This window comes from Rhodococcus sp. IEGM 1351 (genome assembly GCF_030056875.1).
In the GTDB taxonomy this organism is placed as follows: domain Bacteria; phylum Actinomycetota; class Actinomycetes; order Mycobacteriales; family Mycobacteriaceae; genus Rhodococcus_F; species Rhodococcus_F opacus.
On the sequence record NZ_JASHKU010000028.1, the window covers coordinates 1 to 57,671 of the forward strand.

Genomic DNA, 57,671 nt, shown 5'->3' on the forward strand with positions numbered 1-57,671 from the left:
CGCCGGACGAAAGTAGTCACAGTTCAAACAGTTACACCGTTAACTTGACAGACCCCACGAGGGTTGCAGGCGGCCGTACATGCGCTCGGCGGCGATCTCGTCCCGCTGGTGGTTTGGCAAACGGTAGCCAACCCCCGCCCCGTCGGGTGTAGCCGACAAGTGCCGACCGGGCCGGAGAAGTCGACACCTTCGTTCAGGGCCGATCGTCAGTCACAAGTATTCGCGAGGTGTTGTTGGTGTGGTTACTGGTCACGAAAGCAGTAGTGACAGGTGAGCTGCTTGGTTTCGCAGTGCGTCGATGTGGTGAAACATCAGGTGGAAATGGTTGATGTGTCCGGATAGAACCAGGCCGGCGACGAGGGTGCCGGCAGCGGATCGGATTGGCACTGAGACGCAGGCAGAGTCATTGTGCAGTTCGCCGACCTGAGTGGCATAGCCCTGATCGCGGACGAGGTCGAGGTGCCTGCGGAGTTCGCTGCGCACGTGGACGGTCCGGGCCGTGAGCGGTTGGGGGCCTCCGCGCTGGAAGGTCGAGTCGAGCCTGTCCTTCTCGGCAAGGATCAGCTTGCCGACGGCGCTGGCGTGGAGGTGCTGGTTGAGGTAGTTCTCGTCGGACCGGCACGGGTACTCCGGATCCGGGGCGATCAGGCGTACCACTGTGTCGGTGTACGAGTAGAGGCGGACACCGAAGCGGATCTCGTTACGTAGCTCGGTGAGGAGATCGCGGGCGGCTGTGCACACCGTTGGTCTGATGGCGGTGTTGGCTAGCGCGGCGACCTTGTGGCCCAGTGCGAAGCAGCCTGGACGATCGGGCCGACGACGGACGAATCCGTCGTCGACCAGAAGCGTCAGCACCCTGTATACGGTCGCGGGAGGTATGGCCAGTGTGTCTGTGATGTCTCTGGCTGTTACTCCTTCGCCCGCGCGAGCCACTTCCGCGAGGATTCTTAACGCGTTCTGGATCGCCCGTGGTTGACGTCCCGAGATAGCAGGGGCGGAGGCCGCAGTCTGAGCATTCACGCTTCATCCAGATACGAGTTGTTGCTGTGACATTCTGCGCCGCAGCGGTTGTGGGCCCGGCTCCGTGGTTTGTCGACTGATTGGCGTCGACGTCGGGCCGGGGTCGGGCAGGCAACGCGTTGAGGCCATTGTCGGTTGTTTCCCTCGCCGTTCACCGCAACAATGCTGGCCTCGCGGCGAGGGACGGTTGCCATGACCTCCTCAGTCGCCGGATCGACGACGTCAAAGCGGGCCTGATCGTCAGTCCCGTAGGCGACTTGTGATGGATTGGAGGAAGGCGACTGTCTCACTCTCGCGATTGGTGGATTCGCTGTCGGTAGTTCCGTAGGCACGGTTGGCGGACAACTTGACGATGACGGCATTCGTCGACGGGTCGACATACACGAACTGGTTGTACACGCCGATGGCGCTGAACTCGCCACGGTTGCCGGCGGGAATCCACCACTGGTAGCCGTAGCCGAGGTCAAATCGGTGGGTGCCGACGATCGGCTGTCCGGGCTGCAGATGCGTGCCGCTCAGGACCACGGAATTGCGTACCCACTCCTCCGGGACAATCTGCTTGCCTTGCCACCTGCCGACGTTGCGGTACAGCTCGCCGAGCTTTGCGAAGTCCCGGGCAGTCATGTTCAGACCCGCGAAAGCGACCTCCATGCCGGCCGAGTCGACCAACCAGTGCCCAGGTGAGGTCATGCCGAGCGGTTCGTACAGCTTTTCCTGCATGTAATCGGTGATCGAGCGGTTCGTCGCCCGCACCAGCAGGGAACCCAGTACCTGAGTGTCGCCGGAGTTGTAGCGGCAGATCGTGCCTGGCTCGTTCTCGCGGACGACGCCGGCGACGAACTCGTCGAGGGTGCCTATGCCGCCCATTGCAGCGTTGAGGCGAAACACGTCCGACTCAGGGTCGTGGTAATCCTCGTTCCAGCGCGCACCGGACGACATCTGTAGGACCGCTTTGATCGGGACGCCGTCGTACGCAGAGCCCGGGTCAACGGGTACGTAGGCGCTGATGGGGTCGTCGATGTTCGTGATGTGGCCCTCGGCGACGGCAATACCGACCAGTGTCGAGATGAAACTCTTCGCGACTGACATGGAGATCCACGGAACATCAGGTCCACCGGTGAGTGCGTATCGCTCGTGGCGGACGACTCCCTCGACAAGTACCAGCAGCGCCGCAGTGTCGGTCTCGACGAAAAAGTCTTCGAACGACTTCGAAGTGCCCGCGAACTCATACGTTTCCGGCAGTGCAATCGTGGCACCGGCCGGCCATTCGTACGGTGTCGACGATGGTGTCAATTCGCTAGCGGGGAGAACACTCGCCAGCCGACAGAAGTTGTCGTGCTGGGGTGCCCCGGTGAACAAACCCAGTCCAGCGAGCTTGGCGATTAGTTGGTCGGTCATGGTCGTCCTTAGGTAGGGGTTGCCGGGACGGCAGGGGTCGCTTGCCCGGATCTGTTCCCGCGGAAGCGGGACCACACAGTCGGCACTGTTGGCGGAAAGTAATTCCCACATGGCGGTTCGGGGTGGGTGCTGGCACCGTCGAGAGCAGCCACCTGTCACATGGGAGCGCAGATGCCGGGCGCCGCGGAGGTGTTCCGGCCGAACGGGGCGTCGGGCAAATTCGTTCATCTGCTGTACACTGAAATTTAGCAGTACCAAGTGGTTAGCACAACCATTTGGTACCCATAATTTTGATTCTTCGGTGAGGTTAGGATTCGGTGATGAACGCAGAGCGTGTGGACGGTCGTACCCTCCGCTACCAGCACCGACGCCCAGAGTTGCTGGCGGCGGCAACGGAGTACGTTCTCGATCACGGCTTCGGGGATGTGTCCTTGCGTCCGATCGCGCATGCGCTCGGCGTGACGCACGCGACTTTGCTGCGGCACTTCTCGTCGAAGGATGAGTTGCTGCTGCAGGTGCTGGAGAAGATTCATGCCGATTTCCAGGAACGACTGAGAACCGATGCCGAACTGCGCGCCGCGGATTCGACAGCGGCTTTCGTTCGCATCGTGTGGCGCCGGTTGTGCGAGCCGCGCGAGCAACGCCAGTTCGTATTGCTGTTCGAGCTTGTCGGGCGCACAGCGAGGGACCCCGACCGTGGAGGGCGGCTCGTGCAGTCGATCATCAACGACTGGCTCCTGCCCGTCGAAGAGCGGTTGGGACAAGAAGGGTGGCCGCCCGACGAAGCCTCGACAATGTCGACGCTCGTCTTGGCGCAGGTGCGTGGTCTGCAGCTGGATCTCATCATGACCAGGGACCGCGACCGGGTCGATCGGGCCTTCGAATCTACTGTCGATCTGGTGGCACGTCCAAGAGTCCGGTGACCGACACGCGCGTCGTTTCCCCTGGTTCGGCAAAGGGAAACGACCCTGCGCCGTATCGGTGCGGTCTCCGACTCCGATGGGCGAGATCGACTCCGGCCCGGCATGGCCGAGCTGGAGTCGATCTCGACTCGAGGACCCTAGGCCTGCTGTAGCAGTTGATCTTTCGCGGCCGCGTACTCGCGGGTGAGGCGTTCGACGATCTCCGCCGCCGGGACGACGGCGTCGACGGCGCCGATGCCCTGTCCGGCACCCCAGATGTCGCGCCAGGGCTTGGCTTCCGACTTCGTGCTCTTGTCCGCGTCCTCGCCGACACCGAAGTTCATGGCGGACGGGTCCGACACGGCGAGGTTGTTCGGGTCGAGTCCGGCGGCCTCGATGCTGCCGCGCAGGTAGTTGCCGTGCACGCCGGTGAACAGGTTGGAGTAGACGATGTCGGACGCGGTGGAGTCGACGATCATCTGCTTGTAGCCCTGGTCCGCGTTGGCCTCTTCGGTGGCGATGAACGCGGACCCGATGTAGGCGAGGTCGGCGCCTGCGGCCTGCGCGGCGAGGACCGAGCGGCCGTGGGCGATCGAGCCCGACAGCAGGACCGGCCCGTCGAACCACTCGCGGATCTCCTGGATCAACGCGAACGGCGACAGGGTGCCCGCGTGTCCGCCGGCACCGGCCGCGACGGCGATGAGGCCGTCGGCGCCCTTCTCCACCGCCTTCTTCGCGAACTTGTTGTTGATGACGTCGTGGAGGACGATGCCGCCGTAGCTGTGGATGGCCTCGTTGACGTCGGCGCGGGCGCCGAGGGACGTGATGACGATCGGGACCTCGAACTCGACGATGGTGGCGAGGTCCCCGTCGAGACGGTCGTTGCTCTGGTGGACGATCAGGTTGACCGCGTACGGCGCGGACGGGGTCTCGGGGTTGTTGGCGTCGTGCTTGGCGAGGGCTTCGGTGATGCGGGTGAGCCATTCACGCAACTCGGGCTGCGGGCGGGCGTTCAGGGAGGGGAACGATCCGACGATGCCCGACGTGCACTGGGCGATCACCAGGTCGGGACCCGAGACGATGAACATCGGCGACGCGACCACGGGCAGGCGAAGCCGGTCTTGCAGGATGGGGGGCAGGCTCATGGGTACTCCTTGTCGGGAAGTCAGTTCGGGAAAGTGATTGTCACTGCACAAGTGAGCCGGCTTCCGAAGCCCGGAGGTCTTTGCGAAGAATCTTGCCCGCCGCGGACTTGGGCACGATGTCTATGAACTGCACCTTGCGGACCTTCTTGTGTGGGGACACCCGCTCGGCGACGAACGCGATGACTGCGGCCTCGTCCAGTTCGGCGCCCTGCTGCTTGACGACGAACGCCTTCGGCACCTCTTCACCCTCGCCGTTCGACACTCCGATGACGGCGGCGTCGGCGATCTGCGGGTGGGTGAGCAGCAGCGCCTCGAGTTCGGCGGGTGGCACCTGATAACCCTTGTACTTGATCAGTTCCTTCATTCGGTCCACGATCGTCACCACGCCCTCCGAATCGACGGTCGCGATGTCGCCGGTGTGTAGGTAGCCGTCCGCATCAATGGTCTCGGCGGTTGCTTCGTCGTTGCCGAGATATCCGGCCATGATGTTCGGGCCCTTGCACCACAGCTCACCAGGCTTCGACACCCCCTCGGCCGGATACGCGATCTCCTCGCCGGTGGCCGGATCGATCAGCTTGCATTCCATGTTGGGAATGGTCAACCCGACTGAGTTGCGGGGGATGTCGTCTCTCTCGAGAGGAATGAGGTGGCTAGCAGGACTCATTTCGCTCATTCCGAATCCCTGCAGGACCTTGCATCCCAGCCGCTTCTCGATCACTCGAGCCAGGTTGTCGTCGAGTGGGGCTGCGCCCGACAGCATCACTCGGACGCTCGATAGATCGTAGTCATCGACGACGGGGTTCTTGGCCATGGCCACCGCGACGGGCGGCGCGATGTAGATGTAGCTGCATTCTTCTTCCGAAACGGTACGGAGGAACTCGACCAGATCGAATTTAGGCATCGTGACGAGCGTGGCTCGCTGATGCAGTGTTGCGTTCAGCACCCCGGTCAATCCGTAGATGTGGAAGAACGGAAGGACGGCCAGGACACGTTCCTGCGGAGTGATTCCGAGCCATGGCTGAACTTGGCAGAGGTTGGCGACCAGGTTGCGGTGGGTGAGCCGGACGCCCTTCGGACGGCCCGTGGTCCCGGACGAGTATGGCAGCACTGCGAGATGTGTCGCCGGGTCGAAATCGACCTTGGGTGCCGGAATCTGTTGTGCCAGCATTTGTTGTAGTGACGGGTGTTCGTCGCCTGTTCCATCGAGAACCAGGACTCGGTGTGCGCCGATTCCGGCAGCGCGAGCCGCGGACCACGCCTGAGGAAGGAGCGCCGACGTGGTGAAGAGGAACGACGCCGAGGAGTCGGTCAGCTGTTTGGTGATGTCCTCTGCGGTGTACAGCGCATTGATGGGGGTCGCAGTCCCTCCTGCGCGCAGGATGCCGTGAAGCGCGACCGCGAACTCCGGTGAGTTCGGGGCGTGCAGCCCGACCACCTCGCCGACAGTCAGGCCTTGGGCGGTGAGTGCGCCGGCTACCGCATCGATGCGTGCAACCAGGTCGCGATACTCGACGGTTGTACCTGAGCTCCGGTCGCGGAAAGCGGTCCGTTGCAATTCTTCGTCGGACAAGGTGCCGAAAAGAAGGTCGTACAGACTCGATTCGGGGATGACGACGTCAGGGTGTGGGCTGGTGAAACTCACGGATGTACCTTCCATTTCGGCGAGGTGAGGGACGGTTGTGATCAGGCGACCAAAGTGGACGCCGAAAGCGGTCGACGCCGTGCCGGGTGCCGCGGTCCGGTCACCCCTGCAATTGGCCGAGGGCAGTGACCGCCGAGGCGAAGGTGGTTGCCTTGACCGTTCCCAGGGTGTCGGGATCCTTCCCCAGTAGAGGGGTGGCAACCTCGAGCGCGGTATCGAGGACACCGTCGGCCGGGGCGGTGCGGTCGACCAATCCGTGCGCACGAGCCTCGGTGCCGCCGTAGCGATGCCCATGCCCACTCGTCATGGCAGTGATCGCGGTCCGGTGGTCCAGTTTCGATTGGATGAGAGCCGCCATTCCAGGCATGAACGGAAGCCTGAAATCCACCTCTGGGAAGCAGAGATTCCCCGGGGTCGGATCGCATGATCCGGGAGTCATGGGCAACGGCGAACATCGCGCCGGCACCGCACGCGTGGCCGTTGACAGCTGCCACCGTAGGTAGTGGGAAAGTCAGAATTCTGGTGAGCAGGGATTGAACGCGTCCGACGTGCCACGCCATTCGAACATGTTGTGTTACAACCCATTCAATGTCCAGGCCATTGGTATCGAACTTTCCTCTGGCTGTCGTCACCAATGCCGGGGAGGGGCCCGCCTGGATTTCCTCGAGGTGGCGTTCGACTGCAGTGATCGAGGATAAAGGGAAGCGGTTCTCGCCGTCTCCGAGGTCGAGTACGGCGATATCGTCCTGATGGTTCACGGAGGTAGTCATGAGTGTCTTTCGCGGACGCGAATCGCTGCGAGTCTGTGAAGATCAGCGTTCGACCAGTGTGGGGGTAGTGGGGGGTGCTGTCCGTGCCCGTGGGGGCCAGGCGGGTCGATCGGTCCTTATAGCCGCGTCCGCCCGGTCGAGTGTGCCGACATTCGAATATCCGGTAATGCCACATCCCGCCTACCTCGATCCTGAGAGGCGCCGTCGTCGGGACGGCGCGAACACCGAATCTAGCAGTACCAAACGGTTAGGTAAACCATTCGGTACTACTAAATTCTCGGGCCGCAGTCCCGAGCGGCAGGAGAGGGATGTCAGGCCGAGCTGTTCGATTCCGCTGGACGATCCCTCAGTGGGATTGATTCTTCACCGTCCATCGGGCCCTGTTTGGAGGGCGTGACCGACAGCCCCACGACTCCGGCAGGCACAACAGGCTCAGGTGGGACTTGCGGGCAGCCCCCGGCCGGGCCGACGCTCATCCGGATTGGTGCTCGATCCCATGACCCGGGTCGGGAGGTTCGTCGTGGGATCTGACCAGCGTGGTGATGTACTGCATGATGGGGCCGATCTGCAGGTGTGTCTGCGGTTGCAGTTCACCGGGTTCGGGCGGCACGTACGGGTCGGGCGTGCCCGGCCGGATGGGCGGCTCGACGGCGAGCGACTTGAGGAATGCGCCGGCCCCGGCGGCGACCGGGTGCAGGACCCAGGCGTGGGGGAAGTCGACCTGATGCTCCTCGCGCGGATCCCACTCCAGGTTGTAGAGGATCGGCACGTTGGTCGGTGCCCAGGTGGAATAGAAGTCGTCCTGCTGGAACAGGTGAACCTTCCATTGACGCCACTTCGCCGCCTGCAGCCGGTTGCCCTGCAGACACAGGATCATGTCGCGGCCCGAATCCTCGTCCGCGCCCAGCAGAAAGCTGGACATGTCCATCCCGTCGATCTGCCGGTCCGTCGGGACCGTGCCACCGGCGGCCGTCACCAGCGTGGTGAAGAAATCGACCTCGTGCACCAACTCGTTGCTGACCCGCCCGGCGGGTACATTCCCGGGCCAGCGCACCAGGCACGGTGTCCGATTGGAGCCTTCGAGGGCGGTGAACAACCCACCCCGCCAGGGTCCGGAGAATCCGTGCCATTGACCGCCGACCGGATCCGGGTCGATCGCCGGGAGGTGGTTGGTGGTGTCCGCGCCGTTGTCGGACGCCCAGACCACGATTGTGTTCTCGCGGATGCCCAGCTCGTCAAGCTTGTCCAGGATCGTGCCGGTGAAGGCATCCATCTGGGTGAGAATGTCGGCCCAGTTCCCTCGCTGGGTGGTGCCCGCGTACTGCGGGTCCGGGATCGGCGGGATGTGGACCTGTGTGTAGGGCAGGTAGACATAAAAAGACTTGCCCGCCTGCGTGGAGCGGGTCATGAAATCACAGGCCCAGTCGGTGATCTTCCGATCGAATCCGGCCCGGAACTCGGCGTCGTAGGTCGCGATCCTCTCCGATTTCTCGCCCTTGCGCCGCGAGTAGATCGGCTCCGGTTCCAGCGGGATCCGCGTCGACCCCGCATAAGGGGCGGCGGTCACCGCGCCATCCGGGAAGTACGACTGCATGGTCCACAGCACCTCGTCGGCCGTGCGCGGGCACCACACCGCCTCGTCGAACCCGAAGTCGACCGGGCTCCGCTGCTCGGGGTCGCTGCCCAGATGCCACTTGCCCCACATCCCGGTGGCGTACCCCACGTCCGAGAGCGCCCGGGCGATCGTGACCTCCCACCGGGTCATCCCGTCCGGGCCGCCGGTGAGGGGCACCGTCTGGGTGCCCGAGCGGATCGCGTGGCGCCCGGTCAGCAAGGCCGAACGGCTCGGCGTGCACTGCGCCTCGACGTTGAAATTCAGTAACTTGAGGCCTTCCCCGGCCAGGTCGTCGATCCGCGGTGTCACCGCACCGCGGAGCACGCCGCCGCCATAGCACCCGAGCTCACCCCATCCGAAGTTGTCCCAGAAAAAGAACACGATGTTCGGTTGCTCGTCGCTCATGCCTAATCCCGCCTGCGGTCGTGACGCTCTGCCGTCCGGTCGGAGCCGAGCACGTGTCCTGTACCGGTAGTGACCACCCCGGGGTGTCGGGCCTTCCGGGCGGCTCAGAAAGGCCGACACAGAAACGGTAATCCGTCGGACAGAGTTCAGGTCAGTGATTTGAATATCGATGGACTGGCTGGCTCTCGCTGAGGAACGACGACCGGGACGGATCATCCGAACGTCGAAGTCCCGACCCGTCCCGCATGCGGATCGGCTTGCGGTGGAAGCGTTCGGACCGGCCGATGTTCGTGGCCCTGAGATTGCGGTCAGGAACGTTCATCCGGCCGCGGATTGATGGTGTCGCTGTCCCACTGGACGCTCATCGTGGCGGACACTTCGAGTGCTTCCAGCTCGGAACAATTGGTGATCGCGTGGACACACTCTGTGGATGCGCCAACGTAGCTGGCCATGAGGTCGACGTCGGTTGCCACGCACCAGGCGCGGTCGTCGGGCCACCAGAGGTTCGGCGATAGAAGATTGCGGAATCGGCTTCCAGCCGCGGTGATTGAGTCGGTGAGTAGAAACATCCCCATATTGCCCGCTTGCAGTAGGCCGGCGTTCTCCGCGGACGTCATCGAGCAGAGTGTTTCCTTCCCATATGGCGTACCAGCACTGCTCGGGTGTGGTCGTGAAGTTCGCAAGCACACCGATGAGAGCTTCAGCTGTCGGACCGGTGAGCTCACCGGTACTCGGAGCTTCGTCCCATAGGCCTGGCTGACCTTTTCTGGCCGCGGGTGTAGGGAGTAGGAACTCCCATTCCATCAGTGGATGCGCGGCACGCTCGTTCGCCGCTGCGACGGCGTGCCAGGTGATGGGCTCGCGTTGCCCAGCGGAGGTGCCTGTGCGCCGATGAAATATCCGTGCGTATGCATCGAATTCCGGCGGCACCACCTGACCGGCGAGGCCGGCACTATGGTCTATGGCGAATCGCTTCAGGCTTTCGTCCACCCATGTGCCTGCCGATACGTCGCGTTGAAAGCTATCCGCAGTCCACATGAACAGTAGAATCCCACGATCTCCGCGCCTGGTACTGGAAACAGATTGTGGCTGCTCCGGTTAGGGATCCTCCGCCGGTATGGGACCGGCGGACATTCCAGCGGGGATGGCTAGGTGTTGAAATCTGAGAGAGCGTCACGCTGAGCCCGGTGGGCGCTGCGTTCGATGGCCCGGTACACCGTCGACCGGCCCACCGAGAACAGATCGGCCAGTTCAGCGGTCGAGTACTCGCCTGACACGTGAAGCTCGACCAGGTGCCGTTCCTGGCGTGGGTTGAGCTTCGGCTTCTTGCCCTTCAGGTGTCCCTTCGCCTTCGCGATCCGCATCCCCTCCCTAGTTCGTGCCCGAATCAGGTCGCCCTCGAACTCGGCGACCATCGCCAGGACGTTGAACAACAGGCGACCGACCGGGTCGGTGGGATCGTGCAACGAGGCTCCGATCTGCAGACACGCGTGCCGAGCGGTGAGCTCGTCGACGATGTCCCGAGCAGGGCAACGAACGGACCAGGCGATCCAACTTGGTCACCACGAGGGTGTCGGTGTTCCGGCACGCTGCAAGGGCGTTCTGCAGTCCTGGCCGTTGACGATTGGTGCCGGTCAAGCCGTGATCGACGTAGATCCGTTCCGGTGAGACCCCGAGCCCGAGCAGTGCGTGCTGCTGTGCGGTCAGGTCTTGCTGATCGGTGGACACTCGTGCATACCCGATGTACATCGCTGATTCCCATCTCTCGAACGCACAACGCCGGCGGCGCAGTGTTTGGGACTCCACGGTCAAACATCATCGGCAAGGGCACCAGGACCGCTGCCCGGAGCCGATGCCGTTGGTGCATTGGCCTTCCAGGCCCGGCGTGGCTCAGCCTTCGAACGATTCATCCCGGTGATCGTTCCGTCCGGTGCGGCGGGCAATCACACCGACGGTCCCCTTCTGCCTCTCTATGCCGAGAGACGCGTGATCTTGGCGAGGGCGTCGCCTATCTTGTCGGCCGCAAGGTCGAGCTCGTAGCGGTCCTGGATATTGAGCCAGAACTGCGCACTGTTGCCGAACGCCTTGGCCAGCCGCAACGCGGTGTCTGCGGTGATCGACCGCTTGCCGAGCACGATCTCGTTGATCCGTCGGGGCGGAACACCGATGATCGTGGCTAGGCGGTTCTGCGTGATGCCGAACGGCTCGAGGAAGTCCTCGCGGAGGATCTCGCCGGGGTGAATTGGGCTCAGGTCTGTAGTCATTGTCGGTGTTCCTTTGTCGATTCTGTGGTCGGATGGAGCGTCGGCTCCCCTCTGGTGGTTAGTGATAGTCGGTGATCTCCACGTCGTATGCGGCGGTGGCGCGCCAGATGAAACAGATGCGGTACTGATCATTGATCCGAACGCTGTACTGGCCCAACCGGTCCCCGGAGAGCTTCTCCAGGCGGTTGCCTGGGGGCACCCTCAGGTCGTTGACGTCGGTGGCAGCCTCGATCAACAGGAGGCGCCGGCGCGCGATCCGCTGAATGTCCTGCGGGAGCTTCTTCGAGAACTGTCGGTGAAAGACCCGCTCGGTCTCTTTGTCGGCGAACGACTCGATCACTCCACGAGTATAACGCACTGCGTTAATAACGTGAAACGTTATGCTCCGTGGAGAGTGGCGGCGCGTCTCCAGCGGTGCTCCAATTGGCCATCCGCTGGCGGGAGCTGCGGAGGCTCAAAATCTCACTCGGTCAGCAGCAACGGCCGAGCGCATACGACCGATCTTGCTCGGTCCGAACTGCGCGTCCGGGATGTCCACCAGGTCCAGACGCTGGCGGCTGCGGGTGCCGCATCGCTCGATCCTCAGCTGCCTCCGAGGAGGATTCCCGCCCGCGAAAGCTGGCCCATTACATCGATCAGCCAGAAAGTTACTGCGGGCGGAAATGGGGACCAGAAGTTCCAGCTGTCTCCTGCCAGATGAATGAAGCTGTCCATCTGAATCACCTTCTACGAGCGACGGCTGGCGAAGTCGTCGGGGAGCACAGCCAACGATATTCGACATCCGACGGCCGACAGCCCGGAACAAGGATGAGAAGGGAGCGGCACGCCAATGGTGACGGTCTTCGATGACGGATCCCTTTCCGACCAGCGGCCGGTATTGCAGAGCTGGATTGGTGCGCACGACACCCCGCTTCGTCACCGAGGTAACAGCGTCGAGACGGGCCTGGCGTGCAATCAGGCTAATGACACGGGCGGGCAGCTCGGACGCGCGAAGATGGCGTTATGCCGATCCAGGACTTGTGGAATCAGGACAGTTTGGTGTGGCACTTTGGCTTGTTCGACGGAGGCCCCGCGATCGGGTCTGATCACGACGTCGAGGCGCCGCAGGTATGGGTGCGTGCACTCGAAGCCGTCGCCCGCGATCTGCGGTGCCTGCGGTACGGGCGCGACGTGCGGTTGGGTGGATTGGTGTGGGAGCTTGCCGTTAACGGCGACTACGCCGTCACCATCGGCTGGCAGGGCGTACACGGCATCAGTGGGTTCAGCCGCTGCGACGGCTTGTCGATGGATGTTCCGTTCGCTGAGGCCGCGGTCTGGGTGGCCGATACCGTTCAGTCAGACCTCGCTGGCTACGACTTCGTGCAGTGGCCCTCACAGGGACAACGCATGCTGCTGCCGCGCAAGCGCGACGATGGTCCGGTTTGGATCGATACCCCTACCGACGACACGGTTGCCGCCATTGGTGAGCTATGTCAGCACATCGACCGGTAGGGCAAGACCCTGGTCTGTAAGTCTCTGAGGGATCCGCTTTCGGGACCAGGGCCGACCACTGCCGGACTTGCGCAGGGACTCCAATCTCGTCCCGGTGATGGTTCCTTGTGCGGTCATCGCGTGTCGGCCGCGATCAGGGCGCGTTGTTCAGGTCGGGGAACTTAGCGCAGCAAACCATCGGGTGACATGTGTGCTGGCTGCGAGGAAGATCGATACAGAACCAACTGGTCGCTCGCAGGTAATGAGAGATCTCTCCAGGAGGCTGCGGTGACATATAGCGCTGCGTCAGCTGACACGCCCGTTCGGGTAGAGCGCTGCGACGTCTGCATCGTCGGAGCTGGCCTCGCCGGAGTCAACGCTCTATTCGTCGCCAGTCAATACTTGTCTCCCTCGCAGAAGGTCATCCTTGTCGATCGCCGCGATCGGTCCGGCGGCATGTGGGTCGACACCTATGCATATGTGCGACTACACCAACCGTATGGCCTGTTCACCGCCGGCAACATCAAGTGGACCCTTGGCCAGGATCGCTCCTACCTGGCAACAAAGGACGAAGTCCTCACCCACTTCGAACACTGCCTCGCCGTGGTCAAGCAACGAGTGCAGGTGGACGAATATTTCGGCTGGACTCTGGAGTCGCATGACGAGTCCGACGGGATCGTGCGCCTCACCTGCACATCGTCGGACGGCCAACTCATGGTTGTCGAGGCGACGCGACTGATCAAAGCCAGCGGATTTGGGGTTGTGCCCAACGACCCACTCGGGATCTCCAGTGCACGTGTCGTGTCGGTGTCACCCGACTTCTGCGACATGCGTGGCGACGAGATGCGGGCGAGTGACGCCCCCGTGTGGGTCGTGGGTGGCGGTAAGACCGCGATGGATACCGCTCACACTCTGATCACGGAATACCCCGGTCGGGAAGTGAACCTTGTCGCAGGTTCAGGAACATTCTTTTCGAACCGCGACCGTCTATTCCCTGTCGGCGGCCGACGATGGTGGAGCGGCACATTGGTCACCGGCATTTTCATGGAACTGGGGAGGCGATTCGACGGGACCAACGAGACAGATGTCGCGTCCTGGTTACGCGATACCTACGGCACCTGGTTGACCCCCACTACAGGAAACTACCTGCTGGGCTTGCTATCCGAGTCGGAGAACAAGACGATCGCCACCGGCCTGAACGAGGTGATCATGGATCACGTCGTGGATGCCGTCGACCGCAACGACGAGACCGACTTGGTGTTCCGCAGCGGATCCGCGAAGACGATTCAACCGGGCAGCTGGATAGTGAACTGCACCGGATACATGCTGCGCGGCGACCACCCCTACGAGCCCTACGTGTCCGACAGCGGTGCGGTCGTCTCGGTGCAGCCGCGCTCTGCCACACTCCATCTGACCTCATACATGGGTTACTTCTTGACCCACCTACTGTTCTTGGACAAGCTCAGGGACATCCCGCTGTATGAGCTCGACGCGCCGGATCTACGGAAGAAGTCGAATGCGGTATTTCCGTATACGCTCGGATCGCTCGCCATGCACAATCTCAGCCTGATTGTCGACAGCGTCCCGCACAAGGTGTTGCTCGATTGCGGACTCGATCTCGATCGCTGGTATCCGCTGCCACGCCGCATGATCGGAACGGCGCGGTTCATGCTCACCCATCGCCGCGGACGCGAGCACCTCCGGCAGACCCTGGACACTGTGCGTGAACGATTCGATGTTCGCTGCGGCCCACTGGGCTATGCGTAATCATCAGTTTCCTGACGCCCTCATGTCTGTGCAGGCCCCCCGGCGGCGCAGCTCGTTCCCGTAAGCGGATCCCTCATCGGCGCAATTGTTCTCCGCAGGTTGCGCCAACGTGGCAGCGTATCTGTCTATTGGCGAACAATTCGACAGGAGCGTCCTGGACGGACAGGTAAGTGTGAGGTCAGAACCAGACCGCAGCTTACTGGGTGTTCGACGGCGAGGCAGCGTCTTGCAAGCAGAGAGCGAGTAGTCATGAACTCACCCTCACTGCCGGTGCTCGCCGGCGTGGAGCACCGGTTCGTCGACGTGGGCGGCGGTGTCACGATTCACGTCGCCGACGCCGGACCGACCGACGGGCCGCCGGTCATGCTTGTCCACGGTTTCCCGCAGAACTGGTGGGCATGGCATGAGCTAATCGGACCACTCGCCGACGACGGCTACCGAGTGCTGTGTCCAGATCTGCGCGGTGCCGGTTGGAGCTCGGCTCCCGATGATCGCTACTACAAGAATGACATGGCAGATGATCTCGCGGTCGTGCTCGACCGGCTCGGCGTCCCGTCGGTTCGACTGGTCGCGCATGACTGGGGTGGTCCGATCGCGGCGTTTCTGATGCTGCGACATCCGAAGAAGGTGGCCGGCTTCTTCGGACTGAACACCGTCGGGCCGTGGCTCAAGTACGATCTGACGGTGGTTCGCCATTTCTGGCGGTTCTGGTACCAGATCCCGATTTCTCTACCGGTGATCGGGCCGCGCCTTCTCAGCGACCCGAAGGGGCGCTTCTTCAGGATGACGGGCCGGTGGGTCGGCGCCGGGTTCTTCCTCGACGACGTCGACTTCAAGTTCTATGTGCGTCGCATGAGCGAGCCCGGTCATGCGGTCGCTGGCTCGCGCTGGTACCGCACATTTCTGACACGAGAAATGATCCCTGCCCGCGAATTCGCGAAGACCTCCGTCGATGTTCCGATGCGGTTCCTCCCCGGGATGGATGACCCGGCAATCACTCCTACGTTGCTACGCGGGTATGCCGAGCACGCAGCCGGTTTTCAGCTCGAGACAGTCGACGGCGTCGGTCACTGGATTGTCGATCAGCGACCTGAGTTGGTCCTTGAACGACTTCGGACATTCCTGCACGAAACTTGAGTATTGGCTCGGCGATCCCGGGGTTCATCATCCGGAACGTCGCAGACGCGATCGGTGTATCCCCGGTTGACGATCCCCTTGCGGGGCACCCACCGGCACCGGCTTAGCCTGGATCCGTGGAGACTACGCAGGCCGTAACGGCGTGTGAATGACGAAAGCGCCTCCCGTAGTGAGACAATCAAGATTCTCACATCACGATCGTCCACATACGGAAGGGCACTTTCGGTGCAATTATCGCACACGTTCACGGCTGGGTCCGCGGTGTTCGACGAATACAATCTCGTGTCGGCGGCCGGGCTGGTCCCGGTCCTCGAACTCGCCGAACAGGCCGGGCTGTCGGAGCTGATCGACGGCCATGTCGACCTCGCCTCCACGCGGGTGGCCTCGGGTGCCGCGAACCCGGTGGGGAAACTGACCTCGATCATCGCCGGGATGTGTACCGGAGCGGACAGCATCGACGATGTGGACACGATCCGCGCCGGCGGCACCCCGATTCTCTTCGACCAGGTGTACGCCCCGTCGACATTGGGGATTTTTCTGCGCGAGTTCACCTTCGGGCACAGTCTGCAGCTCGGGGCGGTGCTGCGCCGGCATCTGATCGCCCTCGCCGCCCGCACCCCGCTGCAGCCCGGCATCGCCGGCCGAGCCTTCCTCGACATCGACTCACTGCTGCGGCCGGTGTACGGGCACCAGAAACAGGGAGCGTCCTACGGGCACGCGAAAATCGCCGGCCGAGCCCTGCTCCGCAAGGGCCTGTCCCCGCTGGTCACGACCCTGTCCACCGCGAACAGCGCCCCGGTGATCGCGGAGATGCGGCTGCGCGCCGGCAGGACCGGATCCGGCCGCGGCGCCGCCTCCCAACTGCGCTCGGCGATCAGCACCGCCCGCGCCTGCGGCGCGACGGGCAAGATCATGGTCCGCGGTGATTCGGCGTTCGGCAACAAGGCCGTCATCGGGGGCGCGGTCGCCGCGGGCATCGAGTTCTCGCTGGTGATGACCCGCAATCCGCGGATCACCCGGGCCATCGCCTCCATCGACGACGACGCCTGGGTGCCGGTGCACTATCCCGGTGCGGTCACCGACCCCGATACCGGGGAGTTGATCTCCGACGCCGAGGTCGCCGAGACCTCGTACACCGCGTTCTCCGGAGGGCACAAGGTCACCGCCCGCCTGGTCGTGCGCCGAGTCAAGGACGCGAACCACCCGGATGCGTTGTTCCCGATATGGCGCTACCACCCGTTCTTCACCAATTCCGACCTGCCGACCGTCGACGCCGACACCACGCATCGCAAACACGCGATCGTGGAAACGGTGTTCGCGGATCTGATCGACGGACCACTCGCTCACATCCCGTCGGGGAGTTTCGGCGCGAACAGCGCCTGGGTGCTCTGCGCGGCGATCGCGCACAACCTGCTGCGCGCCGCCGGCACCCTCGCCGGCGGCCGCCACGCCGTCGCCCGGGGTGCCACGCTGCGCCGGCACTTGGTCAACGTCCCCGCCCGATTCGCCCGGCCAGCACGCAAACCCGTGCTCCACCTCCCCGCGCACTGGCCCCGGCAAGCGGACTGGACAACCCTCTGGGACAACATCATCGACTACGAACCGCCACAAGCTGCCTGACCCCAACACCCCGGCCACACCGGCCCCGACCCAGGAACACCCAACGTGGACGAGCTGACAACCCGGTCAGCAGATCAGCCACGCCCGAACGCCGTCGCCCATCGGCATCAGCAAATAGATCGACCCGAAAATCACCGAGATCACCGATCCACGGATTGAGGCTTAGCGTCCGCAGGATGCGCAGGCGGAGGTTCGTCCTATGGCCGTCGCGCGGTACCGGCGACAGCGTACGGAGTACCCGCCACCCTTACCTACACCGCGAGTTCGATTACAAGTGGGATACCGGTGTCGAACCAGTAGCCGTGGAGGTCCTTGATCTTGGCCGGGAGGGACGCCCGCGCAGATGAAGGCTGCACTCACCGTAGTCAACGAGGTGAACCGTCTCGCAGATTGCCTCTCGGGCCTGTCGCAACTCGATCGGGTCGCTGATCTCGCGCGCGACGCCGGCAAAAGTTCGACGCCGCAGCCGAAGGCGAATGTTTGGGTTTCCCCGGATGTTCCACATCCAGGATGAGACGGCTAGGGGCCTCTCGATTGCCAATGCGGGAGGGCGGAGCATCACGACGTACACCTTGTCGTGGCACCGGATCGCGCGAACGTAGTTCCGTCGCTCCTTGCCACTCTTGCGACCGGTCGTCGTGAGCACCCCGTGCCCATGGGGTGTGGAGATAGCGAAGATCCGGAGCATAAGCGCGCTGAGGATGCGACCATCCCTGGCCGATTTCAGCAGCCGTCCGTGCTTAGGTACTTCGCGGATAGCCGCGGCCCGGATCGCGGCGGCACGAACGGTCATCGCTTCATCACCTGATGTGGAGCCGTTGCTCGGGGCCTCCGTCATCTCCAGCCTCTTCATGTCCTCCGCAGTGTTCTGATCAGCATCGCAGATCATCCTTGCCTCTCGCACCCGATGCCCGCACGGGCATCGGCACGGCCGGCCCGCTCTGTGATTGCTGAAGAAATGCCAGGGAATTGAGACTGACTGCGGTGCCGTGCCGTGCCGTGAGAGAAGTAATAAATACGCAGGTCACAGCGTCTGAAAATGCCACTGGGAGCGAGACCCTACAACCGCACTGGGTTTCCTCGAAGGACTCCCGCGTTGGTGCTGCTGGCCCGGCTCCCGGTCCCGGTGCTTCGCCTCCACCGGGACGGTCACGTCGTGCACGTCAATTGGGCATTCGAGGACATGCTGGGCTATCCGCATGATGCGCTTTCGGGGCGTTCGATACACGATCCGGTCCCGACAGTGTCCCCCCCGTGGCCGGCTGCGGAGGATCTGCGGCACTCGGCGGGCAAGGTCGTGACCCTCACGCACCGTGGCGGTTCTACCGTGCGGGCGGCGATCAGCAAGTCCGTGCTGGAATGGGAGGAAGACCCGGTTCTGATCGTCCAGCTCTGTAATCAATCAACCGGCGGCTACCGCGTAGGCCGTCGCCAGTGCCGCGCCAGGAACTCCTGCGGACCGCACCGCGAATGCTCCGAGCCCGGATCGCCGGGCCTACCACGAACGTTTACGCTGCTGAGTTCCTTCATCGGTCGAGGTGGCGTGTGCAGCGACCTAAACACCCAGATTCTTGCGGGAGCCCTGAGCGGGCAAGAACTGTTGCTCAAGCTTGTTGCCCTGTGAGCACCACTGGGCAACGGCGTCTACGATTCGCCGTCGCTTCTTGAGCGTGGGCACCGGGGTTGGCTGGCAGGGCAAGGATCTGGCCTCGGGTGGTGTTCCGCGTCGAGTCGCTGGTCCCGGTGGCAAGGGCGGACCAATCGCTCAGCCCTGCCCCTCCGGATTCTGGGTGACCACGAAGTCGTAGGCGGCCATGGGCCCGAGCAGCTTTGTCTCGACCCGGCCGTCCCACTCCTCGGCCAGTTCCCCGACCGCCCGCTCCAGTTCCTCCTGCCGGTCCACGTCGGCGAGCACCGCCACCTGCACGGCCTCCTCCTCGTGCGTGGGTTCGCGGCGATTGACGGAGTCGGTGAGGTCGCCCAGGGCCTCGACCGTCTTGCGGGTGTCTTCCTCACGCTTGCCGGCGATCGCGTTGTTCACCAGTTCCCCGAGCGCCATCCGCGCCTGGCGGCCGGCGTCCTCCGACTTGTCTCGGATCTCGTCACGCAGCTGCGCCGCCTGCTCGTTCTCGTCGAGGATCTCCCGCAGGATCGCCTGCTCCACATATCTGCCCTTCACGACGTACTGGGCCTTGCCCTCCAATTGTTCGAGGGCCGCCGCGAACTCGTCCGCATGCGCCGCCAGCAGTTCCTCCTTCACGGCGTCGGCGTCGGTGAGCACCGCACCGAACCGCAGCGGCAGCACCGGCGCCACCCGGGACGTCCCGTCCAGCACGTTCGCGTGGGCACGGAGGTCTTCGGGTTTGCCGAGTGGACGATCCACGGACATTGCGCTCACCAGGGCGGCGATGTCACCGTCCGTGACGACGTCCACCTTCCCGTCCGCGACTCCGGTCGCGTCGTCCCCAGGTTCGACGTCGGCCGGGACGATGCCGTAGACGTACACCCCCGCCGTCTGCTTCTTGTCCGACTTGTCCGACTTCTCTGTGTTCTCGCTCTTCTGCTTCTTCGCCTGCTCCGATGTAGCCATCACCTGTCACCTCGAGTCGACTTGCGCGACACCCGTTCCCGTTCCTGTTCCTGTTCCTCTTGCCCACCCAGCAGGCCGCCGAGCTTCTCTTCGATGGCGCCCTTCGTCTTCGACTTCGCAATCTTTTCCGTCCCGCCCGACACCAGATCGGACAGCCCCTTCGGCTCGCTGCCGATCGCCAGCCGATTCGCCGCCTCCGCGAACCGCAGGTAGGTGTCGACACTGGCGACCACGATGCGAGCGTCGATGGTGAGCAGTTCGATGCCGACCAGCGAGACCCGCACGTACGCATCGATCACCAGGCCCTTGTCCAAGATTGTGTCGATGACATCGGCCAGGCTGCTCGAACTCGGCCCACCCGCTGTGGTCATGCTCGTGCTCCTCGGTCCCCCGCTACCGCCCCTCCAAGAACGGTGTGCGGGCGGCTCGGCAACCTGGTCGTTCCTCGGCCCGCTCTGCGCTCTCGCCGTCGCCTCGTCCAGCCCACCCCTGTGGCATGCCCGACGTTCGAAGTAAGTGCGGACTACCGGACTACCCGGTACTCCGGAAGTTCAATCGATCAAAGACCGCCAGGGACTGAGCAATTCGACGCGTTAACCCCTGCGCTAAACGGTCCGACCGGTCGGATCCTCGGACGCCGGTCACCGGCCGGCACGATGCCGTACACGTAGACACCGCTGGTGGCGTGGCTCCTCGGGTGTGTCGTTTGGTCTTCTGTTCCGACGTTGACATCACTTGTCCTCGCCCGTGGACTTGCGTGAAACCCGTTCGCGCTGAGGTTCTTCCTTCCCGCCGCCGAGGAGGTCGCCGAGTTTCTCGCCGGCGGCCCCAAGTGCGCCCTGGGTTTTCGACTCGGCGCCGCCCTCGGTGCCGCCCCCAGCCAGGTCCGTCAGGCCCTTGGGCTCGCTACCGATCTCGAGCCGGTTCACCGCCTCCGCGAACCGCAAATAGGTGTCGACGCTGGCGACCACGACGCGGGCGTCGATGGTCAGCAGTTCGATACCGACCAGCGACACGCGCACGTAGGCGTCGATGACCAGGCCCTTGTCCAAGATTGTGTCGATGACGTCGGCGAGGCTGCTCGAGCTGGGTCCACCGGCCGTGGTCATGCGCGTGCTCCTGTCCTACGCCGCGGCGTTGCCTTCTTTGCTGCGGTCTTTTTTGCCGGGGTCTTCTTTGCCGGGGCCTTCTTCGCGGGGGCCTTCTTTGCTGCGGCCTTCCGGGGACGACGCCGCCGCGGCTCGGGACGCCGGCGCGGCTCGGGCTCCTCTGATCTGCGGTGGCAGAGTGGGCAAACCGCTGCACAGTGGCGGCGACGGTCAATCCGTCAGCCGCTGTCTGGCGAACAGCGGGGCGGGCATGCGCCACGAAACCGCCGTCGATGTCTACCCGCCCGGGCGACCAATACCATCGCCCGCGACGACCGAGGGCCCCTCCGCCACAAGGAATATCGCCACGAAGATATCGGCAGCAGAAACTTCGCTGAAACAGCAAAGGCAGCAAGAATCCGGTCATGGGTTGGACACATAGTGCGACCGATTCGGGGTACTCCACCCACACGCTGCCCACGGCTCGACGGCTGTCCGCGGGCGGCGAGACCCTCTGTCGACTCCCCCTTTCGACCGAGGGCCGTCACCCGCCGCGCGTGGACCGAGGACGAACGATCGCGCTCACCCCCTCGGGCCCCGCGCGGCCCCGCGCGAGAAGTCACTCACACACCCCCGGCTCTTCCTCTCATGCCCGCTGCGGTGTGACCCGATGCGTCAACCGCGCGCAGGGACAGAACGTCCGCGACAGTCAGCGAGCTTTGCTGGTGAGGATCTGGACGAGGTCGTCGAGGGCGATCAGGGCGGCGGCGCTGTCCCGGTCGACGAGCCAACGCAGCACCAATCCGTTCATGCACGCGAGCGCGAACCGGGCGACCTGCTCGACTGGGGTGATCCAGGTGACGTCGGCGCGGGTCGCGCACAGGGTGAGGAACGCGACGGTTTCGGCGTCCATTGCGGAGTACTGCCGCTCGGCGATCGCCCCCGCCGCCAGGTTGCCGGCGCTGCGGCGGCGCAGCGCCTGGGCGGTCAGCTCGTAGGCCAGCAGCTGGTGGTGGGGGGTGGCTTCGACGATCGGCCACAGACCGCGGATTCCGGCGCGCAGCAGATCCTCGAGGGCCGGGATCCCGGTCAGCCCGGAGGGTTCGGTGTACTGCCCGAATGCCAGCCGCATCCCCTCGTTGACCTGCAAGATCTGAGTCTCGCCCAGTTCGGTGAGGAGGGTGTCCTTGTCGTGGAAGTGGTAGTGCACGATTCCGGGGGACACCCCGGCATCGGCCGCGAGTGGGCGCATGGTCAGCGCGTCGACGCCCTGCTCGGCCGCGATCATCAACGCCGCCTCCAGAAGTTGGGCGCGGCGCTCATCGGCGGGCAGCTTCTTCGCCATCAATCGAGCGTAAGCGTCCGGCGGTCGTGGGCCGGGGGCTTTATCCCACGACGATCAGCACCCCGACGGCCGCGACCGCGACCACGGAGGCGAGGATGCAGATCGTCCACGCCCGTGTCGCGACCCGGTGCCAGTCCCGGTCGCGGCGCACCTCCCGGGTAGTGAGGACCGGCGACGCCGTGGGTGAGACCGCAGCGTCGACCCGGTCCGGTCCCCGTTCGCGGGAGCGTCCGGACACCGCATCGGCGGTCACCGCCGCGGCGAGCGACACCGCGATCACGCACAACGTGACCATCAGGACTTCGACCATCCAGAACACATTCATACCGGCAACTCGAACTTCCTTGTTCCGCGGGTCTCCCCGCTCGGCGATGGGCCACCTTTCGGTCCCGCCCGGTCGTGTATCGCCGGTAGGGCTCATCGTGTTGCACCGATCGGCCCATAAACTTTCTTCTTTATTTTGATCAGTCGTCCAATTCCATTTTGACCACTCGTCCAATTCGACGCGGTCGCGGCGCCATTCCGAACGGCGACGCAGGAAATTGCGTGAGGAACCGGGTGGTGACGTCCGCAGCGCTGTTCGTAGATGACACCATGCGCCGCGACATGAAATAGTTCAGGCGGGCCGCGCCGATTTCCTTATGATTCTTCCCGCGAGGGCAGAAGACACTATGCGAAAGCGAGGTCCGTCATGCAACGACGGGCCCAACTGACCCGCACCACCATCTTGGCGCGGGCGGCGGAGCAATTCGATCGGCACGGGTACACCCACGCCGCCCTGCACGAGATCACCGGAGTTTCGCACGCCACCAAGGGCGGCCTCTACTTCCACTTCCGGTCCAAACGGACCTCGCCCGGCAGGCGACTGACGTCGGTCTGACCCGGTTCGACGACGGCTGCACCGAGCGGGCGGCACACCAGAGCAGCGCGCTCGAAGCGCTCATCGAACTGTCCTACGCGCTCGTCGACCACGGCCACGACGACCCGTTGATCTGCGCCGCGTTCCGACTGGTCCTCGACCTCGGCGACCACCCAACCCCCGCACGGCCCGCCCTGTTCGCTACCTGGACCGCCCACTGCCGGGACCTGGCGGCCCGCGCCGCCACCGAAGGCCACCTGCGGCCCGGCACCGACACCCGCACCCTCACCGCGGCCGTCGTCACCACCGCATTCGGCTCCCGCGTGCTCGCCAGGAACCCCGACGCGGTCGCCGACCTCCCACACCGGATGACCCAGGCCTGGCAGTTGCTGCTCCCGGCCGTCACCGACCCCGCCGCCCTGGAGTACTTTTACCAGTTCGCGCTCCGGCGAGAACCACACCGGACCGCACCCCCGCCGTAGACTTCGCGGGCGGGGGGACGCGTGGGTCAGCGCCGCTCGGGAACCGAATGTTGCTGAGCTGTTGACATTTTCGATTGTCGTTGGCGAACGAGTCTGCTCGCTCGCCAACGAAGACCGGGCCGCTGGGGCACGCTCACGACACGCTCGTGCTCCCGGTGAAGAAGAACGGTGCCGTACCGCCGAAGCAGAAGACGGTGGCGTTACCCTTCGCGAAACCGCTGAGCCTGCCGGCCATCCCGGGACCGAACGCACCGGTCTTGAAATTGAACGCCGAATCGAATCCGAAGCAGGTCCAACTCTCCCCCGCCGGGACCGTGACCGTGACCTCACCGGCCGCACCGGCAGTCAACGCCGGCACCGCCGTTGCGGTACCACCGGCCACGAAGAGCATCGCCGGGGCGATCACCGCCGACGCCACAGCCGCACGCACTGCCATCTTCCTCGTCATGGCTCATTCACCTCATTCGAGAATCCCCGACTACGGACCCACGTGTTTCATGGGGCCTCTGCGAATTTCCCTGAAATGCACCGACTCAAACAGATAACCCTGTCACCGATCCGAACATTCAATCATTTGGTCGACTGTTCAAATAATTCCTCGAGGAATCCCAGAAAATGTGAAACATTCGGGGTTCCCCGACGGATAAACCCAACAGGCGGGGGATGGAAAAGAAACACAAATTCGACGGAAAGGTGACCCGCTATGGGCTCGGCAGGAATCGACTTCAGTCTGGCTTTCGACGCGTTCCTCAAGTTCCTGAGCGTCGCGCTCGGGATCGATCTGGGTGTCGGCTGACCAGGACGTATCCACCACGAGGTTCGGCGCTCCGGGGTGATCCCCCGGAGCGCCGAACCATGTCCCACAGCCCCCACCACTTCCGCGGCTGTGCGCCGCACCCGGGTTGTTCGTATGGAAGGCGATACACCTTCCTGCCCGGCCGGCGGTTCGCTACAGTCACCCGAGGGATCAGCCAGTCCCCCACCACCGACGGGACCCGCCGCACCAGCTGCACCACGACAACGCCCGCGGCGCCCTCCCGACGCCGGGCGAGTGGGGCGAGGAACTCCTCGCCCGAGCGGCGGCGGCCGCCCTGATACGGGGTGCGTCCTGGACGCAGATCGCCGACCGGTTCGGGATACCCGATCCCTGCACCACACCGCCGCTGCGACTGCTCCGAGCTGCACTGGCAGGACGCGATCGTCGATCACAAAACGCCCGATCGCAGCGCGATCACACCACCGGCCCGGCCCCCAACTCACATTGAGAAGCCTGCTTCGCTGCAGGCAACAACACCTGAGCTGCGGAGGCACCGGGGCATGCGTACCGCGAACCTTCGTCGATTCGCGACCGAACGCGAAACCGGTGCGGCACCGTCGCTCATCCGGGTCAACCGGTCCAGGACACCCTGGGGCATCCGTACCGGGATGTCAGGGTTGCGGCACCTCGACAGTGCTGGGGAGTTTGTCGCGCATCTTGTCCACCTGCTGCTCGATCCTCTCGACCGCCGAGTCGTTGTTCAGGACGGTGACCACGCCGGCGGCGAATGCGATCGAGATGACGATCGCCAACCCGCTCAGCACCAGCCCGGCGATCGCCACGCCCTTGCCGGTGATCCCCCACCCGCGGGCCGCCCGCAGACCGAGGACACCGAGGATCAACCCGATGATGCCCAGCACCAATCCGACCGGGGACAGGATCGCGATCAGCACACACGAACGCGGCAGTCCCGACGGCCGGTTGCCGGCGCGAGGTGTGCCGCCGCGGGCGGCGGCGTCCTCTGTCTGGTCGGGATAAGTGGTGACGCGATCGGGGCCTCCATCGCCAGCGCCGGGTGACAGCAGGTGAAGATCAGCCGGAGCCAGTCGTCGTCGATGGCGCCGGGAGACTCGGGTCATCGTCGTACACCATCTGAGCCTCCTTGTGCTTGTCGTCGCGCTTGTTCTCGCGCCGGATCCGATCGATGGCCTTGTGGTTGGCGGTGGTGGTCAGCCAGGCGCCGGGGTTGGGCGGTACGCCGTCGGGCGGCCACCGCTCGACGGCGGTCGTGAACGCCTCGGCTGCTGCCTCCTCGGCGATGTCGAGGTTACCGAATCGCCTGGTCAGGGCGGCGGCCACCCGGGCCCACTCCTCGTGGTGGACGTGGGTGATCGCCTCGCGGGCGTTGATCGCGGTTCCTCACCTTGGCGCCGCCCCCTTGTGGGCGGCCTCACCCCTACTACGAACACCACCGCCCCGATCCGACACCAACTCCCGTTTTTCTTCCGGGAACTTTTCGCTACGCCGGTTGTCAGCGATCCGACACGGCATCCGCTACTCCCGCAGCGAGATCGCCATGCTGCGGCCACCGGACGGCGGCGCCAGTGTGGAGCTGTCGAACTTCGTCCACGACGAGCACCAGCCCGGATCGCCTGAAGGCTATGTCCACCGAACTAGGAATGCGCAACGTGGCGCTCGAGGTGGACGACCTCCAGGCGGCCTCCACCGAGTCGCCGCGGACGGCAACGGCCTGGTCGGCGGGATCGGTCAGTACGAGGACATCTGGTGGATGGCCTACGTGCGCGGACCCGAAGGGATCATCGTGTCGACAGCCGAGCGAATAGGCCGACGCCACCGTCAACCGCAAGACCCGTCTGCTCATGCGGGTGCTTACCGAGGCGGCCTCCGGACTGCCGGTTCTCCCTTGGCAGGCGTCCCGAATGCCGAACATTGACCGGCATCGTCCCGGAAAGGGGCATTCACCCGGCATCGGTCTGAGCTGGCGGATCGCCATTTGACCCGTCCGGTGAAGATCGCCGGCTGGTGCGTTGAACGGTGCGCTGAGGTCGGTTGCCTCTCGGCCGACGAGTCTCGGAATCCGCTGGCAACTCGCGGATTGCGTGCGCAGCTCATCGAATCCATCAGTTACCAGTGAATTCTGCGCGAGCCCCAAAGTCCACTGCCCAACGCGATGACCACCTGAGATTGGTCAATATGTTGATCTGTAATCCGTGCACGGTCTCGGCGGATTAGGTGTCGATCCCGACGTTGTCAGTGTCGGTGCTGGCAGACGATTACCGTCGCGGCTGACCGCTTACCGAGCTACGGCACGGTGGTGTCGGCGGCGGGGTCCGCCGGTCGGTGGCGCAAGTCGACGTCAGGCACTGCTTTCAGCATTTCTTCAGCGGCCAGCGCGAACCATGGCGGTCATGTCGGTCGGGTATCGGGGAGCATTTCCCTCGCGAGACGGTCGCGGCCCGTGGCGTGCTCTGCCAGCTTGTTCTCAGCCGACAGCCAGGGCGCTGCCGAGACACCGAAAGTAGGTTGACCACTATGGCGAAAAAGATCGTCCAATTCGGCATTCCGCTTCTGCTTTCTGCCGGCCTGCTTGCAGGATGCAGCTCCAACGACAGTGGCACCGGGTCGTCGCCGAGTCCGACGACGTCGGTGGTTGCGTCTTCCACCATGACCCCAGGCGGCGGTGCCGCGGGAGTGGCTCAGGTCGACCCGAACACGGCGAGCCAGAGTCAGATTCAGGCGGCGTTCGAGGCAGCTGGCGTCAGCAACGCGGGTAAGTGGGCGAAGGAGGTCACGGAGTACGGCCCCTATAGTCCCGACACGATGTCCGACACCCTGGCGACGGAATTGGGCAAATACGGAATCGATCAACAGACGCTGGACGCGATTTTGAGTGTTCTGGCCCCACAGTAGGAGATGAGCGGGCATGGACGATGAGGTGGTTGCCCCGGACCGCGGAGGCGCACGTCCAGCACGGCTTGTCGCGCGGTTTCAGGCGGCACTGCTCGCGCTGTCTGTGCTTTCATCCGCATTCGTCGCGGTTGAGCTGGCATCGTTGCGGCACTGGAAGAGTTCCGAGCAGATCGTGCCGTGGATTGTGCTGGGTGTGCTTGTCTGCTCGGCGTTGATCGTCGTGTTCAACCGTTCACGGATCGCCATCGTGCAGGCCCGGATCATCGCTCTGTGCGCCGCTCCGGCGGCTCTGTTCGGGGTGTATGAGCACGTGAGCGCGAACCTCGACACCGGGGTCCTCAACCACAAGTACGCATGGGCGGAGCTGCCTGGCTGGGAACATCTGTGGCTGGCATCGACCGGCGCTGTCGGTGGTACCCCGGCAACCGCGCCGCTGGTGCTTGCGCTGGCGGGGGTACTGCTGGGTTTGGCGACTGTCGGGATGGCACCGGACACAGCCCGGGACGACTTCGCCCAGGACACGGGGGTCGATGTAGCCCGGGTGCGGACATGAGCAGACCGGTGCGACGGCGCTGGAAGACCAGGTGATGGTGGTGCCCCAGGGTCGATTGAAGTGCGCACGGTACGGGAGTCCTCCGCATTTACGCCGTCGGTGAACTGTCGATCACCAAGGCGCACCAGGCTCCCTTGCGACTCCGAGGCGCCCACCGCAACACCGGCAATCTTGGAGGCCTCCGACACTCCGACCTTCGCACGAGAGCGTCCATCCTTCCGGTGCTGGTCCGGAAATTTGCAGGTGCAGCACCTTCGACCGGTCCGGGTCCGGTAGGGCGGTAACCGCGCTGCCGGTCGTACCGTTGGGGTCCACTGATTACGGAATGTTGTTGGAGGAGGCGACGGTGCGGGTGTTGTTGGTCGAGGACGAAACGCGCCTGGCTGAGACGGTGCGGCGCGGCTTGACGGCTGACGGATGCACCGTGCAGGTCGAGCACGATGGTGTGGCCGGGTTGGCGGCCGCGGTTAGTGGCGGCTTCGATGTGGTGGTTCTCGACATCATGTTGCCCGGCAAACACGGGTACGACGTGGTCCGGGAGATGCGGCAGCAGCAGGTGTGGACGCCGGTGCTGATGCTCTCGGCCAAGGACGGCGAATACGACCTCGCCGATGCGTTCGACCTCGGTGCCGACGACTATCTGGTCAAACCGTTCTCGTTCGTGGTGCTGGTGGCCCGGTTGCGGGCGCTGGTGCGACGTGGGGCTCCGCCGCGGCCCCCGGTTCTCAGTGCTGCGGGGCTCGAGTTGGACCCGGCCATGCGGCGGGTCACCCGCGGAGGCACCCGCCTCCAGCTCACGCCCCGCGAGTACAGCGTGCTCGAATACCTGATGCGCCACGCCGGTGCGGTCGTCACCAAACACGATATTCTGCAATCTGTTTGGGATGTCAATTACGAGGGCGACGACAACATCGTGGAGGTCTACATCGGCTACCTTCGACGCAAAATCGACGCCCCGTTCGGCACGACGAGCATCGACACCGTCCGCGGCGTGGGCTATTCGATGCCGTCGGAGACATAGGGGTCGTCGCCGATCGGGAGCGTGACCACGAAGTGCGCACCCTCATCTTCATGATCGCGGATATCGATCGACCCGTGATGTGCGGCAACGATCTCGGCGGCGATGGCGAGACCGAGTCCGGAACCACCGAATTCGCGGGTTCGGGGAGTGTCGAGGCGGACGAATCGCTCGAAGATCCGGGCCCGGTCCGCCGGAGCGATGCCCGGCCCGTCGTCGGTCACGTCGATGACGGCGTTCCCCTCGCACCTGCGGCAGGCAAGGGTGATTCGGGTGTGTGCGTGGCGGACGGCGTTGTCGACGAGATTGCGGACCAGCCGGGCCAACTGCTGCGGATCCCCGGCCACCCGGACAGGGTCGACGGTGGCTGAGACCGCTATGCCGGGAAGGCCCCGGAGGCGGGCGCGTTCGGCGAGGATCAGATCGTCGATATCGACGTCGACGCGCAGGTGGGTCAGTGAGTCTTCGTCGGCACGCGCGAGCAGGAGAAGATCTTCGACCAACGCATGCATTCGTCGGGCTTCGGGAAGCAACGACTCGTCGACCAGGGCCATGTCGATCAATTCGGGACGGGATTGTGCGAGTTCGAGTGCGGCGGTGATGGTCGCCAGCGGGCTGCGCAGTTCGTGCGAGGCGTCGCTGACGAAACGCCGCTGGGCCAGATGCCCGGCCTCGAGCCGGGCGAGCATGCTGTTCATGGTGACCGCGAGATCGGCAATTTCGTCCCGGGCCGCCGGCACGGGAACCCGCTCGTCGAGTTGATCGGTCGATATCGCCGCCACACGGGCGCGGATCCTCTCCACCGGGCGCAGGGCCGCGCCGATGAGCCGGTACGTGGCGACGGCGACGAAGCCGAGGACGACCGGCGCACCGATCGCGAGCAGCGCCGCGACAGTGGCCAGGACACCTTCAACCGGTTCGCGGTCGGCACCGGTGACCACGGTGACCGGCCCGTTGAGGGACATGGTGCCGTGGGCGGCCACCCAGTAGTCGCGTTCGTGCCCGAAGTGGAGGTTTCCGAGGTAGGCGGACTCGCCGGGTGGCAGCGGGGCGGCGAGGACCGGTGACGACGGAATCCCGGCCGAGGTGGCGAGCACGTTTCCGGCGCTGTCGAGGATTTGGACGGCCCCGATCTGGCCGTCGGTGGCGAGTAGCGATGCGTCGAGTTCCTGCGGCGGCTGAGTGCGCAATTGCTCGGTGATCTGGTGGGACCGTGAGTCTGCGGCGGCTCGGGCGGAGTGTTCGAGATTGCGGTACAGCACGAACAGGAGTGCCCCGCCGGCGAGGAGCAGGCACACCGTGACGGCGAGGACCGCGGCCGCGGTGGATCGCACCCGCACATTCCAGTTTCCGGGGTTCAGGCTGCGGCGGTCCATGGTGTTCAGTCTGACCGACACCGCATCCGCCGCCCCGGTGTCGGTGCGGTGCCCAACCTCATGCGACGGCCTCGGCGAGGATGGCGCGCAGCACGGGGAGGAATCCGGCGACGGTGTCGCGGTCGAACAGATCGGCCGAATACACCAGTTCACAGTCGATGCCGGCCGGGTCACCATCGGCATTGTGGTGGTCGGTGAAGTGGAAGTGCAGATCGCATTTGGCGATATCCAGCGGTTGCGGTGCGATCTCGAACTCCAGTCCGTCGGAGTCGAGGGTGACGGCGGTGAAGTTGTTCAGGGACAACGCGACCTGGAAGAACGGGTGCAGCGACGGTGATCGGGGCGGGTCGAGCACGTCGACGAGATGCTCGAATTGGACGTCGGCGTGCGCGAACGCATTCAGCTCGGTGTCGCGGGACTGGTCGAGAAGGTCGGCAAGGGATGTGTCTGGGTCGACCGTCGAGCCGAGAACGAGAGTGTTGACGAACATGCCGACGACGTCATCGAGGTCGGGATGGGTCCGGCCGGCTGTCGGTGTGCCGATCGCGATCGTGCGCTGGGAGGACAGGCGTGCGAGGAGCAGTACCAGCGCTGAATGCAGCACGGTGAACATGGTCGCCCGCCGCGCGTGGGCGACATGCAACAGTGCTCGGTGCGTTTGTTCGTCGATCGCAAAGCTCAGCCGGCCGGCCGCATACGTCCACCGTTGTGGACGGGGTCGGTCCGCCGGCAGCGTCAGTTCCCCGGGCAACCCTGCCAGTTCGGCTCTCCAGAACTCGATCTGACGAGCCGTGAGGCTGCCGGGATCAGCGTCGTCGCCGAGAAGGTCGTGCCGCCAGAGACTGTAGTGCGGGTACTGCACCGGCAGCGGCGCCCACCTCGGCGCGGTGCCCGCAGCACGGGACGCATACGCAGTCAACAGGTCGCGGGCGAGGACTGCCAGCGACCACCCGTCCGCGGAGATGTGGTGGATCACGCACGCGAGCAGGTGCTCCTCGGGCCCGCTGGCGAACAGTGTGGCCCGCAACGGCGGTTCGGTACGAACGTCGAAGCCACGGTGCAGCAGCCAACGGATGTGTTGCGCAAGTTCGGATGCGGTGACGTGTACCGGGGTGAGGTCGGGGACGGCGTCGGTGACCTCGAGGAACCGCTGGCAGGGGCCGTCCGCCGAATCGGGATACACCGTGCGCAGGGGGTGATGCCGGTCGAGCACGTCGGTGGTGGCATCGCGCAGCGCCTCGATGTCGAGGACACCGCGGATCGTGACGGTGAACGGGAGGTTGTACAGGGCTGGGCGGGTGGCGGTGCGGTCGAGGAATTGCTGCGCTGGGGCCAGTGGGACCCTTTGGGGCAGCGGTTGTGTTGCGAACGCGCGCAGCGAGGAGAGTTCACCGGACTCCGGGTGTTCCTCGGCGAGAAGCTGGGCGAGGGCGGCGACGGTGGGGAACTCGAACAGATCGCGCACCCCCAACTGGGCGCCGAAATCGGCGTTGAGTGCCGCGATCACCCGGGTGGCGGAGAGCGAATCCCCACCGAGGTCGAAGAAGGACGATTCCGCGTCCACGACGTCGGTGCACAGTACCCGGGTGAGCACGCCAGCCACCGCGTGTTCATCGGGTGTGCGCGGCGGCCGCGCCGCGGGAACGACGGAGCCGAACTCGGGGGCCGGCAGGGCAGCCCGGTCGAGCTTCTTCGTCGGCGTCAGCGGAACGTCGTCCAAGACGGTGATCACCACGGGCACCATGTAGTCCGGCAGCTGCTGGGCTACCGCTGCCCGCAGCATCGCCGGAGTCACCTCCGACGACGTCCGCAACAGCACATACGACACCAGCAGCGCATCCCCCGCCCTGTTATGGACCACGGTCGTCGCGAACTCCACATCCGGGTGGCCACGCAGGGCGGTGTCGATCTCGCTGAGTTCGATCCGGAACCCGCGGACTTTGACCTGGTCGTCGCTGCGGCCAACGTACTCGAGTGTCGCCTCGGGTGTCCATCGGACCAGGTCGCCCGTGCGGAACAGGCGCGAGCCGGGTTTGCCGAACGGATTGGCGACGAACCGGCCGGCGGTCATCCCCCCTCGGTGCGCGTAACCGCGGGCCAACCCGGGGGTGCCGAGATACAGTTCGCCGACCGCGCCGGAGGGAAGCGGCCGCAGGCGCCGGTCCAGCACCACCGCGTCGACGCCGCGCATCAGTGCACCGATCGTCACCGGCCGATCCGGGGCCATCGGGGAGCTGAGTGTGACACTGCACGTGGTTTCGGTCGGGCCGTAAGCATTGCGCATCGTCCGGTGGTGCGCCCAGCGCGTCACCAGTTCCGGTGGGCACGCCTCACCGCCGACCAGGACGAGTTCCACGTCGTCGAGGCCGTCAGGATTCACCGTCGCCAGCGCCGACGGGGTCGACAGCACATGGGTGACGTGTTCGTCGCGCAGGAGATCGGCCAGTTCGTGGCCGCCAACGACGTCCGGTGGGGTCACCACCAAGGTGGCGCCGGCCAGGGCGGCGGCGAGGACTTCGACCAGTGCTGTATCGAAGCTCGGGGAAGCGAAATGCAGGACCCGTGAGGTGGCGGAGAGCGCGTAGTTGTCGCGGATTTCCTGCGCGAGATTGGCCAGGCCGTCGTGGGTGACGACAACACCCTTGGGTGCGCCGGTCGACCCGGACGTGTAGATCACATACGCGGCATTTTCCCGACGCACCGGGCGCACCGGGCGCGGTGGCGGCACGTCGAGCGTATCGAGGTCGACGGTGAGCCATCGCACTATTGCCGGCAGCTGGCCCCGAGTGTCGGAGGAGGTCAGGCCGACAACAGGTGTGCAGTCGTCGAGCATGTACTGGATGCGTGCACGCGGATACGTCGGGTCGACGGGGACATAGGCTCCGCCAGCGGCGGCGACCGCCCACACGGCGACCACCGATTCGTACGAACGGGGTACGGCAACCGCCACGAGATCTTCCGGACCGATGCCGGCGCCCAGCAGCCTGCCGGCCAACGCGGTCGAATGACGGTCGAGATCCCGGTAGGAGAAGGATCGTCCGCGGTCGCGGACCGCGATTCGCTCACCGGATGCACCGGTAGCGGCGGCGAGTAACTGTGTGAGGGTTGCCGGTTCGACATCGGCCGGGCCGCGCGCCGGTGTCAGGACCTCGCGTTCCCCGGGCAGAAACAACTCCAGGTCGGCGACGGCGCAGTCGTCTCCGATGACGGTCACGAATGTCTGCAGGAAATGGGTAAACCGGCGGTGGTGGCTGCTCAGTTCCCTCTCGCCGTAGAGGGCGGGGTTGGCTTCGAAGTCGATCCGCGGCATCAGATCCGTGGAGCCCGGGTAGATGTTCACCGCCAGATCCGCGGTCGGACCGGTCGTGAGAACGTGCACGCGACCGGTGACCGCACCGAGGCTGATGTCCGGTTCGAACAGCATCAAATTCAGCACGGGGCCGAACGAGGCGAGCTCACCAGTGGCCGTGCCGCGCTCACGACCGATGTCTTCACGCCGATACCGCTGGTGGCGCAACGCCGCGATCAGTGCCGCCCGGGCGATTCCGATCGCTTCCTCGACGGTCGTGGCGCCGATCCCCGGCAGTGCCAAGGGCACCACATTCGAGACCGAGCCCGCCGCCGCCCGCAACGATCCGGTGGTGCGGGCCGTCACCGGAAGAGACACCATGACGTCGTCGACGTCAGTCATCCGTGCCAAATAGACGGCGAACGCCGCCACGAGGACAGCGGTGCGATCGAGGACGGACCGGCCGCCCGGCATCGGCATGGAAGACACCGCCATGGGGTCGCCGGTGACCCGGACAGCCGGCCGAGGCGCAGCGCTCCGCCCGGCAAGACTGACCACCGGTGGCAGATCAGGGGCGAGCCCGGCCCAGTACTCACGATCGGCATCGAACCGCCCCGACGATCGATAGTCCCGATCCGCTCGGCTCAACTGCTCGGGCCCCACCACCCGGTGCGGACCCGGCTCGCCGCCGCCGAGAGCCGCGACGTACCACTGCGCGGTCCGTTGCATCAGCAGCATCGCCGCATATCCATCCAATGCGAGGTGGTGGGCACGCGCATACCAGAACACACGATCGTCACCGACCCGCAGAACACGCGAGAAGACCAGCGAGTCATCGCCCATCGCGAGTGGGACCGTGCAGTCACGTCGCATCCACTCCCGCGCGAACTCGGCCGGGTCGCGTTCGGCGCGGAAGTCCAAAACCAGGACTTGACCTGCCGATCGAATCCTCTCACGTTGATACGGGTGTCCGTCGACGTCGACCAGCACGACCTCCGCGCCCAGTTCGTCCATCGCCCGCGTGTGCGCCTCGCACAGCTTCTCCACCTCAATGGGCCCGCTCAGATCCACGTACTGGGCGATGACGTAGGGCACCTCGGGGGTCAGCTGCTGCGCAAGCCAGATCGCCTGCTGCGCCGCGGTCAGTGGCACCAACCGGCCGGACGACTTGGAATGCGTCAGCTGGGTGCTCATTTGACCGCCCGGAACACGACAAGCTCCTCGGTGCACTGCTGTGGCCCGATCAAACCGCGATCAACGAGAAGATCCCGCCGTGCTTGCAGCACCGGACCGAACGGGACGCGGACACGGCGTGCTTCCTCAACGTGTAAGCCGCTTTCCCCCAGCATCACTCGCGTCTTCTCCGTGCCGCTCAGCGTCGATTGCACGAGAATCAACCGGCCCCCCTCGTCAAGGAGATCCGGGGCATCGCCGCAAATACGGTCCAACAACGCCCGCCCCTCGTGCCCGGCGTCCCAACACCGCGCACGACCCCTCGCCGGCAGCCCATCGTGCTCGGCAGGAACATAAGGTGGGTTCGCTACGATCAAGTCGAACCGCCGGTGACGTACTCGCGACACCAGATCACCGCGAACAACCCGCACACGGTGCCCGCGAACCGCCGCATTGAGCCAGGTACTGACCAACGCCCGACGCGAAACGTCGACCGCGGTCACGCTGCGCGCACCGGACCGAGTCGCCCACACGCTGACCACCCCAGCACCCGCACACAAATCCAGAATCCGCGTACCCGCGTCCACCTGCTCGTCGCCGAGCGAATCCACAAGAAGCCGCGAATCATGCTGAGGCCGATACACACCCGGAAAACGAAAGATCACCAACGCCCCCCTTCCTCCCAGCCTCCCGTCAGCGCAGCGATCCAACTCTGATCGCAGTGCGCGTTCAGCGCTCACAGCTCGGATCGCCATGCCGAAGCAATGTCGTGCATGGCGCGCGGGACGAAACCGCTGTCGCTGTTCGGTTGTTGATGTCACTTTGCCAGATCGTCACACATGCAAGCTGAAAGAACGCTGAAAGTGCGTCCACCGCACATGGGCGCAGACCGCCGGGTATGAGCTCGCCAGGTTCTGGCCACGTCCGGCAACGCGAACCCCAGTGCCACATTCATCCTGCGCGTCCCGCCGTCGTCTTGTTGGTGTGGTCAGGGTGCGCGGCGTTCTCATTCGGGGTCGTCGACTGCCAGCCGTGGGAGCGGGTGCGGTCCATCCAGGCCGTGTAGAGCGCACCGCCGATCACCGCGGCGAGGCCGCCGAGGAGCACGCCGCCGATCACGTCGGTGAGCCAGTGCTCGCCGAGGTACAGGCGGGTTGCAGAGACCACGACCGTCACCGCCGCGGCCACAATCAGCAGCAGGGCTCGACGGATCCGCGGCAGTGTGTACCCGACCATGACGGCGACCGTGGTGAACAACGCCATCGCCCCGGTCGCATGACCGGACGGGAAGGAGTAGTCCGTCTCGAGCAGCACCTGCGTCACGATCGGTGGGCGAGTCCGCCCGACAACGTATTTCGTCATGGTGGAGGCCAGGGCCGCGCCGCCGACGGTCCCGATGAGGACCAGCGCGGGGATCGGTGAGCGTGTCCGGCGGGCCAGCACCGCCCCGAACACGACCGCGAGGACAATGGTGCCCGCCGGTCCGCCGGCATCGGTGACCGCGATAGCCGGGCCGGTCACCGAGTTCGACCTGCGCTCGGCGAACCAGCCCAGGACCGCCGGGTCTGCACTAATCAACCAGGCCCCCACTCTGACCTGGTAGGCCAGCGCGATCAGCGCCGCCGCCAATCCGGCACATTGCAGACCGACCAGCGCAGATCCGGTCGCACGCCGCTCACCTGACCAACTCCGCCACATCGACGCTCCGAGGAACATCGCCACACCCCCGACCAGGACGGCCAGGGCGAGCGTCGCGGCACCGTTCTGTTGTAGTTCGGCAACCGCGTCGTGGGCCCGCCCGACCAGGTTCGTATGGACCGGGACTTGTCCTGCATCTCTCACGGCCGCAGTATCGGCGCCGGTAGCTGAGGAGCCGCTGAGAACGCGACCGCGATCACACCCGATGCCGCTGAACAGGAATTTCCACCCCCGACCTGTCTCGATGCGGCGACTCGCGCGGTAGCCTGAATTACCGACGGGTCTTCCAGTCTCCATCGCCAATCCCCAACAGAGTCTCGACGAGCCGAGACGCCGCGGCGTCCAGCGGACTGCGGAGGCCTTGGTGCCGGGCCCGCCAACGCAGACATCGATGATCAACCGCTGATGTCCATCGCAGGACTCCTGTAGCTCAACGCAGCCGGAACAAGAACGGCCATGATTGAACCCAGTTCTTTGCCAGTCGGGGAAACCTACCTCCGACGGGATAGAGGTGGTGCGGCACGGGTTCGAACACAAAGAGTAGATCGACCGTACTCCCGTCGTCACGTGGCGTGGCGAATCGCCCGTTCGGAAGTCCGCGGCCGAGGTTGCGGCGCGCTTGCCGACCCGGTCCTGGACACGGAATGACTAGTGCGGCAGGAGCCGCCCGATTCCGTCTCATGTCCGTGTCTCACCTGGCGGGTGGGGGCCATCGGAATAAGACGGGGCTGACCGAGGTGCCTCCCTGTTCGTTCGCGCCGGGCTGGTTGCAGACACCCTGATGTGTTCGCCGCGGGCGTATCTCCACCGAATGCGGGTACTCGCCAGACGTCAGACGTTGCACGGGAGGAGTCGACTCATGGCCAGGTCGTCGATCAAAGACGAGAAGCAATACGAGGAATTACGGGACGACGGTGCATCGAAACAGAAAGCGGCCCGGATCGCCAACGCGTCCGCGAAGAAGGGACGCTCTACCGTCGGCTGTAAGGGAGGCAAGTCCGGATCATACGAGGACTGGACGGTTGACGAGCTGAAGAAGAGGGCCAAAGAGCTGGGGATGTCGGGGTACTCGTCCAAGCGCAAGGGTGAGCTGATCGACGAGCTGCGTCATCACTGATTTCCAGGCTCTATCGCGGAGCCTGTGCGCCCTGTGCAACTGCGGAAAACCCGATCAGCGGCTCCGATTGCGGTGCCAGATGCTGGCGGACAGAACCGTCGCGAAGACGCACCACAGCGGATAGGGGGCCAGAGCGGTTGCCGCGGTGCGGTCGACCTCGGCGGTGCGGCGGACCAGATCGGTGTGCAACCGCCGTCACCTCGGGAAGCGGAACCTGGGACAGGGGCTCCGGCCACCGCCGGCGCGTGGGTATGCCCAGGTAGGGCGACTCGGACCAGTACGCTCACGCGGGTCGAAGAGCGATCCTTGACCGGCACCTCGTTGCCGACGATCGGTGCGTTGGCTCATCTCGACGCTCCATCCTCGGAACGTCGGTGAGGACAGCAGTACCTCGTGCAAGCTGACAGAGTGACCGATCAGCACGAGAAGTGGCGTCCACCAACGCACCTGCCGGTGCTGGTGACGGATTCGTCGGTCGAGGACGACGAGACACCACCACCGGAAGTCGGGGTGATCGGCGAGTTTCCGCTGCTGTTCCAAGAGTTCCCCACCGATCCGGCCGATCCGTCGATCGTCACGCTCCGCGCCTCGGGCGAACCTCTGCACTCGGGCAAACCCACACGCCAGCAACCCGGAACCGGTGAGCAGTGGTGGGATTGGGCTGTGCTGTTGCGTGGTGCCGGCTGGACGGCCACCTGGTACACCCGCCGTCCGGTACTCGGTCAGGTCGAAGTCACGGGGCGACTGATCGGTGACCTCGCGTACGCCACCACCGGACGGATCCGCGGTCGGATCATCCGCGTCCAGGTGGCCGCCGACCGATACCACCGAGACCCCGATATCCCGCACTCCCCGTGGAAGCAGATGCCCGGGACCCGCCACTACCGCGAGGTCACCACCGCACCGCGTTTCTTCGCCGGTGTCACCCGAACCACCGAGACGGCAATTGCGAGGTGGGCGTGCTGGACCTGACCGACGTCCCACCGCCACCGCTGCGCCCCAGTGTGGTCCCCGGCGCCGTGTCGCACACGGCACCGACCTGTGGCTGGTCGACCGTGAGCTGCCCCCTGGTCGTCCGTCTCGACTCCCACCGCCACGTCACCGAGTACACACTTTCCGGGCAGATTTTCGACAACCCTCCGGCAGTCCGGACCCGGCGCGTGTGGGCGCATGCGGGAGGGTGCTGGGTCGGTGGCTGGGACGGGATCTACCACTGCAACCTGGACGGCACCGCGGCCAAGGTCAGCGATGCGCCGATCCGCGACGGCGCCGCCCACGGCGAGGTCCTGCTCGCCGTGGCGGTGCCGAGCCGTAATGCGGCCGAGCTGTTGCTGGTCCGACCGGATCAGGATGCGGTATCGAGCAGTGCCAGCGGGTGGGGCGACATCGAGTCGATGAACACCATCGACGACGGGTTTCTGCTGCTGTTCCGCCAGCGTGACCCCAGCACCGGCGCCCTGGGCGTGACCCGTCTGGTTCGGGTTGACGTGCACGGCATCGCGACCGCGGGCCACGGCGGTGGACTCGTATCGGCCGTTTCTGGCCGGCACACCACCGGCCATCTTCGACGGCACCAATGCCTACCGTGTGCCCGACGAGCTCACCGTCGTCGACGCAGCTGCGCTGCCCAACCGGGTGCTGGACGGCGGGCAGGTCGGGGACATGGTGTGGATCGTCGGGCATCCCCCCGGACGGCGCCGGTCTCGGACGGTGGTGGCCGCTCACCGGGCGACTCGTCGTTCTCAGGAACGCAGCAGGTCGAGCTCTCCCTTGGTGAAGCCGTGCCCGGTGCGGGCTGCCAGGGCGTCGAGTTCGTGTTCGAGGAAGCGGCGATCCTGTCGCTTGACCCAGTGGGTGATCCCGCCCTCGTGGGTGGGGAATCCGTATCCGAGGGTGAGCATCAGGTCGATGTCCGAGGGCCGGTCGGCGATCGTGTCCGCGAGCAGGAGTGCGGCCTCGTTGGCCATCGTAACCAACGCGCGAGTGACGATGCCCTGAGAGGTGAACGCCGCTCGTGTGATGGCCTTGCGTTGCGAGGACTGCTCGATGAGGGCCTCGACCGTGCTGTCCGGGTGTGGGGTGCGCGATCCTGGCTCGTAGTGATACCAGCCGTCCCCGGTCTTCTGCCCGAATCGGCCCAGTTCACACAGCGCGTCCGCGACGTCCGGGTACCGTTCCCGGGGGTCGCGGGCACCCGCTTTGCTCTTGCGCATCCGCCAGGCGATGTCGAGACCCGACATGTCCGAGACCGCGAAGGGTCCCATGGCGAAACCGAATTCGGTGAGAGCCGCGTCGACCTGCTGTGGGAGTGCGCCCTCTTCCAGCATGAGTTCGCACTGTCGGCGGTAGGCGTTGTAGATCCGGTTGCCGATGAACCCGTCGCAGACACCGGCGAGGATCGGCATCTTCTCCAGTACCTTCGCGGCGGTCAGTGCCACATCCAGTGCTTCTGTCGAGGTCTTCTCGCCGCGAACGATTTCGAGCACGGCGGCCCGGTGGGCGGGGCTGAAGAAGTGCATCCCCAGCACCCGGGTGGGTCGGGCAACCGCAGCGGCGATCTCGTTGACGTCGAGGTACGAGGTGTTGGTCGCCAGCGGCACGTGCGGGCGCAGGACGGTCTCGAGCTGGCGCAGGACCGTTTGCTTGACCTCCAGGTCCTCGTAGACGGCCTCGACCACCAGGTCGGTTTCCTCGAGGTCGCGGATCGTTGTCCCGGCAGTCAGCAGGGAAAGATGGTGCTGAGCATCGGATTCGGTGAGTCGACCGCGAGTGACCATGCCCTGATAGGTGCGCTGCAGCCGTTCGGCCGCCGCAGCGGCCGCCTGGCGCTGCTGATCGACGAGGACCACCGGGACACCGGCCTCGACGAAGGCGCGGGCGATGCCCGCACCCATCGTCCCGGCGCCGACGACGCCGACCGACTTCAGTTCTCGCGGCAGAGCGGGCCGGTTGGCTTTCAGGGCGGCCCGGCGGGCGAAGAACAGGTGCCGCAGCGCAGACGATTCGGTGCCGTTCCGCAGCCTGTTGAACTCCGCGCGCTCATGTTGAAAGGCCCGGTCCGCCGGCGCGGAGCCACCCATGAGGATCGCGCCGACGGCGGCGACGGTTTGCGGCCGGGCCGCTCTGCGGAGCGCCGTGGTTGCCACCTGCTCGACCTCACCGGGATCGGCACCGCGAACGGGCAGATTCCGCAGGATGCGTTTGCCTCGCAGCGCACGGGCGAAGCGAATCGCCTGTGCGCGAAGGGAGCCCGTGACCACCTCGTCGATCAGTCCTTCGCGGTGAGCCTGCTCCACGGGCAGCCGCTCCCCCGAGGTGACCAGTTCGAGTGTGCGGGCCGGCCCGACCAGGCGCAGTGGCCGCTGGGTGCCGCCGGCGCCGGGGATCATGCCCAGCGTGATCTCGGGGAGCCCGACCACCCCACCGGCAAGTGCGATCCGGCCGTCGCATCCGAGCGCGAGTTCGAAGCCGCCCCCGAGTGTGGCGCCTGACAGCGCCGCGACGACCGGTTTGGCACTGGCCTCGATGGCGGCGATGACGGACGGCAGTTGCGGTTCGGGGACCGGGCCGCTGAACTCGCGCAGGTCGGATCCGGAGACGAAGTTGGCGCTCGCCCCGATCAGGACGATCGCGTCGACCTCGTCGTCGGCTTCGGCCACCTCGAGTCCGGACATCAGGCCCGCGCGTACCGCGGCGCTGCTGGCGTTGACCGGGGGGTTGTCGATGGTCAGAACCCCCACCCGGTCTTCGACGGTGTAGGTGACCGGGATGGTGCCGAGGGAAAGTGGGGACACCTGCTGTGTCATGGAGCGTGTCCTTCCGGTCATCGACGCTGGCTGAAGCGGCGGCCGAAGATCTCCTCGGCGATCCGGTTCTTCAGGATCTCGATGGAGCCGCCGGCGATCATCCAGCCGCGGGTCCGGCGCATGCAGTATTCGACCAGGGATTCGGTGCTGTAACCGAGTGCGCCCATGGCCTGCATGGCCTCGTTGGCGGCCTTGAAACCGGCTTCGTTGGCGGCCAGCTTCGCCACCGAGGTCTCATAGGCGGACGGCAGCCCGGCGGCGGCGTTCCGCACGGCCCGATCGAGGAGCAACTCGGCCGAGTCGAGAGCGACCGCGACCTCGGCGAACTTCCACTGCAAACCCTGGAATTCGTTGAGGGTGCGGCCGAACTGGGTGCGTTCGCTGACATGGTCGCGGGCGAGGTTGAACGCGAGACGGCCGAGAGCGAGAGCGCGGGAGGCGTTGCCGATGCGCTCGACGTTGAATCCGCTCATCTGCTTCTTGAATCCGCCCGGCCCGAGCAGGACGTTCCCCTTCGGCACCCAGCAGTCGTCGAAGTACAGCTGTGCCCACTGCTCACCGCTCATGTACGTCGACGGGTTTCCGAGGGTCAGCCCCTTCGCGCCGCGTTCGACGAGGATGGAGCCGATGTTGCCGGTCCCGGGTCCGAATCGGACGTAGACCAGGAACAAGGTGGCATCGACGCTGTGAGTCCCCCAGATCTTGGTGCCGTTGATCCGGTACCCGTCGCCGTCCTCGGTGGCGCTGGTGGTCAACTCCGTCGCCGCCGACCCGGCCTCGGGCTCACTCATCCCGAGACCGATGAGGGTCCGGCCCGCGATCAGATCGGACAGGTACTTGGCCTTCTGCTCCGGTGTTCCGAACTCGGCGAAGGTGCGGATGGCACCGAAGTTGCCGGCCTGCAGAATGTCTGCGCTCTTCGGGCAGACCATCGCCACTTCCTGGATGACGGCGACCGCATCGGCCAGTCCGGCACCCTGGCCGCCGTCCTCGGCAGAAATGGTCAGCCCGAGCAGGCCCTGGGCGCCGAGGAGCTGGGCGATGTCCCAGGAGTAGTTCGGGTCGTGGGCGCGTGCGAGCGCCCCGTCGGCGAGATGTCGCTGGGCGAACGAACGCACCGAGTCGAGCAGGGCCTCACGTTCGGTCAGTACGGCGGTCATGATCACTCCTAAGTCAATACTCTATAGAGATAGTGGGTAGGGATAACGGCGGAAAAATCGTGCGGACGGTCTTGTCAGCCCATGTAGTTGAAGGCTTTCTTCCACATCTCTTCGTCACGGACCGCATACTGCGCGAACTGCTCCTCGGTGAAGAGGTGAAACTGCGGCGAGTTCGCCTGCGGCAGCTGGTATTCACCGGCCTTGACCGGCCCGATGTCGGTGCGGGCCGGGACGAATCCCTGTGCGGCGGCGAAGCTCTGGCCCGATTTCGACATGGTCCAGTTCATGAAGACCTTCGCGGCCGGGCTTTGCACACCTTTGGCGGTCATTCCCATCAGGTTCTCCGATCCGGAGACACCCTTGTCCGGGATGACCAGCTTGATCGGGGCGCCCGCGAGCTGGGCGGCGAAGGCGTTGTTGAAACTCAGTGAACCGATTGCGATCTCGCCGCGGGCGAGGGCGTCGACTTCGGTGGAGGTGGAGTCGAAGATGCGGGGGTTCTGCGCGCCCTGGGCGGTGAGGAAGTCTTCGCCGAGGGTCTCGATCTGGAAGTGCGCGAGGGCGTTCAAGGTGCCGCCGGTGGTCACCGACACGACGCCGAGCTTGCCGGAATAGCGCGGATCGGTCAGGTCCTCCCACTTGGTCGGCTGGTCGTCCTCGATCATCGCGGAGTTGTAGCCCATCGCGTTGACGAAGTAGTAGCAGTTCACGAAGGTGTCGCGGACACCGGTGTTCTGCTGGACCAGCAGGTCGTGGAACGGGGTCCGATAGGGCACGAACACGTTCTGCTTCTCGAACTCGCGGGCGACCCGGGGGTCGGTGACGCGGATGATCTCGGCGGGCAGCTGGCCGGCTCCGTGTTCGGAGAGCGCGCGCTCGGCCAGTTTGTTGGTGGGCAGGCGGGTCAGTTCGATCTTGATGCCGGTTTCCTGCATGAAGCGGGCCGCGGTGAGGTCCTCGGCTTCCTTGCCGGTACCCGAGTACAAGATGACGGTGTCGTTCTTGGCGGCGTCGTAGAGCTGCTTGTCGGCGACGAGTTCGCCGTCGATGCGCAGGCCGTCGGAGGTGTCGACGGCGGACGGCGGGAGGAGTTCGCGCGCCTGGTCGTCTTTGCCGCCGTCGGGTGAGCCGCAGCTGGTGACGGTCAGGACGGTCGCGGCGGCCAGGGCGGCCGCGGTGAGCCACCGGCGCACACCGGGGCGTGTGGTGCTGCGCATGGTGTTCCTTTCGGTGTTCGAGGGGGTTCGCTCAGGCACCGCCGGCTCCGTTCTTGGCGCCGAATCGGCGGGGCAGGTAGCTGAGGATGAACATGATGGCGCAGTAGATCAGGGCCATCGCCGACGCTTCCTGCAGTGCGCCGCCGTTCTCGAACTGGTCGTAGATGGCGATCGAGAGGATGCGGGTGTCGGTGGTGTAGAGGAACAGCGGCACGGTCAGCTCGCGCATGCTCAGCATGAGCAGGATCAGGAAGGTCGAGGACACCGCGACGCGCAGCAGGGGGATGGTGACATAGCCGATGGCGCGGGTGCGGCGGGCGCCGAGGAGCACGGCGCTGTCCTCGAGGTCGCGGTCGGTGGCCTGGATGGCGGCGGCGATGCCGCGGAAGCCTTGGGGCATCTGCACCGCGACGAAGCCGATGATCAGCACCCACAGGGTGCCGTAGACCGGGATGGGCATGACGAGCCAGGTCCACAGCAGCCCGATGCCGAGCACGATCGCGGGAATTGCCAGGGGCACCATCGACAGCGCCTCGAGGAGGCCGCGGGCGTAGGAGCTGGTGCGGTAGACGGTGTAGCCGACCAGGAACGCGAGGATGGTGCCGCCGAGCGCGGCGAGCAGGGAGACGATCACGCTGTTGGTCGCCGCGGTGGTGAACACCTCGGAGGTGAACACGTGCGCGAAGGAGGTGATGTCGAGGGCGCCGGGCTCGGTCAGGCTGGCGAAGGACTGCATGTACGGGGAGCTGCGGATCGCCGAGAGGAACAGGGCCAGCAGCGGCAACACGATCGCGAGCAGGAAGTACACCAGGGCCACAGCGACGACGGGTGCCTTGAATCGTCCCAGCGGCAGGGTGCGGGCCTTGACGCCCTTGCCCGAGACGGTCGTGTAGGAGCGCTTGGCCAGGATGCGCCGCTGCACCAGGGTGATGGTGACGACCGCGGCCACCAGCACGATGGCAATCACGGAGGCTTCGTTGCCGCGTGAGGGTGAGGTGTTCATCAGCCGGTAGATGAACGTCGGCAGGGTGTCGATCTGTCCGGGGGTGGCCAGGACCTGCGCGACCGGGAAGTTCTCCAGGATGAGGATGAACATCAGCAGTCCCGATCCCAGAATGGCAGGCAGGGCAAGGGGTGTGGTGACCGATCGGATGGTGTGCCAGGTGGATCCGCCGTGGACGCTGGAGGCGTCTTCGAGGTCGGGATTCATCAGGGACATCGAGCTGTGCATCAGCAGGAACGCGTAGGGCGCGTAGTACATCGCCATCACCATGACGACGCCGCCGATGGTGTACACGTTGACCGGGCTGCCCATACCGAGATCGCGGAAGGCGACGTTGATCAGGCCGGCGCCGGGGCTGCCGAGCAGCGACCAGGCCAGCGCGCCGACGTAGGACGGCAGGAACAGCGGCATGAGACCGATCAGAAAGATGAATCCCTTGCAGGGGACATTGGTCCGGGCGGTCACGAAGGCCAGGAACCCACCGATCGCCAAGGCCAGCAGAGTTGCCGAGAACGCAATGATGAGTGAGTTCAGCGTGGCGCCGATAACGCCCGCTTCGGTGAGAACCCGGATGTTCTGCAGGGTCAAATCGAGGCCGATGCTGCCTGGTCTCGGTACCTCTTTGCTGAATGCCGCGAGAAGGACGAACCCGGCGGGGACCAGGACCAGGAAGGCGACCACCGCGAGGAGCGGCAGGCTTGCCACCTTTCCTCGCCGGCCGATGCGACGGGCGCGTCGCCGCGTGGGTGCCGGCGGCCGGGGTGTCATCGGTGGTGCAGGTTCGAGCACGCTGGTCGAACTCATGCCGCCACCGCCTGCGGGATGTCGCTGACCGGTGCCTCGTTCGGGAGGACCTTCACCCGGTCCGAGTCGATGGAGATGGACACACGGGCGCCGGGTGCGAAGGTCCCGACGGCGGGCGGTGCGCAGATGGCGTCGAGTGGCAGGCCGCTGTCGGTGCGCACCTTGCAGCGGATGGATGCGCCCTGGAACACCGCAACTTCGACGGTGCCGCTGAGGTAGTTGGTGTCGGCGTCGTGACCCACCCGGTCGGTCGGTTGTTCGAGCGTCACCGTGATGTCCTCGGGCCGGATGCACACGCTGGCAGCAGTGCGGGGAACCGGGTAGGTGCTTCGCAGGGTGATGTCGTGGTCGGTCAGCTCCAGTGAGCGAGGTGTTGACGAGGAGGCAATGGGGAAGATGTTGGTCACGCCGAGGAAGCCGGCGATCGATGCGCTCACGGGAGATCCGTAGATCTGCTCGGGGGTGCCGAGTTGGGTGATGCGGCCTTCCTGCATGATCGCGATCCGATCGGCCAGCGCGAGCGCCTCCTGCTGATCGTGTGTGACATACAGGCTGGTCAGGCCGCGTTCGGTTTGGATGCGGCGCAGTTCGACGCGCAGGTCGTCGCGAAGACGTGCATCGAGGTTGGACAGGGGTTCGTCGAGCAGGAGCACGCTGGGCGACATTGCCATCGAGCGCGCCAGCGCGACTCGTTGCATCTGTCCGCCCGAAAGCATGCTGGCTCCGCGTTCGGCGAGGTGCGCCAGGCCGACGATCTCGAGGACCTCGAGGGCTTGGCGGCGGCGGTCTGCCCGGGCGATGCCCTTCATCTTCAGCGGGAACGAGACGTTTTCGAGGACCGTCTTGTGGGGCCAGACCGCGTACGACTGGAAGACCATGCCGACGTTGCGTTTGAACACCGGGACGACTTTTCCGCTGGCGCCGTCGAATACGGTGCGGTCTCCGATGGAAATCCTTCCACCGGTAGGTGATTCGAGTCCGGCGATGCACCGCATGGTGCTCGTCTTTCCGCACCCGGACTGGCCGAGCAGGACCACTGATTCGCCGTCCGGGATGGTCAGATCGAGTCTCTTGATCGCGACGAAGTCGCCGTAGGCGAGTTCGAGATCTTGTACTACAACCTCCATGAGAGGTCCCTTCCTAGTGGAGCTGGTGGGTGGGCCGTGGCGTTTATCGGGGGTCGGCGTTGCGGACCGCGGAGTCGAGGAAATCGAGGAACTCGAGGGAGTCGAAGTTCCACGACGACTCGATCAGGTTCTTGGTGCCGTCGGCGCCGATGACGGGTTCGACCAGAGCACGGGCCTTGCCTTCGAGGTCGCTGTCGGACAGCGGGTTCGACGGTTCGCCGTAGGGCTGTTCGACGCGGTGCTGGTATCGGGTGCCGTCGTTCATGACGACGGTGACATCGGCCGGGCGGCCGGACTTCGGGTATGCCGCGTCGGCGGCGTCGTCGAGGACGACCTGCACCTTGTTCATCAGTGCCTGTACCGCGATGTTCGACCGAGTGTCTTCGCTGAAGTCGGTCAGGGTCACCCCGCCGCGGAGCAACGCGACCGCGACGGTGAACGGAAGGCTCAACTGTGCTTGGAGGATGGTGTCGAGCTGTCGTCCTGCGTGCCGGGTGGCGATGGCGAACGTGCCGACGGTGACCGATGCGATGTCGGCCGGGTCGATGGTGTGGGTTTTGACCAGGTGAAGGGCGGCGTCGATTGCCCCGTGCAGGTGACGGCAGCACGGGTACGGCTTGACGTAGGTCCCGAGCAGCACCCACTCCTCCCCCAGGCCGCCCAGGAGGATCCCAGGGTCCCAATCGGTGCCCTCGACTCCCGCGTAGGCGGCGAAGTATCCGTCTTTGCCTTCGAGGATCGTGGTCGGGCCCGTCAACCCTGCCTGCGCGAGATCCGCGCTGGTGATGCCGTCACGGGCAGCCTTGCCGGGATGGAATCGTTTGATCTCCGCCGACTGGCCGAGGAATTCGAACAATCCGCTCGCATGTGAGCCGGCGATACCGAGGGTGTTCGCCACTCCGGTGACGTCGAGCTCCAGAAGTACCGCAACTGCGGCCGCGGCCCCGAAGACACCCGCAATGGCGGTGTTGTGGAAATGCCGGTTCCGGGTAGCCGGGTGACCGGCGGCAGCGATCCGGCAGGACAGTTCCATCCCGATGGCTGCCGCGGTCAGCACACGATCCCCGCTGATCCCCTTCTCCTGGGCGACCGCGAACACCGCCGGGAAGATCGCCGAGGTGGGATGCATACTGCCGGGTGTGTACCCCTCATCGGTTTCGATGCCATGCCCGTTGGTGCCGTTGATCAGGGCCGCGCCCAACGCGGAGCTCCGGCCGTGACCGATGGCGGTCGCCGTGGTGCCGGGGTACATGCGGTGCACGTGTTCGCCGACTGCCCCGGACACCGCACCCGGCGAACTGGCAACGACACCGGCAAGGTGATCGAGCAGCAGCCGCCTGACGTGGTGATCCATCCTTTCGGGCAGCGGGCGTTGCTGCTGGTCGACGATCCACTCGGCAATGTTCCAGGTCAGGCGATCAGAGGAGGTCATGGGGTCTCCATCAGTAGTTCCGGGCCGCGATCCGAGAAGCCCCGTGGAGGCTCCGATCACATCGGCGTGTCTGCGTGACTCAAGTTACATACTCTATAGAGTGTTGTCTACTATCGATAGAAAGCCACCTGAATGGGCGCATTCCGGTTCGGGCTGATAGACACTATGGAGTACAGAAAATAGAGTGGTGGTTTCGCTGCTCGGTTTGCTCCCGAAAGGAGCCGTCATGACGTCGAGTGACATGGGAGCCGCTCCTCCGGTGAGCCGGACGGAATACGTCGCCGAGCGACTGAAGCAGGACGTCGCCTCCGGCGCGATCAAACCGGGCGAACTGATCAAGCAGACCGTACTGGCCAAGCGGTACGGGGTCAGCGCCACACCCGTTCGGGAGGCGATGCGACTACTCGCGGCCGACGGGGTTCTGAGCTATTCCCCACACAAGGGCGCCTCCGTACGGGAGATGACCCCGGACACCGCCCGCGACCTGTACCGGCTGCGGACCGCCGCCGAACGTGAGGCCACCGTGATGGCGGTCGAACGGATGACACCGGCAGGGCTCGAGACCATCAGGGAAAAGCACGCCGCCCTCGACCGGGCGCAACGCGACGGCGCAGCAACCGCGGCCGACCTGTCCCTGATGAACCGGGCCTTCCACTTCGCCATCTACAGCCAGACCTCTCCCCTGGTCGTCCAGCACATCGAACTGCTGTGGTCGAGACTGACACCCAGCACCACTGTGTGGCGACACCCACCCGACGCCCACGAACTGGAAAAGGATCACGACCAGATCCTCGAGGCCATCGTGCGGAAAGACGCCCAGGCCGCTGGTGACTTCATGGCACAGCACATCCAGCGCGCCTACAAGATTCGGGAGAGCCAACCCGAACTGCGCGCGGCCGGATCGGACGAGCGCGAAGACTTCGGGAATGTCTGAGTTCGTCAGGCGCCGAATCTCTTCTACTCACTCGTGAAGTCCTGGTTCGTCTCCCTCTGCCTCGTCACCGCACTCCTACAGGCCGTATACGCGGCAGTGCGCGTGATGATCTCGTACCGAGCCCTCGAGCTCGGCGGTAACGGCGCGACCGTGGGGATCCTGACCGCGTTGTATTCGCTCGTCCCGCTGGTCGCAGCGATCCCCATCGGCCGGGCCGTGGACGGCAGGCACGCGGCCGCGGTACTGCGTATCGGCGCAGCGCTTTCCGGCGTCGCGGTCGTCGTGATCATCACCAGCACTGACCTGGTCGTGCTCGCCGCCGGCAGCATCCTGCTCGGATTCGGCCACATCCTGACCCTGGTATCCGGCCAGGGATACGTACCGCTCATGTCCTCCCCCGATCAATACGACCGCAGATTCGGCGGCCTGACCGTCTGGATCTCCGTGGGACAGTCCATCGGCATTCCGGTGGCCGGAATCATCGCATCCCGCAGCCACGAAGGACACGTCGAAACCAGCGGCGCGCTACTCGCGATGCTGGTGCTCGCGGCACTCGCAGCCACCGCGAGCCTGTCACCGCACCTTCGGACACCCAAGACCGCGACACCGCGAAAATCCGCAGCTCCCGTACGCCAGTCGACGATGGCGATGCTGTCCACCTCCGGCATGCGCCCCGCCGTCTTCAGCAGCCTGATCGTGCTGACCTCGATGGACCTGACCACCGCCTACCTGCCGGTCCTCGGGGAGCAGTACGGATTTTCCGTACTGACGGTCACCGCGATCCTGACAGCCCGCTCGATCGCCGCGATCGTTTCTCGTGTGTTCTTGACCAGACTTCTGCAATTGGCACCGCGCCGGTGGCTCCTGATCTCCGGCACACTGTGCTCGGCACTGCCAGTCGCCCTGATACCGGCTGTGCCTCAACCGATCATCGTCGGCATCCTCATGGCAGTTGCCGGCTTCTTCTGGGGCCTCGCACAGCCCCTCACTATGACCTGGGTTGCGGGACTGGTACCTCCCTCGAACCGTGCGTCGGCGCTCTCACTTCGCCTGACCGGCAATCGGCTCGGGCAAGTCCTCATCCCGCTCACCGCAGGCGCAATCGCAGGCTCCACCGGGACCGACGCCGTCTTCGTGCTGACCGGTGGGCTCCTCGCCGGCGCAGCATTCTCGACGTGGAGGGCTCTCACCCGCGAATAGCCACCGCCGGCAGCGGTAACGGTCCCGCTGATCCGGTATCGCACACCGTTCGATCCACATCTCCGCTGCGCACGGCACCTTCGACGAAGGGGGGTTCCCATGGACCCAGATGTTCGCGGCACACTGTGCCGCCACCGACCGGTCACGTCGGGCGGGCGGCCGACGTCACGGAAGTCCTCACACTCCTCGGCGATCCCACAGTCACGATCGTGCCCGTCGTCGCCCGCCGGGGTGGGAAAGACCGCCGTCGCCGCCGTGACCCAGGAACTGGTGTCATCGGCCACTACGCGAAGATGCTGGGCGGACTGGTTGCTACAGCGCTCTCGAGATCAATTCCTTCATGACCTCGTTGGATCCGGCGTAGATGCGCTGGATGCGGGCGTCGGCGTACATCTGGGCGATGGGGTATTCGAGGATGTAGCCGTATCCTCCGAACAGTTGTAGACAGCGGTCGATCACGGCGCACTGTTGATCGGTCAACCAGTACTTCGCCATCGCGGCGGTGGTGACGTCGAGTTCGCCGCGAAGGTGTTTGCCGATACAGTCGTCGATAAAGGTGCGCGATACCCTTGCGAGGGAAGCGCATTCGGCAAGTTCGAAGCGCGTGTTCTGGAGATCGAACAGTGTCTTCCCAAACATTGTCCGCGATTTGGTGTACTCGATGGTGAGGGCTACCGCGCGTTCGATCGCGGCGACGGCAGCGACGCCGCAGATCAATCTTTCCTGTGGTAGTTGCTGCATCAGCTGGACGAATCCGGCACCCTCGCGTTCTCCGAGGAGGTTGTCCACGGGGACGCGAAGACCGTCGAAGAACAGTTCAGTGGTGTCCTGCCCCTTCTGGCCCAGCTTGTCGAAGATCTGTCCGCGCGAGAATCCGGGAGTGTCGTCGTTCACCTCGGCGACGATGAGAGACACCCCCTTCGCCCCGAGCGTGGCATCGGTCTTGGCCGCGATGATGACGAGGTCACAGTTGCGACCGTTCGAGATGAAGGTCTTGGCGCCGGTGATGACATAGTCGCCCCCGTCGCGTACGGCCTTGGTAGTGATGTTTTGCAGATCTGAGCCGGTTCCCGGTTCGGTCATGGCGATGGCACCGACCCATTCACCGCTTGTGAGCTTGGGAAGCCATCGCGATTTCTGCTCGTGGCTTCCGTACGCGTTCAGGTAGTGCGGAACGATTCCCGAGTGCACACCGAGTTGCAACGAGTGGTCACCTGCCATCACCTGTTCGTGAAACAGCACGGCATCGTGGGCGAAAGTTCCTCCCCCTCCACCGAACTCCGTAGGAATCGACATACCCGACAAGCCCAGCTCACCCAGGGTGCCGTAGACCTCCTTGTCCGGAAAGCCCTGTTCGGTGAACCGGCGTTGGTGGGGGGTGACCTCTTTGGCGAAGAAGTTGCGTGCGAGTTCGGCAACTGCGTCGAGCTCGTCGTCCATCCACGGGGATGCGCCGCTTTCCGTGGTGACAGTGGAAGAAGTCAAGGGTTCGTCTCCAAAGTTGTTGCGATTAAGTCACGATGGGTTAGTGATGTCAGGTCCCGACCGGGACCTCCGACGTCCGGTCGGCGGCGGGCTCATACACACCTTGGGCGAGGAGTTCGCGGTAGAGCAGCTCGATCTCCGATGCATACTTCTCGGCGATCGGTTTACGGCGCAGCTTCATCGTCAGGGTGAGTTCGTCACCGCCCGGCTCCCAGAAGGTGGGGAGGATCAGGAAGCGTTTGACCTGCTCCACGCGAGAGAGGCCGGTGTTGGCCATCGCGACCGCGGCGGCGATCATCGTGATCATGTCGCGGTCCGCTGCCAGGGAAGCGGCATCGACCCGGATGTTCTTCGCCGCGGCGAAATTAGCCGCGGCCTCGGGGTCGAGCGAGATCAGGGCCGTGTTGTACGGCCGCGCATCTCCGATAGTGGCCACGCCGCCGATGAGCGAGGAGGTGGCCTTGATTGCGTTCTCGATGGTGGCTGGGGACATATTCTTCCCCGAGGAGTTGATGATCAGTTCCTTCTTCCGATCGACGACGGTGAGGTATCCGTCCCGGTCGATGGACACCACGTCACCGGTGGCCAGCCATCCGTCGGCGTCGACGGCGTCGGCAGTTTTGGCAGGCTCTCCCCGGTAACCCTTCATGACGAGGGGACCACGAACGAAAAGCTCACCGTCGTTCGCGACCCGCATGTCCATGCCGGGCACGATCTTGCCGACCGTTCCCAGTTTGGCGGGATCGGCCGGGGCCGCACTGGCGATGCAGGTCAGTTCCGACATCCCCCAGATCTCGGAGATCTGCAGCCCGAGCCCCGCGAAGAATGCCAGCGTGTCGGCGGGTATCGGTGCCGCTCCTGACACGGCCCATCGGAGCTTGTCGAATCCGAGTTCGGCGCGCATCGGCGCCAACACCACCGATTCTGCCTTGACGAACTCGTGTTCCAATTCTTCCGGTACGGGGAGACCTACCCGGAGCAACTCGATCCGGCGCGCGCCGACCTCGAGGCCCCACTGCAACGCGCGCCGTCGTGCGTCGTCCGGCTCGTTCGCCACCGCCCGTTCGACCGCGATTTTCAGCTTCTCCCAGACCCGCGGTACCGCGCCCCAGATGGTCGGCCGGCAGTCGGGAAGTGCGGCAGCGATCTGCCGTACGTCCGCGACCACGGTGACTTGCGTTCCGAACACCATCTGGAAGTACAGAGCCGTCATCCGATCGGCGATGTGTGCCGACGGCATGAAGGAGGTGATGCGGTCCCCGAACTCGATCGGGAGGATCCAGCACACCGCGCCGGCCTCGAACAGCAATGCGGCATGAGTCGACTCCACCCCTTTCGGGTTGCCGGTAGTGCCGGAGGTGTAGATCAGGGTTGCAACATCGTCGGGCCGCACCGAGCGCCACGCGGCGTCGAAGTCGAACTCCGGTGAGCCGAGAGCCTTCATCTGGTCCAAGGTGAGCGTCCCGGCCGGGGCAATTCCTGCCTCCGCATCGATGACGACGATCTGCTCCAGCAGTGCGCCGGATTCCCTGATTCGCTCCACGTACTGGGCCTCGCACACCACGACCTTGGCTTCGGCGTTGCCGAGAACGTATGCGATGGCAGAGGGAGGAAGCGTGTTGTAGATCGAGAACGACGTCGCCCCGACATGTAGCGCTCCGACGTCGATGGGGTAGAAGTCCACGCGATTGGCCATCATCAAGGCGACGGTGTCGCCGCGGCGGACTCCGAGTGCGGCGAATCCAGCCGCCACTTCGCGGACCTGGCTCGAGTATTGCCGCCAGGTCAACGTCTGTGAATCGCCGACCGTTCGCAGTGCGATGGCGTCCGGGTCGATGGCGGCGGTGCGTTGAAATGCTGCGCACAGGGTGTGGGGCGCTTCATCGATGGTCATGGCGTTCTCCTCGGTTCAGGACCGGCTGCTGTGGATCCACTCGGATATGTGGTGACGGGGCGTTCTTCGAGCTCGCGGATCAGTTGGTGGCATTCGGCATCGGCCGCCAGGTAGCCGTCGGCGAGCACGTTCACCAGTCCTCGTCCCAGTGCCCACGGTTGCCATGCCGCCGGAGCGAGGGTGCGTCCGGCGCGGCGAGCGATGGCATCCGCGATCACAGTCGCGGCATCCTCCGGACTGATGCGGCGGCGCAGCGGACGAGGAAGACGCGCATCGAGCCTTCTGCCGATCTCGTCGTCGTCCAGCGTTGCCCGAGCCAGTTGTGTGTCGACCATCCCGAAGTACGCGACACCCGCGGAGGCGCCGTAGCCGGCGAGTTCGAGACGGAGTGCCCGGCCGAGTTGTTCGACGGCGGCCTTGCTGATCATGTAGGACGCACCACCGAGACCGGGTGCGAAGGCCGCCGCAGACGACACCACCACGATGTGGCCGCGTCGCGTAATCACTTCGTCGATCGCCGGATGGACGGTGTTGAAGACGCCTGTGAGGTTGATGTCGATCACGCGGTCGAAGCCCGCCGGATCTATCTGGCGGAGGGTGGACGGGGGCGGGGTCACTCCGGCGTTCGCGATCACCACATCGAGCCGCCCATACCGCTCGATCACCCGGTGTACGGCTGCATCCATGCCGCGACGGTCGCGGACGTCGGCGACCAGGGTGAGGACCCGCCGTCGTCCGAGCGCGAATTCGGCCGCCGTCAGCGCGGATTGGTTGACATCGATCAGCGCGACGGTCGCGCCGCGGGCATGCAGTGCTCGCGCCGATGCCAGTCCGATACCGTCGCCGCCGCCGGTAATCAGGACCACCTTTCCGGCAACGTTGTACTCGGCGCCTCGACCGGGAAGTGGGAGTCCCAGGTCTCTCAGGGTGCGAGCGATCGTCGATCGGGTTCTGAACGTGGCCATCATCAATGCCTTCCGTGGAGCAGTCTGACGAGAACGCGCACCAGAGTGTCGATCCGCGGTGTGCGCCGAAACGTGGTGAGCGGAAGAATCGACGGGAATCGCTGCCTCGTCATCGCACGGGCAAACGTGAACTCCCTCAACCCGTCAGCGCCGTGGACCCGGCCGAATCCGGAATCACCGACACCACCCAGCGGCAGGCTGGGGACGGCGGCGTACATGACGTACGAATTGACCGACACTGCGCCGGTGCGGATTCTCGTCGCGATCTCCTCGCCGCGTCGGCGGGAGAAGATGCTCAGCCCCAATCCGTATCGGCTCGCATTGGTTCGGTCGACCGCGTCGTCCATATCCCGCACCCTGGTCACGGTCATGGTGGGCCCGAATGTCTCCTCGGTGACCGCGACACTGTCCTCCGGCACGTCCACCAGAATGGTCGGCTGCACGAGGTTGCCCTCGATGGCGTCCGGCCCTCCGAGTACGGCGCGGCCGCCCCTCCCGATCGCGTCGTCGATGTGGCGACGGATGACGTCGATGTGTGTGGGCATGGTGATGGGACCGATCTGGGCGTTCCCGCCGGAACCGGCCCGGATCGTGCGTGCACGAGTGACCACCCGATCGGCGAACGCGTCGAATACCTTTTCGTGCACGTACACCCGCTCCACCCCGAGACAGGTCTGACCGGCGTTGGAGAACCCACCCCACACGGCCGCGTCGGCCGCCGCGTCGAGGTCGCCGTCAGCATCGACGATCAAGGCGTCCTTTCCGCCGCACTCCATCAGAACCGGAGTGAGTGTCTCCGCGCACGCGGTCATCACCTGTTTTCCAGTGGCGGTGGAACCGGTGAACCCGATCTTGTCCACGCCCGATCGGCAGAGCGCGGCTCCCGTGGAGCCGTCACCCGTGACCACCTGTAGAACCGGGTGTTCCGGCACGACCTCGGACAATGCCTGGGCCAACCACACACCGACGCCCGGGGTGTACTCGCTGGGCTTGTAGACAACGGTGTTCCCGGCTGCGAGCGCGAAGGACAAAGAACCGAGCGGGGTGAAAATCGGGTAGTTCCACGGTCCGATCACCCCCACGACTCCGACGGGGAGATATTCGACGCTCGCCGATTGGTTGGCGGTGAGCAGGCTGGAGCGGACCGGGCGCCGACCCAGTACACGGGCGGCGTTCTTGGCCGCCCACGCCAGGTGTTCCGAGGCCATCGCAATTTCGAGCATCGCGTCTGCGCGCGGCTTACCCATCTCGAGGTGGGTGAGCTCCGCGAGTTCCGGTGCCCGACGGGCGATGATGCCCCGCCACGCGTCGAGTCGCCGGGCCCGTTCGTCGAATCCCAGCGACCCCCACCAGCCGGCGACCTCGCGCGCTCGGCGCACCGCGTCGTCGATGTCGTCGGCCGACCCGCGTGGGTGGGTTCCTACCACCCGCCCGGTCGCCGGACTGATCACATCGAACATGTCGGCCGCAGCCGTGGTCGTGATCATCGGCGGGTTCCCTTCGGTTCGTCGAGCGTCTTGTCGGCGAGCGCGTGCGCCCATCCCCGTGTCACCCGACGGAGGATTGGCAGGGACAGTACGAGGAATGGGGCGAACCCGGGCGTGGTGTCCATCGCAAAGGTCCAGGTGAGCCGGGTTCCGTCGGACGTCGGTTCCAGGGTGATGTCCTCGGCGAACCGGCGGAATCCGGGTCTGCTGGCGGACTCGGCGGTAAAGGTCATCCGTCTGCCCTCGTCCCAGCGGTAGAAGCGTTCCCTCAGCGCCGCGGCGCCGTGACCGAGCGTCACGGTTCTGGTGGTACCGACACCGAAGGGCCGGGACGACGTCCACTCGCTTGCCGTGATCAGCCGCGCCCACGACACCAGTGCGTCGTGTGCGGTCAACACACTCCACACGTGGTCGGTGTCCGTCGACACGTTCACGATGTGCACGAGCCGGAATCGGGCGGTCTGCAGGAACTCGTCGTCGGTGGCGGCGAGTGGGTACCAGCGCATCACAGGTCGATCACCAGCGATCCACCGGCCGAGCGGGACAGACAGACCAGCATCGAATTCTCCCGTTCGTTGTGCGTCAGGATCTTGTCGCGGTGATCGACCTCGCCGGCCAGGACGCGCACGCGACAGGTGCCGCAAAAGCCCTGCCGGCACGAGTAGGCGACACCCGGGACCTCCCGGCGGATCGCCGCGAGCGCGGTCTCGTCCGGCCCGACCGACACAGTCGTCCCTCGGCGGGCGAGTCGTATCTCGAACTCACGGCCATCGACCACCGGAAGTGGTGAGAAGCGTTCGGTGTGAAGCGATCCGGTCGGGTCGATCTCGGACATCAGCCGACGCGCGGTGGTCATCAACGGTGTCGGGCCACACATGTAGACGGCGGCACCAGGGGAAGCCGTGGCGACGATGCCGGCGACATCAGGAGGACCGAATTCGTCGTCCGGCCGGATCTCGACCTGGCCACGGGGATACCAGGCGAGTTCGTCGAGGAACGGCATGGTTTCTCGGGAGCGTCCGAGATAGACCAACCTCCATGGCAGCTCACGGTCGTGGCATCTCTTCACCATCGGCAGGATCGGAGTGATTCCGATTCCGCCCGCGACGAAGAGATACGATTCCGCGGCAACCAGTGGGAAGGCATTGCGAGGCCCCCGCACGGTGATCGGGGTCCCGGTCCGCACGGAGTCGTGGACCTCCCGCGAACCACCCAGGCCGGTGTCGATCCGACGCACCGCGATGCGGTAGGACGACAGATCGTCGGGGTCGCCGCACAGTGAGTACTGCCGTTGCTTTCCCGAGGGGAGGATCAGGTCGAGGTGCGCGCCTGGGATCCAGGACGGGAGGTCGCGTCCGTCCGGCGACACCACTGTCATGCTGACGACATCAGCTGCCTCGGTCCGCACCTCCGCAACAATCAGATTCATATCGAAGCCCCAGTGACGCACGGGCTTCGGCCTCGACAGCCACGGAGCAGCGCGACTGGCGGCGAACACGTTTCGGTACGCGACCGTCGCCCGCGCAGCCAGCCGGAGAACCCTGGAGGGTTCGAAGTCGGGCGTATCGGAGTCCGAGCCTGCGGAACTGTCCGACGTCGTCATTGTCATGAGTCGCTTTCTCGGTAGGAACGGTTGGCGGCAGGCGACTGTGCGAGGTAGCGCATCGCCACATCCATGTCACCGATCTGCGAGGGATGGAAGCTGGGACGGAGGTACGGCGGGATT

The 57,671-nt window shown here is 65.2% G+C and carries 50 protein-coding genes and 3 pseudogenes (1 of these 53 running past the window's edge); 16 read left to right on the plus strand and 37 right to left on the minus strand.

The genetic code is table 11. The features are described 5' to 3' along the window. Positions 1-249: 249 nt before the first annotated feature. On the minus strand, positions 250-1,020 hold the full coding sequence (locus tag QM806_RS33965; protein WP_037205815.1) for an IclR family transcriptional regulator: 771 nt from the start codon (positions 1,018-1,020) through the stop codon (positions 250-252). A 240-nt stretch (positions 1,021-1,260) separates the two neighbouring features. Further along, entirely contained in the window at positions 1,261-2,529 is a 1,269-nt protein-coding gene (locus tag QM806_RS33970; protein WP_242323092.1) for a serine hydrolase domain-containing protein, read from the minus strand. Between the two features lie 266 nt (positions 2,530-2,795). On the opposite strand from QM806_RS33970, the gene QM806_RS33975 reads away from it, so the two are divergent. After that, complete coding sequence (locus tag QM806_RS33975; RefSeq protein ID WP_240483091.1) at positions 2,796-3,341, plus strand: TetR/AcrR family transcriptional regulator; 546 nt, start codon at positions 2,796-2,798, stop codon at positions 3,339-3,341. 137 nt (positions 3,342-3,478) lie between these two features. Here QM806_RS33975 and QM806_RS33980 read toward each other — a convergent pair whose 3' ends face one another. From QM806_RS33980 to QM806_RS34015, 8 genes and pseudogenes are all read right to left on the minus strand, one after another. Continuing rightward, the gene (locus QM806_RS33980; protein ID WP_283294297.1) at positions 3,479-4,465 is read right to left on the minus strand and encodes an NAD(P)H-dependent flavin oxidoreductase; all 987 of its coding nucleotides are present in this window, start codon (positions 4,463-4,465) and stop codon (positions 3,479-3,481) included. A gap of 40 nt (positions 4,466-4,505) precedes the next feature. Continuing rightward, a complete protein-coding gene (locus tag QM806_RS33985) occupies positions 4,506-6,107 on the minus strand; it encodes an AMP-binding protein (RefSeq protein WP_054248795.1) in 1,602 nt (533 codons plus the stop codon). 100 nt (positions 6,108-6,207) lie between these two features. Next, positions 6,208-6,877, minus strand: a pseudogene (locus QM806_RS33990) (enoyl-CoA hydratase-related protein). 472 nt (positions 6,878-7,349) lie between these two features. Further along, entirely contained in the window at positions 7,350-8,897 is a 1,548-nt protein-coding gene (locus QM806_RS33995; protein ID WP_054248794.1) for a sulfatase-like hydrolase/transferase, read from the minus strand. 308 nt (positions 8,898-9,205) lie between these two features. Beyond that, on the minus strand, positions 9,206-9,514 hold the full coding sequence (locus QM806_RS34000) for a hypothetical protein (RefSeq protein WP_205627428.1): 309 nt from the start codon (positions 9,512-9,514) through the stop codon (positions 9,206-9,208). A 531-nt stretch (positions 9,515-10,045) separates the two neighbouring features. After that, positions 10,046-10,646 (minus strand): annotated as a pseudogene (locus QM806_RS34005) (recombinase family protein). A 221-nt stretch (positions 10,647-10,867) separates the two neighbouring features. Further along, on the minus strand, positions 10,868-11,161 hold the full coding sequence (locus QM806_RS34010) for a HigA family addiction module antitoxin (RefSeq protein ID WP_007297375.1): 294 nt from the start codon (positions 11,159-11,161) through the stop codon (positions 10,868-10,870). Between the two features lie 58 nt (positions 11,162-11,219). Further along, the gene (locus tag QM806_RS34015; protein WP_054248704.1) at positions 11,220-11,501 is read right to left on the minus strand and encodes a type II toxin-antitoxin system RelE/ParE family toxin; all 282 of its coding nucleotides are present in this window, start codon (positions 11,499-11,501) and stop codon (positions 11,220-11,222) included. Positions 11,502-12,163: 662 nt separating this feature from the next. Between QM806_RS34015 and QM806_RS34020 the strand changes: the two genes are divergently transcribed. The 4 genes from QM806_RS34020 to QM806_RS34035 all read left to right on the plus strand — a co-directional run bounded on the left by QM806_RS34020 (position 12,164) and on the right by QM806_RS34035 (position 17,155). Continuing rightward, positions 12,164-12,652 carry a hypothetical protein gene (locus QM806_RS34020; protein WP_043782979.1) on the plus strand — a complete coding sequence of 163 codons (489 nt, stop codon included), beginning with the start codon at positions 12,164-12,166 and terminating at the stop codon, positions 12,650-12,652. A gap of 267 nt (positions 12,653-12,919) precedes the next feature. Continuing rightward, entirely contained in the window at positions 12,920-14,398 is a 1,479-nt protein-coding gene (locus QM806_RS34025) for an FAD-dependent oxidoreductase (protein ID WP_265147448.1), read from the plus strand. Between the two features lie 249 nt (positions 14,399-14,647). Beyond that, positions 14,648-15,535, plus strand: coding sequence for an alpha/beta fold hydrolase (locus tag QM806_RS34030; protein ID WP_265147538.1), 888 nt, complete (start codon positions 14,648-14,650; stop codon positions 15,533-15,535). A 225-nt stretch (positions 15,536-15,760) separates the two neighbouring features. Further along, positions 15,761-17,155 carry an IS1380 family transposase gene (locus QM806_RS34035; protein ID WP_283294301.1) on the plus strand — a complete coding sequence of 465 codons (1,395 nt, stop codon included), beginning with the start codon at positions 15,761-15,763 and terminating at the stop codon, positions 17,153-17,155. Positions 17,156-17,423: 268 nt separating this feature from the next. On the opposite strand, the gene QM806_RS34040 is transcribed toward QM806_RS34035, so the two are convergent. Next, on the minus strand, positions 17,424-18,044 hold the full coding sequence (locus QM806_RS34040) for a nitroreductase/quinone reductase family protein (RefSeq protein WP_005560725.1): 621 nt from the start codon (positions 18,042-18,044) through the stop codon (positions 17,424-17,426). 210 nt (positions 18,045-18,254) lie between these two features. On the opposite strand from QM806_RS34040, the gene QM806_RS34045 reads away from it, so the two are divergent. After that, positions 18,255-18,779, plus strand: a complete 525-nt coding sequence (locus QM806_RS34045) for a PAS domain-containing protein (protein ID WP_265147536.1) — start codon at positions 18,255-18,257, stop codon at positions 18,777-18,779. A gap of 141 nt (positions 18,780-18,920) precedes the next feature. Here the strand turns inward: QM806_RS34045 and QM806_RS34050 are convergent, their stop codons facing one another. The 5 genes from QM806_RS34050 to QM806_RS34070 form a co-directional block, all read right to left on the minus strand. After that, complete coding sequence (locus QM806_RS34050) at positions 18,921-19,745, minus strand: GvpL/GvpF family gas vesicle protein (protein ID WP_265147415.1); 825 nt, start codon at positions 19,743-19,745, stop codon at positions 18,921-18,923. Continuing rightward, positions 19,745-20,116 (minus strand): gas vesicle protein GvpJ, encoded by a 372-nt coding sequence (gene gvpJ, locus QM806_RS34055; RefSeq protein WP_265147414.1) that lies wholly within the window; start codon positions 20,114-20,116, stop codon positions 19,745-19,747. Before gvpJ (QM806_RS34055) ends, QM806_RS34050 begins: the two co-directional genes overlap by 1 nt. A gap of 360 nt (positions 20,117-20,476) precedes the next feature. Then, positions 20,477-20,854, minus strand: a complete 378-nt coding sequence (gvpJ, locus tag QM806_RS34060) for a gas vesicle protein GvpJ (protein ID WP_265147413.1) — start codon at positions 20,852-20,854, stop codon at positions 20,477-20,479. A gap of 688 nt (positions 20,855-21,542) precedes the next feature. Then, complete coding sequence (locus QM806_RS34065) at positions 21,543-22,178, minus strand: TetR/AcrR family transcriptional regulator (RefSeq protein ID WP_005574022.1); 636 nt, start codon at positions 22,176-22,178, stop codon at positions 21,543-21,545. A gap of 40 nt (positions 22,179-22,218) precedes the next feature. Beyond that, entirely contained in the window at positions 22,219-22,503 is a 285-nt protein-coding gene (locus tag QM806_RS34070; RefSeq protein ID WP_005574021.1) for a hypothetical protein, read from the minus strand. 366 nt (positions 22,504-22,869) lie between these two features. On the opposite strand from QM806_RS34070, the gene QM806_RS34075 reads away from it, so the two are divergent. Together QM806_RS34075 and QM806_RS34080 are read left to right on the plus strand one after the other, a co-directional pair. Further along, positions 22,870-23,058: a TetR family transcriptional regulator gene (locus tag QM806_RS34075; RefSeq protein ID WP_054248459.1), complete on the plus strand. Its 189-nt coding sequence runs from the start codon at positions 22,870-22,872 to the stop codon at positions 23,056-23,058. Between the two features lie 68 nt (positions 23,059-23,126). Continuing rightward, a complete protein-coding gene (locus QM806_RS34080) occupies positions 23,127-23,519 on the plus strand; it encodes a TetR/AcrR family transcriptional regulator (protein ID WP_502943932.1) in 393 nt (130 codons plus the stop codon). A gap of 133 nt (positions 23,520-23,652) precedes the next feature. Here QM806_RS34080 and QM806_RS34085 read toward each other — a convergent pair whose 3' ends face one another. From QM806_RS34085 to QM806_RS34095, 3 genes are all read right to left on the minus strand, one after another. Beyond that, entirely contained in the window at positions 23,653-23,967 is a 315-nt protein-coding gene (locus QM806_RS34085; protein ID WP_133986616.1) for a hypothetical protein, read from the minus strand. A gap of 980 nt (positions 23,968-24,947) precedes the next feature. Next, positions 24,948-25,415, minus strand: coding sequence for a DUF4190 domain-containing protein (locus tag QM806_RS34090; protein ID WP_283294309.1), 468 nt, complete (start codon positions 25,413-25,415; stop codon positions 24,948-24,950). Further along, the gene (locus QM806_RS34095) at positions 25,369-25,635 is read right to left on the minus strand and encodes a sigma factor (protein WP_005572625.1); all 267 of its coding nucleotides are present in this window, start codon (positions 25,633-25,635) and stop codon (positions 25,369-25,371) included. Before QM806_RS34095 ends, QM806_RS34090 begins: the two co-directional genes overlap by 47 nt. A 205-nt stretch (positions 25,636-25,840) precedes the next feature. Here QM806_RS34095 and QM806_RS34100 point away from each other — a divergent pair. The 4 genes and pseudogenes from QM806_RS34100 to QM806_RS34115 all read left to right on the plus strand — a co-directional run. After that, positions 25,841-26,122 (plus strand): annotated as a pseudogene (locus QM806_RS34100) (VOC family protein); the annotation flags it as partial. Between the two features lie 707 nt (positions 26,123-26,829). Beyond that, positions 26,830-27,207: a hypothetical protein gene (locus QM806_RS34105; RefSeq protein ID WP_133986615.1), complete on the plus strand. Its 378-nt coding sequence runs from the start codon at positions 26,830-26,832 to the stop codon at positions 27,205-27,207. 13 nt (positions 27,208-27,220) lie between these two features. Continuing rightward, positions 27,221-27,760: a hypothetical protein gene (locus tag QM806_RS34110; protein ID WP_005253524.1), complete on the plus strand. Its 540-nt coding sequence runs from the start codon at positions 27,221-27,223 to the stop codon at positions 27,758-27,760. Positions 27,761-28,106: 346 nt separating this feature from the next. Next, positions 28,107-28,781: a response regulator transcription factor gene (locus QM806_RS34115; RefSeq protein ID WP_043793331.1), complete on the plus strand. Its 675-nt coding sequence runs from the start codon at positions 28,107-28,109 to the stop codon at positions 28,779-28,781. On the opposite strand, the gene QM806_RS34120 is transcribed toward QM806_RS34115, so the two are convergent. The 4 genes from QM806_RS34120 to QM806_RS34135 all read right to left on the minus strand — a co-directional run bounded on the left by QM806_RS34120 (position 28,757) and on the right by QM806_RS34135 (position 36,458). Beyond that, the gene (locus QM806_RS34120; protein WP_005572620.1) at positions 28,757-30,175 is read right to left on the minus strand and encodes a sensor histidine kinase; all 1,419 of its coding nucleotides are present in this window, start codon (positions 30,173-30,175) and stop codon (positions 28,757-28,759) included. The two genes, QM806_RS34115 and QM806_RS34120, sit on opposite strands and share 25 nt — an antisense overlap. 37 nt (positions 30,176-30,212) lie before the next feature. Beyond that, positions 30,213-34,637 carry a non-ribosomal peptide synthetase gene (locus QM806_RS34125; RefSeq protein WP_283294312.1) on the minus strand — a complete coding sequence of 1,475 codons (4,425 nt, stop codon included), beginning with the start codon at positions 34,635-34,637 and terminating at the stop codon, positions 30,213-30,215. Further along, complete coding sequence (locus QM806_RS34130; protein ID WP_007297021.1) at positions 34,634-35,281, minus strand: HemK2/MTQ2 family protein methyltransferase; 648 nt, start codon at positions 35,279-35,281, stop codon at positions 34,634-34,636. Before QM806_RS34130 ends, QM806_RS34125 begins: the two co-directional genes overlap by 4 nt. Positions 35,282-35,567: 286 nt before the next feature. After that, positions 35,568-36,458: a phosphatase PAP2 family protein gene (locus QM806_RS34135; RefSeq protein WP_120659169.1), complete on the minus strand. Its 891-nt coding sequence runs from the start codon at positions 36,456-36,458 to the stop codon at positions 35,568-35,570. A gap of 715 nt (positions 36,459-37,173) precedes the next feature. Here QM806_RS34135 and QM806_RS34140 point away from each other — a divergent pair. After that, positions 37,174-37,431, plus strand: a complete 258-nt coding sequence (locus QM806_RS34140; protein ID WP_283294314.1) for a DUF7218 family protein — start codon at positions 37,174-37,176, stop codon at positions 37,429-37,431. A 54-nt stretch (positions 37,432-37,485) separates the two neighbouring features. Here QM806_RS34140 and QM806_RS34145 read toward each other — a convergent pair whose 3' ends face one another. Next, positions 37,486-37,620 (minus strand): tryptophan-rich sensory protein, encoded by a 135-nt coding sequence (locus QM806_RS34145; RefSeq protein ID WP_005568076.1) that lies wholly within the window; start codon positions 37,618-37,620, stop codon positions 37,486-37,488. A 219-nt stretch (positions 37,621-37,839) separates the two neighbouring features. Between QM806_RS34145 and QM806_RS34150 the strand changes: the two genes are divergently transcribed. Next, complete coding sequence (locus tag QM806_RS34150) at positions 37,840-38,403, plus strand: hypothetical protein (protein WP_133986612.1); 564 nt, start codon at positions 37,840-37,842, stop codon at positions 38,401-38,403. A 770-nt stretch (positions 38,404-39,173) separates the two neighbouring features. Here the strand turns inward: QM806_RS34150 and QM806_RS34155 are convergent. The 6 genes from QM806_RS34155 to QM806_RS34180 form a co-directional block, all read right to left on the minus strand. Further along, a complete protein-coding gene (locus tag QM806_RS34155; RefSeq protein ID WP_283294316.1) occupies positions 39,174-41,237 on the minus strand; it encodes a 3-hydroxyacyl-CoA dehydrogenase NAD-binding domain-containing protein in 2,064 nt (687 codons plus the stop codon). A 17-nt stretch (positions 41,238-41,254) separates the two neighbouring features. After that, complete coding sequence (locus tag QM806_RS34160) at positions 41,255-42,397, minus strand: acyl-CoA dehydrogenase family protein (RefSeq protein ID WP_144286461.1); 1,143 nt, start codon at positions 42,395-42,397, stop codon at positions 41,255-41,257. Between the two features lie 74 nt (positions 42,398-42,471). Further along, the gene (locus QM806_RS34165; RefSeq protein ID WP_054246786.1) at positions 42,472-43,614 is read right to left on the minus strand and encodes an ABC transporter substrate-binding protein; all 1,143 of its coding nucleotides are present in this window, start codon (positions 43,612-43,614) and stop codon (positions 42,472-42,474) included. Positions 43,615-43,645: 31 nt separating this feature from the next. Beyond that, positions 43,646-45,421, minus strand: a complete 1,776-nt coding sequence (locus QM806_RS34170; protein WP_240482863.1) for an ABC transporter permease — start codon at positions 45,419-45,421, stop codon at positions 43,646-43,648. After that, positions 45,418-46,548, minus strand: coding sequence for an ABC transporter ATP-binding protein (locus tag QM806_RS34175; RefSeq protein ID WP_054246783.1), 1,131 nt, complete (start codon positions 46,546-46,548; stop codon positions 45,418-45,420). Before QM806_RS34175 ends, QM806_RS34170 begins: the two co-directional genes overlap by 4 nt. Before the next feature lie 43 nt (positions 46,549-46,591). After that, on the minus strand, positions 46,592-47,980 hold the full coding sequence (locus tag QM806_RS34180) for an MmgE/PrpD family protein (RefSeq protein WP_005568069.1): 1,389 nt from the start codon (positions 47,978-47,980) through the stop codon (positions 46,592-46,594). Positions 47,981-48,206: 226 nt separating this feature from the next. Between QM806_RS34180 and QM806_RS34185 the strand changes: the two genes are divergently transcribed. Beyond that, complete coding sequence (locus QM806_RS34185) at positions 48,207-48,914, plus strand: GntR family transcriptional regulator (protein ID WP_283294323.1); 708 nt, start codon at positions 48,207-48,209, stop codon at positions 48,912-48,914. Between the two features lie 33 nt (positions 48,915-48,947). After that, a complete protein-coding gene (locus QM806_RS34190) occupies positions 48,948-50,114 on the plus strand; it encodes an MFS transporter (RefSeq protein WP_283294325.1) in 1,167 nt (388 codons plus the stop codon). A gap of 312 nt (positions 50,115-50,426) precedes the next feature. On the opposite strand, the gene QM806_RS34195 is transcribed toward QM806_RS34190, so the two are convergent. From QM806_RS34195 to QM806_RS34225, 7 genes are all read right to left on the minus strand, one after another. Further along, positions 50,427-51,554 carry an acyl-CoA dehydrogenase family protein gene (locus tag QM806_RS34195; RefSeq protein ID WP_283294334.1) on the minus strand — a complete coding sequence of 376 codons (1,128 nt, stop codon included), beginning with the start codon at positions 51,552-51,554 and terminating at the stop codon, positions 50,427-50,429. Positions 51,555-51,648: 94 nt separating this feature from the next. After that, a complete protein-coding gene (fadD11, locus tag QM806_RS34200; protein WP_005568064.1) occupies positions 51,649-53,493 on the minus strand; it encodes a fatty acid--CoA ligase FadD11 in 1,845 nt (614 codons plus the stop codon). Then, positions 53,490-54,461 (minus strand): SDR family oxidoreductase, encoded by a 972-nt coding sequence (locus tag QM806_RS34205; protein ID WP_065490757.1) that lies wholly within the window; start codon positions 54,459-54,461, stop codon positions 53,490-53,492. The genes fadD11 and QM806_RS34205 overlap by 4 nt, the downstream gene beginning before the upstream one ends. After that, entirely contained in the window at positions 54,461-55,945 is a 1,485-nt protein-coding gene (locus QM806_RS34210; protein WP_005568061.1) for an aldehyde dehydrogenase family protein, read from the minus strand. Before QM806_RS34210 ends, QM806_RS34205 begins: the two co-directional genes overlap by 1 nt. Further along, entirely contained in the window at positions 55,942-56,454 is a 513-nt protein-coding gene (locus QM806_RS34215) for an SRPBCC family protein (protein ID WP_043790429.1), read from the minus strand. The genes QM806_RS34210 and QM806_RS34215 overlap by 4 nt, the downstream gene beginning before the upstream one ends. Then, the gene (locus tag QM806_RS34220; RefSeq protein ID WP_043790426.1) at positions 56,451-57,554 is read right to left on the minus strand and encodes a PDR/VanB family oxidoreductase; all 1,104 of its coding nucleotides are present in this window, start codon (positions 57,552-57,554) and stop codon (positions 56,451-56,453) included. Before QM806_RS34220 ends, QM806_RS34215 begins: the two co-directional genes overlap by 4 nt. Further along, a protein-coding gene (locus QM806_RS34225) for a metal-dependent hydrolase (protein WP_283294329.1) crosses the window boundary here: on the minus strand, positions 57,551-57,671 show its end. The gene runs 812 nt beyond the window's last position; 121 of the gene's 933 nt are visible here — the last part of the coding sequence; its start codon lies beyond the right edge, outside the window; the stop codon is at positions 57,551-57,553. The genes QM806_RS34220 and QM806_RS34225 overlap by 4 nt, the downstream gene beginning before the upstream one ends.

Bases quoted from the DNA above. Each gene is read 5' to 3' on its own strand.
- fadD11 (WP_005568064.1), bottom strand. From the start codon at position 53,493: ATGACCATCGATGAAGCGCCCCACACCCTGTGCGCAGCATTTCAACGC.
- QM806_RS34220 (WP_043790426.1), bottom strand. From the start codon at position 57,554: ATGACAATGACGACGTCGGACAGTTCCGCAGGCTCGGACTCCGATACG.
- QM806_RS34105 (WP_133986615.1), top strand. From the start codon at position 26,830: ATGGCGAAAAAGATCGTCCAATTCGGCATTCCGCTTCTGCTTTCTGCC.
- QM806_RS34210 (WP_005568061.1), bottom strand. From the start codon at position 55,945: ATGATCACGACCACGGCTGCGGCCGACATGTTCGATGTGATCAGTCCG.
- QM806_RS34175 (WP_054246783.1), bottom strand. From the start codon at position 46,548: ATGGAGGTTGTAGTACAAGATCTCGAACTCGCCTACGGCGACTTCGTC.
- QM806_RS34110 (WP_005253524.1), top strand. From the start codon at position 27,221: ATGGACGATGAGGTGGTTGCCCCGGACCGCGGAGGCGCACGTCCAGCA.
- QM806_RS33995 (WP_054248794.1), bottom strand. From the start codon at position 8,897: ATGAGCGACGAGCAACCGAACATCGTGTTCTTTTTCTGGGACAACTTC.
- QM806_RS34140 (WP_283294314.1), top strand. From the start codon at position 37,174: ATGGCCAGGTCGTCGATCAAAGACGAGAAGCAATACGAGGAATTACGG.
- QM806_RS34160 (WP_144286461.1), bottom strand. From the start codon at position 42,397: ATGACCGCCGTACTGACCGAACGTGAGGCCCTGCTCGACTCGGTGCGT.
- gvpJ (WP_265147413.1), bottom strand. From the start codon at position 20,854: ATGACCACGGCCGGTGGACCCAGCTCGAGCAGCCTCGCCGACGTCATC.
- QM806_RS34050 (WP_265147415.1), bottom strand. From the start codon at position 19,745: ATGGCTACATCGGAGCAGGCGAAGAAGCAGAAGAGCGAGAACACAGAG.
- QM806_RS34040 (WP_005560725.1), bottom strand. From the start codon at position 18,044: ATGATCTGCGATGCTGATCAGAACACTGCGGAGGACATGAAGAGGCTG.
- QM806_RS34205 (WP_065490757.1), bottom strand. From the start codon at position 54,461: ATGATGGCCACGTTCAGAACCCGATCGACGATCGCTCGCACCCTGAGA.
- QM806_RS33980 (WP_283294297.1), bottom strand. From the start codon at position 4,465: ATGAGCCTGCCCCCCATCCTGCAAGACCGGCTTCGCCTGCCCGTGGTC.
- QM806_RS34125 (WP_283294312.1), bottom strand. From the start codon at position 34,637: ATGAGCACCCAGCTGACGCATTCCAAGTCGTCCGGCCGGTTGGTGCCA.
- QM806_RS34185 (WP_283294323.1), top strand. From the start codon at position 48,207: ATGACGTCGAGTGACATGGGAGCCGCTCCTCCGGTGAGCCGGACGGAA.
- QM806_RS34170 (WP_240482863.1), bottom strand. From the start codon at position 45,421: ATGAGTTCGACCAGCGTGCTCGAACCTGCACCACCGATGACACCCCGG.
- QM806_RS34090 (WP_283294309.1), bottom strand. From the start codon at position 25,415: ATGACCCGAGTCTCCCGGCGCCATCGACGACGACTGGCTCCGGCTGAT.
- QM806_RS34085 (WP_133986616.1), bottom strand. From the start codon at position 23,967: ATGACGAGGAAGATGGCAGTGCGTGCGGCTGTGGCGTCGGCGGTGATC.
- QM806_RS34155 (WP_283294316.1), bottom strand. From the start codon at position 41,237: ATGACACAGCAGGTGTCCCCACTTTCCCTCGGCACCATCCCGGTCACC.
- QM806_RS34010 (WP_007297375.1), bottom strand. From the start codon at position 11,161: ATGACTACAGACCTGAGCCCAATTCACCCCGGCGAGATCCTCCGCGAG.
- gvpJ (WP_265147414.1), bottom strand. From the start codon at position 20,116: ATGACCACAGCGGGTGGGCCGAGTTCGAGCAGCCTGGCCGATGTCATC.
- QM806_RS34165 (WP_054246786.1), bottom strand. From the start codon at position 43,614: ATGCGCAGCACCACACGCCCCGGTGTGCGCCGGTGGCTCACCGCGGCC.
- QM806_RS34075 (WP_054248459.1), top strand. From the start codon at position 22,870: ATGCAACGACGGGCCCAACTGACCCGCACCACCATCTTGGCGCGGGCG.
- QM806_RS34020 (WP_043782979.1), top strand. From the start codon at position 12,164: ATGCCGATCCAGGACTTGTGGAATCAGGACAGTTTGGTGTGGCACTTT.
- QM806_RS34000 (WP_205627428.1), bottom strand. From the start codon at position 9,514: ATGACGTCCGCGGAGAACGCCGGCCTACTGCAAGCGGGCAATATGGGG.
- QM806_RS34070 (WP_005574021.1), bottom strand. From the start codon at position 22,503: ATGAATGTGTTCTGGATGGTCGAAGTCCTGATGGTCACGTTGTGCGTG.
- QM806_RS33970 (WP_242323092.1), bottom strand. From the start codon at position 2,529: ATGTGGGAATTACTTTCCGCCAACAGTGCCGACTGTGTGGTCCCGCTT.
- QM806_RS34030 (WP_265147538.1), top strand. From the start codon at position 14,648: ATGAACTCACCCTCACTGCCGGTGCTCGCCGGCGTGGAGCACCGGTTC.
- QM806_RS34195 (WP_283294334.1), bottom strand. From the start codon at position 51,554: ATGGACGACGAGCTCGACGCAGTTGCCGAACTCGCACGCAACTTCTTC.
- QM806_RS34180 (WP_005568069.1), bottom strand. From the start codon at position 47,980: ATGACCTCCTCTGATCGCCTGACCTGGAACATTGCCGAGTGGATCGTC.
- QM806_RS34065 (WP_005574022.1), bottom strand. From the start codon at position 22,178: ATGGCGAAGAAGCTGCCCGCCGATGAGCGCCGCGCCCAACTTCTGGAG.